Raw genomic sequence first — 57,671 nt, 5'->3', positions numbered from 1 at the left:
GGTCCCTTGAGGCCGGGGACAGTGCCGCGGCGTTGGCCGGGTATGTCGGCGATCTCCTGCCGGGCTTTTTTGTGACGGACGCGCCGGACTTTGACCGCTGGCTGCAGGGCGAGCGTGACCGGGTCCGGCGGTTGGCCAGTGCGGCCGCCGCGCGGTCCGCCGACGAACACGCCATGGCCGGGCAGCTTTCGGCGGCGGTGGCAGCGGCGCGCCGCGGGGCCGAGCTTGCCCCAACCGATGAAACGGCGGCCCGGCGATGGATCATGCTGCTGGACCGCGACGGAGATCGTGCCGGCGCCTTCGCCGCGTACGAATGGTTGCGCAACCAGCTGAATGAATCGCTCGGCGTCCGGCCGTCCGCGGAAACGGTGGCCCTCATGGACGGCATCCGAACACGCCGGGATTCGCGATTTGGCGAGGCGGAGCTGTTGCCGGGCGTGGCATCCCGCGTCGAGGAGCCGACGCCGGTGGCTGGGACCCAGGTGGCTCCTGCCGCCGACGTTCGTGTATCGGAGCCTTTACCGGCCGCCGCCCCGAGACGCTCCCGGTGGATGTGGCCCATCTCCGGATTGGCTGCGGTGGCTGTGGTGAGCTGGGCGGTGTTTCGCCCCTCGCCTGCGGAGCACGACCTGCGCGGCCACGTGCGCACGCTGGTGATCGCGCCGATGGTGAACGAAACGGGCTCGGAGAACCTCAGCTACCTGGCCGCAGGGATTGCGGAAGGGATCGGTCGGCGCCTGGACGGCGTGGGCGGACTGGAGCTCCGGTCCAGCGCGCGGGCGCCGGCGAACGACTCCCTCGGGCCGGACGATTTCCGCCGAATTGGGACCGACCTTTCGCGTGTGGCGGTGCTGCGGTCATGGCTCCGCCTCGCGGGGGACACGCTCGTCGTTCGCGCCGCCTTGCTTAATCCAGCGGAGGGGCGCCTGACCGAGGTTGCCACCGCGAGATTCACCGTGTCTGGCATCGGTGGGGCCGAAAGCCGTATTGCAGCAGCGCTGGCTGGTATCCTGTTTCGGCGCTCGCTAGCGTTGCGGGAAGAAGCCGCGCGCATCGATCCGGAGTCATACCGCCTGACCTTGTTGGGCCTCGATCGACTGCTTGGTGTGCGGATTGACATGGGACCGGCGCAAGAGCATTTCGAGGCCGCGCGGCAACGCGACCCCAACAATGCGCGGGCGTGGGCGGGGCTCTCCTCGGTGTGGCTCAGCAAGGCGAACGCGGACCGGATCCCCGCCGAAGAAGGGTTCCGACTCGGCGAAAGCGCTGCGAGGAGGGCGCTGGAGATTGATCCACGGCAGGGTTCGGCGCTCGCGAACCTCGGGGTGGTGAAAGCGCTTCGCGATCGCGACCTCTCGGCCGGGTTGCGTCTGGTCGATTCCGCGACGATGGTCGAACCGTCCAATGGTGAAATCTGGCTGCTGAAGTCCGTCTTGCTCCGCCACGCGCATCGTTGGGAGGAGTCGCGTGACGCGATCCGAATCGCGCAGCATCTGGACCCGCTGTCCGACACCTACCAGGAGCGCGAGGTCGTGCTGCACTTCTGTGCGGGCCGGCCGCAAGACGCAGTCCCCATTCTGGAGGCCCAGCTGGCTTTGCGACCGCGCTCCGTCCTTGCCCTCACCGGGATGCAGCGCGCGCTGGGGCTGATGGGGCGCTACAACGATGCACTCGTGATGTGGCGGCGTGCAGCAGCGGCCTCACGCGACACCGCGCTCAGTCGACTGCTGGCCGAAGCGCGTGGCCGGCTGGGGTACTTTGCGGCCCGGCACGCCCTCGGTCGTCGACAACTGATCGACCTGGAGCGTGCCGCCTATCGTGGTCGGGTACCCGAGATGAGATCGGCCTTCCTTGCGGGTGACACGCTGCGGGGGTTCGCCGCACTGGACCAGCTGGAGCTGGAGCGATCGCCGGCGCTATTTCGGTTCGGCTGCAACGGGGACAACGATGAGTTCCGCGAGCATCCACGCGTGGTCGCCACCCTGCAACGCGTTGGTCCCTTGCGGTAGGGCGTCGCCGATGAGCTAGAAGGCATACCGTGCGCCCAGCTGCAATCGCCATCGTGAGGCGTCGAGCACGGCGCGGTTCCGCGCGGGCAGGAGGGCCTCACCGCCGCGAGTCGTGGGGACGGCGTAAACCGGGCGGTTGCGCTGGGCGTCCCACCCGGTAACGTTAAGCAGCGGAAGGTCCTCCCGCGCCGACGTCTCGCGAACGATGCCCCATCGGCGGTTCAGGGCATTCAGGGCGTTGAACAGGTCAACGTCCAGCTCCAGCTTCCTGGCGCGCGGTATCGCGACGGCGCGCGTGAGCCGCAGGTCGAGTACCCGCGAGGCGGGGTTGCGGCAGCTGTTGCGAGGGGCGATCCGGCCGCGGTTCTCCGCCAGGCAGCGTTCCCCGCTGATAAATGCATCAAGCTCCCGGAACAGGTTGCTCCGTGTCCGGCCCGGTGGGGTCGAGTCCGGGAGCGAGAGGGTGATGTCGGTGGAATCGCGGGGGATGTACGCGAGGTCGTTGCGCGTCCCCCCGTCGGCGTTCACGTCCCGGTTCACCGTGTAGGCGTACGGCAGCCCGGACTGCAGCCGATAGAGCACGGTGACGCGCGTGGACCGTCCGATGGGCAGTGTGGTGAGGGCCGTCAGGACATGTGGGACGTCCCTTCCCGAACGACGCAACGCACGTTGCTCAAGGCTTCCGTCCACCGGGTTGTTGCGGAGCATCAGCAGGCCATTGTTCCCCACGACGCTCATGACGTCCTGTGTACGTGACCAGGTATGGCTGACGCGGGCGATGCCGGACGTGCCCCATCGGCGGCTCACTGTCGCGGACGCAGCGGTCGCGTTTTCACCGGAGACGTTGTAGAACCGGTAGACGGGGCCGATCGCGGGATCGCGGCGGGCGATCCGCGGCGCACCGTTCGTTGCCAGGCTGCCATACATCGCCCGACCCTCTGCCGTCGTTCCTTGCCGCACGAGGTTTGCGTCGGTCACGGCCAAGTTGTCGGATGAACGCGTCCACAGCAGGTCAACGCTCGCCGTGAGCCCCCAGCCGAGCACCTGGTCCCCGCCGAGGGCGACCTTGGTCGCACGCTGTGCACGAAATTCGGGCTCGAACACCGAGACCGTCGGCACGCTGCGGGTTCCCTGCGCGAGGCAGGCGGACGGGAGGTTCCGGATGTCCGTGGTGACCGGGGGCACGGTGCCGGGGCCCTGGCAGGTGAGCGTCGAGGACTGCTGCCCCGTTCCCAGGAACGCATTGCCCAGCCACACGAGTGGGAGGCGACCCACGAAGGTGCCGACCCCACCCCGGATCACCGGATGCCGCGCGGACTGCGGAGTCCACACGAAGCTGGCCCGCGGCGAGAACACCGCAGACGTCGCGGGAAAGCGCGAGGTGTCCAGGCGATCGAGCGCGGCGTTCGCGGCCAATGCAGGATTGCGGGCTGGTGTGTTGAGGCCGGTATAGTCGTAGCGGGCGCCGACGGTGACCATGAGCGCATTGGTGAGGCGCCATTCGTCCTGCGCATACACCGAGAGCCAAGCCGCCGACATTCGAGCGCGCGGCCCACCATTGAGGGGGAGTGTGACCTCGTATTGGGATGGGGTGTTTCGCGAGAAGGCCTCCACGCTGGGATAGGTCCACACCCCCCATGCGCCGCGGACGAAGTTGTCGTCCGTCCATGCGAACAGGTTCTGGGTGCCGGCCGTGAGGAGGTGCCGATCGAGTGATACCGTGGTGTTGCTCGTCGCCTCCAGCGAGCGGTAGCTGGTGCGCAAGTCCTGGGCGCTGACGACGGAGCCGGCCGCGAGGTAGTTCCCGGGTACGTCGCCCTGGACCAGGAACAAGGGTGTCCGTTGCTGGGAGTCGTTGGCGTCCCGGACTACCGAAGCGCTGAGCTGGCCTTCGTGCGTCAGGCGTGACCAGGTGCTGACGGCCTTGAGACTGGTGGTCAAGATGCGGGAGCTCAGGGTGCTTCCGCTGCGCGACAGCTGAAAGCCATCGCTGTTGGTCAGGTTCCGTGTCGTGCGCGCCAGCGCCTCGGAGCGCGCGGCCACGACGCCGTGCGTGGTGGTCACGATGTGCCGCGGTGACGCTTGCCAGGAGAACTTGAGAAAGGCGTTGACGTTGGGTTGATCGAGGGTGACCGCATCGGCCGTCCCGGGATCGAAGCCCAGCTGCGAACGCGTGAGCGCCGTGACGCGGTCGGCGGAAGTCCGCGAGATGCCGGTGGTCGGATCTGAGATGGGAGCGACGTCGTATGGGCGCCGGCGTTGCTGCACTTCCACGAGCGCGAAGTAGTGCACCCGGTCGCGGACGATTGGGCCGGCGCTGCTGAGGCCGAGTTGCTGCTGTTCGAAGGCCGGCTCTCGCGCTCCCGTGCTATCGCGACCGGTCAAGCTGCCGCGCGAGTAAAGGGAGTAGACGTTGGTCGCTCTGTCGTTGGTCCCGGAACGGGTGACGCCGGCCAGGAGCCCACCAGTAAAGCCCCCATGGCGAACGTCGAACGGCGCCACACTGATGCGCAACTCGTCGATGGACGCGAGCGAAAGGGAACGCGCGCCAACACTCGATCCCGGAGTGATCCCGGTCCCAAAAAGGTCGTTGGCCACGCCGCCGTCGATCACGACACTATTGAATCGGGCATGTTGTCCCCCGATCGACTGCGCGGTGCGTCCCGTCGCCTGCGAGGCGAGCGCCAGGAGAGTCGTGAAGTCGCGATTGAGTACCGGCACGTCGCGAACCATGTCCCGCGACAGCCGCAGGCTTGGGCCGTCCGTACTCACCTCCCGGGCATCCCGGGACGAGACGGACACCGTCGGCAAGCGCGTGGCCTCGACCGGACGGAGGATCAGGCGAACGACCACCCGTTCGCCGAGTCCGGCCTGAACGGAGTCGACCAAGACGGGTTCGAAGCCGATGGCGCGTACTTCCACACGGAACAGGCCGACATCGACGTGAGGGAAGCGCGCGACTCCGTCTCGCCCGGAGAGGCCACGGCTTATCCCGCCGCGGAGGAGATCGCGGAGCACCACGGTCGCTCCGTCTACCGGCCCTTCCGCACGCTCCACCTGGACATGAAGGGTCGCGTGGCCCATGCCCTGCGCCCGCAAAGGCGAAACAGGGGAGAGCAGGAGCAGGCACGCTGCTGCCAAAAAGGCGCACGACTTCACTTGAGGGCGAGGTGGATCATGAGACAAGTAGGGTGCGGAGCGCAGCAAGGGCCCGCAACCCCTGCGAATCTGACTTCGCGGAGGGCTCACGACGACCTCACGGGCACCTGACATCCGGCCTGTAGCCTTGGTCGTGACGGCATTTCGGCGTCGTCTCGGTCTTCACACCAGGGTCTTGAGGAGGCGAGCAAGTGTGGACTTGCGTTCGACGGCATACGGGGACCTGGCACGGACTCGCGAAGGTCGCTGTCCGAGCTGGCGGGCTCGTGGGATTGGGCCGGCCAGCATCTGGAGGCCAAAGATGATGCGGCGCCGCCGTCATCCGGGGGTGCTGGTGTGTCGCGTGGCGCGACTGCTTCGCGCCGCCGTCCATCTCGGAGCCGTGGGCTGGGTGCTCGCGTGTGGCGCACCCCGCGAGGTCAGCGGCCCTGCCGCGGTCGTCTCGCTCAGGATCCCTGGCGAAGGGCAACGACTGCTTGAGGTCGGAGCGGCTGTTCAGCTGTCGGTCGTGGCGGTGGACGCGCAAGGCGGGGAGGTCTTGGTCCGCGGGACGTGGACATCTTCGGACGCCGGTGTGGCGCGCGTGGACGCGCCGGGGGTCGTGCGCGCGGTAGGGGTTGGCCAGGCGACCATAACCGTGAGCCATAGCGGGCGTGCGGCGACGGTGACGGTGTCGACCGTTCCCAGCGGACTCCGCGTGCGCCTGCGCCCTGATGGAGCGGCCGTCGTTGTGGGCGAGACCTATCAGGTCGTCGCGGAGTTCCTGGGTTCGAATGGCGCGGTCATCGCGGTGCCGTGGGATGTCCGCTGGGACGCGTCAGACGGTGCTGCGTTGTCGCCGGGGGACGAGGAGCACACGATGTGGTTGCGTGTGGTTAGCGCAGGTGTGCTCGACCTGACGGCGAGGTCGGGTCGGCTGAGCGCAACGCTTCGTTTGAGGGTCCTCACCCGGGACGAGGCACGACTTGAGGTCGTGAGTTTCACCGTGTGGGCGGATTCGCTCGCGGAGGGGCGGATGGCGTTCTACCCCGACCTGGTCGTCGTCGCGCCGCTCGACGTCGTGGTTGGCCGGCTGGACTTCGTGAACTTCGGCGCGGGGGCGTGCGGGTCGGCACCCCTCGCACGCGCGGCCACCACGCCCCTGTTCGACTTCATTCCCTACGACTTCTACTGGCGAGGCGCCGCGACTGCGCCGCGCACCCCGGTCGAGGCAATCATCACCTACCGGCACACCGACGGAAGCCACAACACAGCGCGGGCGACTGGTGTGGTACTGATGCGTCCACGAGCTACCGTCATCGACTACGGCACCGCCGGCTTTGTCTGGAACAGCTGTTGACGAGCAACCCTTGGTTGTGGATGCCTGATTCCTGCGTCACGGCGAGCCGACGCGCGTCTCCACGAACGGCGCGACCCAACCCAGCCTCAACGTGCCCAAGTCGAGGATCGCTACATGGGATCAACGGCTCGCTCACGGCCACCTGACGTAAGAGATCGAGACTGTACTCCGACTGGTCCGGCTGTCGGAGGACGGGCGGTGGACGGACGGCCGGGACCGTTGACCCGCCCCGTGGCGCCGGTGACGCGATCCTGACGGTCCTGCGCGTACGGCAGCGCAGGGGTACCCCCTTTCCATGAGGTGCATGTTGAACGATTCCCGTTGGTGGCGTGGGCGCTATGGCGCCGTCTGTGTTGCCGCGCTCGGCGGCATGCTGGCCTGCGGCGCGCCGCACGAGCCGTCCGGACCACCCCCAGCAGCCGTGCTTCGGATTCCGGGTGAACCCCAGTTGTCCCTGAAAGTTGGTGCAGCGGTTCCGCTATCGGTCGTTGCGTTGGACGCGCGTGGTGCCGAGGTGCCCGTCGTCGGAACCTGGAGTTCATCTGACACCGGTGTGGCACACGTGAACACTGAGGGAGTCGTGCGTGCGGTTGGATATGGCGAGGCAACCATCACCGTGCTCCATGGCGGGGGGGGCGCAACGGTGCTGGTGTCGACACATCCCAGTGGCTTGCGCGTCCGACCGGCTCCGAGCGGCGTGACCGTCGAGGAGGGAGACTCCCATGTGGTTGTCGCCGAGTTCTTCGATGAAAATGGCGACGTCATCGTGGTGCCATGGGATGTCTACTGGGAGGTGTCAGCGGGCGTCCCGTTGGTGCCCGGGGGCGTCAAGCAAACGCAGCTTCTTCGAGAGCTGCCCGCCGGCGAGGTCGACGTGATCGCTACGTCAGGTCCGTTGCGCGCATCGCTGCGATTGCGTGTCCGTCCTGGGGGGGAGCCGAAACTCAGGGCCCATCAGTTCACGCTGTGGGTTGACGCGCTTCCCGGTGGGCGGATGGCCTTCTACCCGGACCTCCTCGTCGTCGCGCCGTTCGACGCCACGATCATGCAGCTCGACTTCAAACGAAACCGAAGGAGCCTGTGCGCCACCGTGCCGGTGTCGGCCGGAGTCGTCACGCCGCTCTTTGACTTCATCCCCTACGACGTGTCCTGGCAGGATGAGGCGATCCCTCTGGGCACTGCGGTGGACGTGCACATTAACGTTCAGCGCGCCGACGGGAGCCTGCAGGCGTTTCTCGGACTAGGCCTCGTGACCGCGCGCGAGCGCAGGCTGAGCGACTACGGCATAACCAACCACCCGTGGGCCTTCTGCTGATGACCGCGTCGCGGATCGAGGAACCCCACGACCCCCGCACGCCGGGGCCGCGCGCGGAGGGCCAAGAGTCTGACATACACGTCCAGCGACACATGCTACGACAAGACGCCAATGCGGCGAGCGCACCGAGATTGCATTCACCGCGGCCAATGGCAGCGAGGCACTGCCGGCGCTGCTACGCTTTGGTGGCGCTCGTGGCGTCGCTTGCGTGCGACAACTTGGTCGGAACGGACGACCACACCCTTCGCATCCGTGGGCCCGCCGACGTCTCGGTGCCGATCGGGGGAACGACGCAGCTGTTCGCGATCGCCGTGGATGAGCGATCGCGCGAGACGGTGGTCAAGGCGGAGTGGGAGGCCTCCGATCCCAACGTCGTCAGTGTCAGTCAAGGGGGCGTCCTGATCGCACACTCGTATGGGGTGGCCGAGATTATAGCGCGCGCCGATGGGCGGATTGCCACGGTGCAGGTGCGAACCAGACCTGCGGGGCTGGCGTTGCGCCTGGTCGGCGGAGGCGATGTCGTCGAGGTTGGTGAAGTGTATCGGGTCCTCGCCGAGTTCCTCGACGTCAGCGGTGCCGCAGTCCCGGTGCCGATCGAGCTCACCTGGTCCGCCAGCGGTGTGACCACCCTCGCGGGTTCCAGCTCGGCGGGTCAGCACACCGCGACGCTGCGTCTCATGTCACCGGGACAAGTGGCGGTGCGCGTCGACGCCCCCGATGGCTCGTTCGCTCGCCTGACGCTTACGGCGCTGAGCGAGGCAGATCCGGTGGTCCTTGCGGAGGAAAACTCCCTGCTGAAATTCCGCGGGACGGGGGATCCGTTTTACGCTCCTGACCTGGTCCTCAGGGCACGCCTTCCTGTCACGATCACGCGACTGGAGTTTGTCGGCCACGCCGCGGCGTGCGCCAGCGTAGGGTTGTCGCGTGACCGCACCACACCCTTGTTTGACTTTCAGCCGTACGATTGGGGGTGGACGGCGCCCTCCCTGCGGGACGGTGAAGGAGTGGATGTGGACATCAGCATGGAGCTGCCGAGTGGACGGAAGCGCGTGCAGCGTGTGCGCGTCACGGTGGCGTCCGCCACGAGTGTGAACGACCGTGGCGTGGAAACCTTCCTATGGGTGGATTGCTGAAACACGCTTCTCGTGACAGCGTGAAGTCTTCGAATGCGGCGGTGGCTTTCGTGGTGGTCTCCGCCGGAGGCGTTCCTGCGCTCCGGAACAGCCTCTCAGGCCTCATGTGTCGTAACGACGGGGAATTCTCGTGAGTAGGGGGAAACGCAAACGGTCCATTCAGGGCCGGTGCCGATCCCCACGAGGCCCAAATGCTCACGCGACGCGTCCCGCACAGGCCGGTTCGCTCCTCCCACGCCGTTGCCCGAGCGATCGTGGTCGCCGTTGCTCTCCTGACCGGATGCGACGCTGACGAACCGTCGGCGCCCAAGGTCTTCGAGCCAGCGACTGTTGAGATGTGCGAGGTCACGGGTGCGGCCCCGGTCCTCGTCCTCGTGCCAGCGAGCGAGGTGGCCGCGCGCCGGCAGCGAGGGGACTACGTCACCAAGCTCCTGGTCGATCCCTCGAAGCCCCAACAGGCCGACAGCATGCACTTCCGGCGTCTCACGGACGCCCTGGATGTGGCGCGGGCGGGCCGCGTCTCGCGGAAGGAGCTCACGAGCGCCGCGTGTCGGATCACGATCCTCGTGGCCGTCGGTACGCTGCGTGGGAGTGCCGCCCCCTCAAGCGATCCTGCCATGGAGCGCTTCCCGCTCCGTATCGACGTTCCGGATGTCACCGTCAGGGGGGCGCTTCAGGTCCAGCAAGACGAAGATGGCCTGGCAAGAACACCAGCGGGCGGCGCCCCCACCACGAGGATCGAACCCTCGCCAGCCCTTGCCGTTGTCGGTGCGGTCGGAGGCCAGCCAGGGCTCTCGCAGCCGATCTTCGTCGTGGACGGCGTGGCCGATGGAAGCCTGGGCGGGCACCGCGCCGTCATCGAGGGCTTCACCTTGACGTCCGGGCATGCTCCCGGTGACTCCACCGTCGGCGGCCAAGGGATTCTGTCACTCCGGGTACGTGGACTCCTGGTGCGCAGCAACGAGTTCCAGGGCAATTTCACTGAGCGCATCGACCTTCGCGCGTCCGACGGCGACGTGCAACGGAATGTCTCCAGTGGTACGGGCAACTCGTGTGACTTCTGCCTCGCCGGTCCCGGCACGTATACGGCCACGGGGAATCGGCTCGTCGGTGGCGGGATCCCCGGAATCTACGTCTCCCCGACAGTTGTCCTTCCCGTTCCCGGTGGTGTTGATCAGTACCTACTCCCCAACGAGGCGGAGGTGAACGCGACCATCTCGAACAACCATGTCGGGGACCACCTGCGGCGACCGGTCGGCACGGGGTTGCGGCTGAGCGCGATCGGTGTGGGGGCGCCCAATGTGAAGGGACACGTCCGCGCGTCGTTGACGGACAACGTCCTCGTGAACAACACCTTCGGTATCATCGTCGAGGCGGGTTTTCCAGTTGCCGGCTCACGGCTCCGTGGCGACATCACCGTCGAGATCGGTGGCAACGACATCTCCGGGAGCTGCCAGGCACCGATCCTCGTCTCGTTCAGCCGACACACCACCGGACTCGGCCTCACCAATCAGCCCTACCTCCAGAACTCCACCTATTCACTGGTCATGGATGGCAACGCTGCCTGGGACCAGCAGGCCTGGTACGCCCACACGCGGGATCGAGGGAATACGCTCACGGTGAATGGCGGTGTCGTCGCGCCGGGGAGTCGTTCGGCGTACGAGGCGACCGGCTGCCCGAGGTTCGGAACGGCACGGATTGGTGAGGCGATGGACGATGTGGTCGCTCGTCACTGAGCAGGTCGTCGTTTCTGGAACCGAGCCCAACGATGAGTTGGGGCGCTCGGGGGGCCGGACGTTGCGGGTGCTTCGCCGGGTCGGCACCTTTAGCAGGACCCCGCGTGTGTCCGCTGCTCGCGAGCGGTGGGGTACCCTGCCTTCAGACCCTCCTGTCGCCCCCGACCTCGTGACCGCTGAGCCGCACCCAGTCGACCACGAAAGCCCGCGCGAGGCGCTTGACCGGCTCACCCGTGAGGTCTACGACGAGCTGCGGGTGATCGCTCGGCGTCAACTCGCCCTTCGCGCCGGCAGCGGGACGTTGTCGACGACCGGCCTGGTGCACGAGGCCTGGCTCAAGCTGCGGGCGCAGGATCGCATCAGCTGGAAAGACGAGATGCACTTCCTGGCCCTCGCGAGTCTCGCGATGCGCCATGTGCTGGTTGACCGCGCCAAGGCTCGATACACGCAAAAGCGGGGCGGATTCCCTCGGCATCAGGCGCTCGATCTCGACATTATTCCGACCGACGATCAGCCGGAACTCCTGCTGCAGCTGAACGACGCAATCGATCGCCTGGCCGCCGTAGACCTCAGGCTGGCCCAGGTGGTGGATTGCCGGTTTTTTGGCGGACTGAGCGACCAGGAGATCGCCACTGCGATGGGCGTCACGCCGCGGACGGTCCAGCGTGATTGGCTCAAGGCGCGCATGCTCCTGCGGCGTGCGATGGCGCCATGAGCCGCGACGACTCGTTTCTTCCTCCACAGTGGGAATCGATCGCGCCGCAGCTTGATCGCCTCCTGGAGGCCGACCCGGGTGGCCGAGCGCAGCTGCTCGCGGAGATCACCGGCGAAGACGCTGAGCGCCGCCGCGTCCTTGAGCAGCTGCTGGCGGAGTGCGAGCGTGACATGCCCCTGCTCGATGGCTTGGCGAGCGACCGCCTGGCCGACCTCGCGCGCGCCGGCGACTCGTTGGATGTCGAACCGCCGACCATGCTTGGCGGGCGCTACCGGATCGGCGATGAGCTGGGGCAGGGAGGCATGGCGCGCGTCTTTCGGGCGGAGGATATTCGGCACGGACGATCGGTCGCGGTAAAGGTGATCCGCCCGGAATTGTCGGCGTCGTTGGGGCGCGGGCGCTTCCTCCGCGAGATCGAGATGGTGGCCCGGCTGCGCCATCCGAACATCATGCCGCTCTTTGACTCCGGTGAAGACGACGGTGTCCTGTACTACGTGATGCCGCTCGAGGCGGGGGCATCACTCAAGGCACGACTGGCCCACGGGGCGCCGCTCTCGCTCACCGAACGCCTGTCCATTCTCCGCGACGTGGCGCGCGCGATCGCCCATGCGCATGCGGAAGGCGTGGTGCATCGCGATATCAAGCCGGCCAATGTGATGCTCTCTGGCGGCGCGGCAGTCGTCGCCGACTTCGGCATTGGCAAGGCGATCACGGTCGCGCGCGATGCGGGCGCCGACGCGCACGTCACCTCCGAAGGCGCGATCATCGGCACCCCCGCCTACATGGCCCCGGAACAGGCAGCGGGCGATCCCGGGGTCGACCATCGCGCGGACCTGTATTCCTTCGGTTGTCTCGCCTACGAGGTCCTGACGGGGTTCCCGCCATTTCGTGGCACGGCGCCGGAGATCCTCGCCGGTCACCTTGGCACACCGCCCCCGTCCCTTGCCGCGCTACGCGCCGATCTTTCGCCGTCTGTGGTGCGAATCGTCGATCAGTGCCTGCGCAAGGCTCCGGCCGAGCGACCGGCGTCTGCCCGTGAGGTGCTCGACGTCCTCGAAGCACCGATCATGGCACCGGCGCGTCGCCTGCGTTTCCCGCGCGCGACCCTCGGTGTGGCCGGCGCGGTGCTGGTTCTTGCCGTCGGCGTGTGGCGCGTTAATGCCGGCGCCGTCGTCGCATCAGGACAGGCTTCGACCTCGTTGTCACCGGTGGTGCTTCTCCCCTTTCGCAACGCGGAGCGTGACACGGCCCTGGACTACATGGCGAGTGCCCTCCCGTCGCACGTCGCCGAGCAGCTCGGGGCACCTCCAGACGTGCTCCCGTTCATTGCGACCCGGGACCTTGAGGCTGCTCGAGACAGCGCCAGGCGGGAGCGCCTCGGCAGTGCCGGCGTCCGATCCATCGTGGAGGGGGAGGTTCACCGCGTCGGCGACTCCGTGGCGAGCGACGTCCGCGTCGTGGACGTCACGACAGGAGAACGGAGATTTCATGTGCGGGTCTCGGCCGGCTCCCGGCAATTCGCGGAGCTCGTCCGCCTCCTCACCGATTCCTTGCGTGCGCGCCTTGCGTTGCCGCCTCCTCCGGTGGGGCCACCCGAGACGAAGGTTTCGGAGGCGTGGCGCCTGGTGTCCGAGGCCGAGTACCTGGCTCGTCTCGATCCATCCGACGCTCGAGTCCAAGCGTTGTATAGCAGCGCCAGTTCGCTGGATCCGGGGTGGTACCGCCCGTTTATCGGATTGTCGGACTACATGGGGATTGCCATCGTGGCACAAGCAGGCACCCGGATGGATTCGTCGCGGGCGTCGATGGCAGAGTACTACGGCCAGTTGGCCCTCACGCACGCTGTCGCGTCGCCCGCCGCGCTGGCTGCGGCTCGCATCCGGCTTGCGCTACCGCGTTTCCTCCTTGGCAAGGTTGCGGAGTCCATGTCAGATGCCCACATCGCGGCATCGCTCGATTCGACGGACTACCACACACAGTCGTTGATCGGCGCCTGGTTCAAGTGGAGCGGTCAACTGGATTCCGCATGGAAGTACAAGGCGCGCTCGCAGCGACTGGCGCCGTGGAATGCCGCGGAGCTTGTCGGCCTTGCGGCCTTGCAGCGCTGCGCGGGCAACCGCCATGAGGAGCTGGAACTGCTCACCCGCGCCGTCGACTTGTTGCCGAATCGCGAGCGGTTGGTCTGGTTGGCCGAAGCGCTGGCGGCCGCTGGGCGGTTCGATGACGCCGTGGCGGCATTGGAGCGGGCCACGCCTGACGAGATCCGCGCCCTTCGCGCACGTGCCGGTACAAAAAACGGAATAGCGCAGTGGCGCCTGATACGGGAGCACCAGGCGCGGGCGAGGCTCGCGCGACTGAACGCTCAGGGTGCATCGCCGCGTCGCCTGATGATGGAGTGGATCGAAGCCTTTGAGGGAACGGGGCAGCGCGACTCGGCCACGGCGGTCCTGGCCGAGTGGATCACGTCGGGGGCGCCGAAGTTGAGTCTCCAGCGCTTCTGTATCCATCCGCTCGATGCCTTTCGACGGGATACCAGGGTGCAGGCCCTGGTACGGGCGAGCTCGTGGCCGCTCGCGGAGTTCGACACCGTGAGGATGCGTGAGCTCGCACCTACCCTCCGCTAACGAGGCAGCGGTGATACGCCCGTGTCGGAGGTCGGCGGAGGCGCGGGCCGGTGGTTGGCGTCCTGGCCCGATGCGGCGCATCGCCCTGCTTGGAATACTCAGCCTCGCAACTCGTGCGGGCGGTCAGACCCTCTCGGCGATCGAAGGGATGGTGCGCGACCCCACGGGGCGCGCGGTGGCAGGTGCGACGATCGTGCTCGTCACGGCGGACGGCGACACCGTCCGCCGCGTGGCGACACGTTCGGATGGGGAATTCCTCGTGCTCGGCCTCGAGTCCCGGCGATATACGCTCAGGGTGCGTGCCCTCGGGCTGACACCGATCGACGACTCGCTCGACGTGGCGGTGGGACAGCGCCTGCGACTCGACTACCGCATGTCGCGGGCGACCACCCTCGCAGCCATCGAGGTGCGCCAGTCGCGCCTGTCCACCCAGGAGATCAATCGGCGATCGGTGTCGTCCGTCATCACGGCAGGCCTCGCCGAGGAACTGCCGTTCGCGAGGCCGAGTCCACTGGCGCTGCCGGGGATCCTCCCCGGTGTGCGCTCCTACGCGCCCGTGCGTGGTCGTTCGTTCCCGACGGCGGGCGCTGGCCCGCCGTTCCGGCTCGTGTCCTTGTACCTCGACGGCATCAGCCTGAAGAACATGACCGGCGGGAACCTCGTCGGCATACCGCAAACGGGAGCGCCCTTCCCGCAGGGCGCAATCTCCGAGATGCGCTTCTCGCTGAGTGCGTATGGCGCGGAACAGGGGCATGGGTCGTCGTGGGGCATCAACGCGGTCACGCACCGCGGAGACGACACCTGGCGGCGTACCGTGTTCGCGCGGGTGCAGCCCGTCGGCGTGACCGCAAAGACGTTCCTGGAACGCCAGCAGGGCCGCCCGGCCGCCCCGGCGCGTCAGGCCATCCTGGGCGGATCGGCGCGCGGTCCGATCGGAAGCAGACTCTACTATGCTGGCACGGTCGAGCTGAGTCGCCTTGGCGACTACGCGTCCGTCAATCCCTCCGACGCCTGGGCGTCTTATCGAGGGAGCTTCGAGACGCCGGGGTTCAATGCGACTGCGCTGCAGCGCCTGACCTGGGTCGCCGGCCGTGCGCACGAAGTGGATGCGCTCTGGCTGCATCGGACGTATGACGCGAAGTCCGGCATAGGGGAAAAGGTCGCCTACGACGCAGGCGTTTCCCAGCGATTCAATATCAACGTGGCGCAGTTGCGGTCGAGGCGGTCGGGCGAGCACAGCGAAAGCGAGTGGTCCGCCCAGCTCGTGTCGTGGGTTCAGAAGGAGAGTCCACTCGTGCCCGGGGCGCAGCGCGTCTACCCTGGCATCACCCGGGGGGAGTCGCGATGGCCGTTCGACCTCACAGAGGTTCAGGCCCGCCTGGTGCATCGCGGCGCGCTCGCGGTCGGGACCCGGCGTCGCCATCTGCTGCGATACGGCGCGGAGGTCGGGCGATTTCTGGCTGACGAGTTCCGGCCGATCAATCGCGACGGGGCGCTCCGGTTCGACACGGACACCTCGATGCTTCCCTCCAGCGCGGTGGTCTCCCTCGGCTTCCTCGATCCGTCCGGCACGGGTGAGGCTCGTGTGCGCTACCGCGGCACCACGATTGGCGCGTGGGTGACTGACGAATGGCGACCCACGAGCCGTCTCCTGCTGACCGCCGGCGTGCGCTACGACGCCGACCTGAACCTCCTCAACAACGACTTCGTGTCGCCGTGGGTGAACGACTCGGTGCTCACGCGCGCGAGTGTGCTTCGCGGGTTTCTCGCTGACGGACGGCGCCAGGATGACCTCGACAACCTCGCGCCGCGCGTGTCATTGTCGTACGACCTGCAAGGCCGCGCGCGGACGTTCGTGCGCGCGGGTTTTGGGCTGACGTTCGACCGGGCGTTTACTTCACTGGTTGCCCAGGAGGCGCGCAGCGCGCGCTGGCGCACCTACACCTTCCAGAGCCCTGGCACGAGCGACATTGAAGAACTCCGGCGTCGTGTGGCCGCGGGGTTGGCACAAGAGAACGTTTCGCCCACGATGGTGAAGGCCACGCTGCAAGCTCCCGAAGCACGGTCCGTTTCGGTGGGCATCGGCCATCGCCTCACCCCTGACTGGGCGCTCAATATCGATGTCGTGCACCAGTCCCTCCGGCACCTCGCGACGCAAAGGAACGCGAATCCCCGAGACACCACCCGGAGGCGAGTCCTGAGCCCGCTGTTCGGTGACATCGTCCTCTGGGACGACAACGCCCAAGCCCGGTACGACGCGCTGCTCGCGCACCTGACGTACGAGCGACCACAGGCTCAGCTGCAAGTCGCCTACACTCTGGCTCGAGCCCGCACGGACGTCCCGGGTACCGGAGCTCAGGCCTTCCCGCTCGCGAGCCGCTTCGCCATGGAGCCAACCGTTCAGGACGAGCGTCACCGCGTGGTCGTGTCGGGTTTCGCGCGCCTGGGCTGGGGCCTGACGCTGTCCACGATCACGACACTCGCGTCGCCGCGGCCCTACACGGCGATCGACGGTCGTGACCGGAACCGGAACAACATTCCCTTCGACGATTTCGCCTTCAGCCAGCGCACCACGCGCCCTGGGAACGCGTGGCGCAACTGGTATCGCAACGTGGACCTGCGTGCGGCGCGCTCAGTGGCCTTCGGCGGCGCGAGGGTGTCCCTCAGCGTTGATGTCACTAACGCTTTCAATGCGGCCAACATCAGTGCGTACGGAGGGCAGTGGTTCGAGAACAGCGTGCTCCGCCCGATCCCCTCATTCGGGATGCCGACCGAGGCGTTCGCCGCGCGTTCGGTGCAGTTCGGGGTGAAAAGCGTATTCTGATCAACGCTCAGCGGCACGGCGCATCCCGGTGAGCCGATCTCGACCACCATCCACTCGCTGGTGAGGGTGGGCGCATCCTCCGTATCGTTAGACGATTGCGGTCGCGCACCGGCGGACGACGAAGGCGGCCTCCCGATGTTCCGGGAGGCCGCCTGGTCGTACGGGCTAGGGCAACGGAGCGACCAGGTCCAGGTCTGCGGCGAGGGCAAGCGCCGCCGCGCTTCGGCCCAGCGCAAGTCCCGCGTCTGTATCGAAGCGGAAGTGGATGCCCGCGTAGAGTCGCGAAAGGCCCGACTGCGCGGCGAGGTTGTCCAGGCGTCTCCGCTCGCTGGGGAAGAAGGCCGTGAGCACGCCGTTCGCCGCGCCCGAGACGCACGAGTGCGCTGCCGGGTACGAGGGGTGCGGTGGTGCGGGAAACACCGTCACAAGCCCCGGGTCGGCCTGTGGTGGGCGGATGTACCAGTAGGTGTACTTGGCCTCGAAGCACCCAATGACGGCATCAAACGCTGCCGCGTTCATCAGGAACATGATCCGCGCGGCCTCTGCGTCCTCCCGGTGGTGCGCGACGATCAGGTCGCGCGCGACGCGCATGATGGTGGCGTTGGACCGCGGCGACTGGTTCACGTTCCAGTGGTTGGCCAGCTCGATTTGTGCCGCGGTGCGTGTATTCGCGATCGCGCGCAGTTCGGCCAGCGCCGCCGAGTACTCCGGACCGCCGAACGCCGGGGGCGGAGGAGGCCGTAGCTGGCTGCCCGACGACATGAAGAAGGGACGAGCGCCAAGCCCACCGCGTGCGATTGGCCCGCCGGTGTAGATCCATCGGCCCGGTCCGACCGGCGGCGGCCCAACTGGTGGGAGCAGCGGGTCCGTGAGACCGATGCCGTCGCCTTGAGCAAAGGTCAACACCCGTGCACCGATCGCGCGCCCGATGGCCTCGCCCACGCTGAAATCCGGGGGTTGGCCCCCCGGCCACGGTGCAGAGCGTTCCTGCACGTCAAGGGCTTCTTCGTTCGCCGCGACGTCGAGTGGGAAGAACGCATTGAGCACCGCCACCGAAGCGCCCGCGATGGCCGCGGTGACCGGAGGATATGCCCCGGGCGTGGCCTCCGCGGCTTCGGACGCCCGGAACTGTGCGTACGACAGGTACGCGTACATCCGATTGACATCCACGCCGCGTGCGGCAGCGAGCGCCGTGGCCCTCTCGTTCCAGCTTACTGTTGCACCGACATCCCAGAACTTGACCGCGCTGTACGCCACGGTCGCGTCTCCTGGGACGACGGCACGTACTGTCGTTGGTGGATCGGTGCAGGCCGCGAGGACGAGCAGCACCGCAGCGGCTGCCATGGGTTTGGTGTTCATGGACACTCTCCGAAAAGCTGGGGACCGAGGCCGAGTTCCGCCTCGCAGGACCAGACACGAGGAAGGAGGACGCTGTGCGACACTTGAGCCCGATCGTCCGTGGCACCCGCCGTGTCACCGCCATGTGGCCCCATGGAGCGATGTAGGTCGCTGGCAGCGCCCCTGCATGGCGACGGTCGGCACCCCGCTCAACGCCGTCGCAATCGGCCGGGCGCTCCGGCTGCTGCATGTCGCAAGGAGGCGGATTTCTCGTGTGTAAACGGAAGACTCGGCCCGATCGGCCCCGCGCCCAGGTGGCCAGCCGGGAGGGGAACCAGCGCGGTGGCAAGTGCCGCCACGTGCTTCGCGGTCGAGCTGGTTTGGGGGCATTCCATGGGAGTTGAGACCGAATGATTGAGACACTTACCACGAGTGGGAGTGACACGGAGCCGCAGAGGAAGCGAGCACGCCGCTGCGGAGGGTGGCTTGCCGCCCTGTGCCTTGTCCTGGCCTGCGCCGCGCCACAGGAACCGGTCGGACCGCCCCCCGCCGTCGCCCTCCGGATTCCGGGTGAACCCCACCGGAACTTGACGGTTGGCGTGGGGATGGAGCTGTCGGCCGTCGCGGTGGATGCGCATGGCGGCGAGGTGCTCGTCCCAGGGACGTGGCGTTCGTCGGATCCCGGCGTGGCGCGCGTGGAGTCACCCGGGGTGGTGCGCGCTGTGGCCTATGGGATGGCGACAATCACCGTGACCCACGCCGGACGCTCGGCGACCCTGTCGGTGTCGACGCATCCGCACGCACTTCGCGTGCGCCTGCTGCCCACTGGAGCGGTCGTCGAGGAAGGGGAGGAGTACGATGTTGTCGCCGAGTTCCTCGATGCCAACGCCGTGGTCATCGCAGTGCCGTGGGATGTCACCTGGGATGTGACGGGAGGCGCCGCATTGGTACCTGGGGGCGCACAACAGGCGCAACGGCTGCGCGCGGGAGGGGCCGGAGCACTCGACGTGGTCGCCACGGCCGGCGGGTTTCGTGCGCCCCTGCGGCTGAACGTTCTCCCCCGGAACGCGCTCAGGCTCACGGTGTCGCACTTCACCCTATGGGCCGACGTGCTCCCGGACGGCCGGATGGCCTTCTACCCCGACGTGGTCGTGGAAGCGCCGTTCGAGGCCACGATTACGCGGCTCGACTTCGACCGCCCGTCGATGGCCGTCTGCACGGTCGCGGCTGTCGTGCCTCGGGTGGCCACGCCGCTCTTCGACTTCATTCCGTACGACTTCTCCTGGAAGGGCGTGGCGATCGCACCGGGCTCCACCGTGGAGTTAGTCATCACCACCAAGCGCCCCGACGGGAGCGTCCAGACGGTCAAAGCACAGGGCCAGGTCACGATGCGGAACTTCGGGGTGATCGACCATGGCACGGGCAACTTCCCATGGGAGGTGTGTCGATGATTGGGACGCAGGTGGTGGGGGGAGTATCAGTGCGAAGTGGTGCACCGTCGTCCGGGCGGTCCATGGTGGCCGACCCTCGGAGACCGCTGGGGCGCCTTCGCGCGACCGCCCTCGGTCTGCTCTGCGGTGTGCTGGCGTGTTCGCGGTCGGACGAGCCGGCTGCGCCGGCCGTCCCAGCGGTTCTTCGGATCCTGGGGAGTCCCCAGCTGTCGCTCAAGGTCGGGGCGGAGCTGCAGCTGTCGGTCGTGGCCGTGGACGCCGAAGGCGCCGAGGTGCGCGTCGCCGGCGCGTGGAGTTCGTCGGACACCAGCGTGGTACGCGTGGAGACGCCAGGTTTGGTGCGCGCCATTGGCTATGGCGAGGCGGATATCACGGTGTATCACGGCGGCGGGAGCGCGACGGTGTTGGTATCGACCACGCCCGCTGGGCTTCGCGTGCGAGTGTTGCCCGCCGATGGGATCGTTGAGGAAGGCGACTCCTACGTCGTGGTCGCCGAGTTCCTCGACGTCAACGGTGCCGTCATCGCGACGCCATTGGATGTCCACTGGGAGGCGTCAGTTGAGGCACTGCTGGTCCCCGGGGGCGGCAAGCAGACGCAGGTATTGCGCGGACTGCGCGCAGGTTCGATCGACATCGTCGCGAGGTCCGAGCCGTTTCGCGCATCGGTGCGGTTGATGGTCCGGCCGGAGGCCGAGCCAAAGCTTAACGTGCCGACCTTCACCATGTGGGTCGACGCGCTCCCGGATGGCCGGATGGTGTTCTATCCGGACCTTGTTGTTGTTGCTCCGTTCGAGGCGACGATTCTCCGGCTGGTCTTTGACCGGACGCCCAAGACGTTGTGCGCCACCGCGCCGGTGTCGCCGGGGGTCGCTACGCCGCTCTTCGACTTCATTCCATACGACTTCTCCTGGCGGGGTGAGGCCCTCCGTTCGGGTACGGTGGTTGAGGTGCAGATTACGGTACAGCGCGCCGACGCGAGCCTGCAGGTGGTGCGCGCGCTCGGCGTCGTCACTCCATGGGACCGTACGGTGGTCGACTACGGTACGGGAGGCTACCCGTGGAACGTGTGTTGATGCACAGCCCAGGGCCGCCGGCGCGTGGTGGGCGTGGGATCCGTCGCGCGGCGCGCCGTGATGGGGAACGACAATGGATGGTGACGAGCCTCGTCATCCTGGGCGCCTGCGGAGGGACGACCGACGTCGGTCGCGCGTACGAACGTATTGAGGTGCGTGGCGCCGGCGCCGTGGCATCGGCCACATCGGTCACCCTCGCAGTCTATGGCATCGACGCCCGGGCGACGGCGCATCGGGTGCGCGCGACGTGGAAGTCGTCGGACTCGACCGTGGCGGCGGTGGACCGCGAGGGCATGGTCACCGGGCGGCGGGTTGGTGAGGCCCGCGTTCGGGCCACGGTTGGGGCGCTGCAGGCTGAACACCTCATGCACGTGCGGCCCGCGTCGATGGAGCTGCAACTTGTTGGCACTCTGGGCACCACGGAACCGTACGTGCCCTCGGGGCGACTGTTCACGGCGCGGGCGGTGTTTCGGGACGCACGACAGCAGGTGCTCGAGGTGCCGTGGCCCGTCGGCTGGTCGGTGGAAGACGCCAGGGCGGGGGCCGTGCGCTCCTATGAGTCTCCGCTGCAGCGGGAGGCCACCGTGCAGTCCGGCGCCCCGGGCCTCATGACCCTCCGCGCGTCTGCCCAGGGCGTGGGGGCCACCCGCGTGGTTGGGGTCTACACAGCAGATGCCGAGCCGCTGGAGATCCTTGAGACCGTCGTTGTCGTGACGGATACCGAGGCCGGCGGCTGGGAGGCGGCCCCGGTGCTGCGGGTGCGCGCCCTGGCCAGCGGGATGCAGGTCAGGCGGGTCCTGGTCCAGGGGGGGCCACTGCTGTGCACCGTCAACGCGCTGACGCGGGCGCAGGCCACGTCGTTGTTCGGCGAGCAGCCGTCTCACTACACGTGGAGCACCATCGGTCCCCGTCCCGCACAGGGTTCTGAGGTGCGCATGGAGCTGGACCTGCAGTATCCCGACGCGCGCATCGTGCGGCGGCTGCTGACGGCCAGGGTGGAGGTCCTTTCTCCCGGCACGGTCGTCGATCCCGGCGTGCGCGGGATGACGTGGCAGCCCTGTGATGAACGCTAGGCCGCCAGAGCGCTGACTCCCCTCCTCGACGTTCAGGTGGCTTGAAGGGGCGACGCCATTTCGGGTCGGGATCGAGAGGATCAACCGGGCGGGGGCAGTTCACGTCTCTCTGTTCACGACGAGGGCCTTGATTGTCGCTGGTGGGGGGCCGCACCTTGGGGATCACGCCACGGCTCCCATGCGACTCCTTCCGTTCGTCCTGCTGTGTGTTTCCAGCGCACTTGATGCCCAACCAACGCGCGACTCGTTCCTCCCGCGCGCGCGACGCCTCATGCGCGAGGCGCCGTTCATCGACACGCATAACGACCTGCCCGAGATGATCCGGCTCAAGGCCGCGTTCGACCTCGAGAAGTACGATCCCGACAAGTCGCTGCCCGACATCGACACCGACATCCCCCGCGCGCGCAAGGGACTGGTCGGCGGCCAGTTCTGGGCCGCCTACGTGCCGTCCCAGTACGAGGGCGACGGTGCGGGGAAGATGGTCCTCGAGGAAATCGACGTCATCCATCGCATGATCGAGCGATCACCGCACCTGGAGTTCGCCACTACCGCGGCCGACATCGTCCGCATCCATCGCAAGGGGAAGATCGCCTCGCTTATCGGCATCGAGGGCGGCCACGCGATCGACAACTCCATGGGGATGTTGCGCGCCGTCCATGCGCTGGGCGTCCGCTACATGACCCTCACCCATGGCTCATCCACGGCCTGGGCCGACGCCTCGACCGATGCGGCGAAACACCGCGGCCTTTCGGCCTTCGGGCTCGAGATCGTGCGCGAGATGAACCGCCTGGGGATGATGGTGGACATCTCGCACGTGTCGGACGGGGTGATGAGCGCAGTGGCGGCGACCAGTGAGGCGCCCCTCTTCTTCAGCCATTCCTCCGTACGCGCCATCGCTGATCACCCCCGCAACGTCCCCGACTCCATCCTGATGAAGGTCAAGGCGAAGGATGGCGTGGTGATGGTGAATGCCTTCCCGGCCTTTGTCGACTCCGCCAGCGCGGTGGCGATGCGTGATGTCTTTGGCGTGCAGCGGCGCTACCAGGCCCAGTGGCCGAATGATCCGCAGAAGGTCGATTCCGCTTTCCTGGCGTACATCAACGCCATTCCCAATACGACGCTCGACAAGTACGTCGACCACATCGACTACATCGCGAAGCTCATCGGGGTGCAGCACGTGGGGATCGGGGCCGACCTCGGGGCCATCGACAAGCACCCCGCAGGGCTGGACGACATCTCGATGTTCCCGAACCTCGTCGCCGAGTTGCTGCGCCGTGGGTACACCGACGCGCAGGTGAAGGGGATCATGGGTGGGAACGTCTTGCGCGTGATGCGGAAGACCGAGCTCGTGGCGCGCCGCCTCCAGCGCACGCGCAAGCCGAGCGTCGCCCGCATCACGGAGACGAAGGTCGCCCAGTAGCTGGGGCGCGCACGCCGCTGGGAGAACGCAGAGGCAAGGCCGCCTGACGAGTCCCGGCGAACGCCGGGACTCCGCGGCCCGCGTGCGGCTGCGCTACTTCCCGAACGACGCGATCGCCTGGCGCGTGAAGTCCGAGAGCACCAGCGAGCCGCTCATCCCTGCGCGTTCGGCGAGCAGGGTGTCCCAATGGTCGGTTCCCTCCCAGAAGACCTGCTTGAGCTTGGCCATCGCCGCCGGGTGTGACGCTGCCAGCTTTCGGCAGAGGTCGCCCACGGCGACGTCGAGCTGCTCCTGCGTCGCGGTGACCCGCGCGTACAGGCCGACCTGTTGCGCCCACGACGCATCGCGCCAGTCGTAGTCCACAGACATGGCCGTGTAATGGGCGAGCCCGATCTTGTGCTGGATCGGCGGGCCCACGACAAAGGGGCCAATCCCGATGGCGAGCTCGCTCAGGCGGACCGCGCCGGATTCGTGGGCGATGCAGTAGTCGGACGCGGCGATCAGGCCGACGGCCCCCCCAGCCGCCTTTCCGTGGACCCGGGTCACGATGAACTTCGGGCACCGCTTCATGGCCAGGATCACGCGCATGAAGCCGGAGAAGAATTCTTGTCCCTGGGCCGCGTCGCGAATGGCAACCAGCTCGTCGAACGACGCGCCGGCGCAGAAAGGCCCACTTCCGGAGGACTGCAGCCGCACGACCCGCACATCGTCGCGCCGTCCCGCCTCCTCGATGGTCGCGGCCAACGCGCGAAGCAGGGCGCCGGGGAGGGAGTTTCCACGCGGGTGACCGAAGGTGACGGTTCCGATCCCTTCGCTGACTTCGAGGGAAACCTGGCCGGCGTCGATCGTCATGGGAGCTGGGGAGGATGGTGGCGTCGCGGCCGGAAACTAGCGCCGTCACGGCGGGGGCGCGGGATCGGTCATTTCGCTCTGGCGCCTTCACCCGACACCCTTGTCCGGCGTTTCACGTTGCGGTGTGCGGGCGGCCCCCTGTTAGATTGAGCGAACCCGTTGTGGCGTCATGGGTTGGACGCCGGTCTTACTCTCGAAGTGGAGCCCAGAAGGATGACGGTTGCCGCCGCCGAAGACCCGGTCAAGCTCTCGGAATTTGAGGCCCGCCTTGAGCGGGGCGAGACGATTGAGCCGAAGGATTGGATGCCGGAGAAGTATCGCAAGCAGCTCATCCGCATGATGAGCCAGCATGCGCATTCCGAAGTGGTCGGGATGCTGCCCGAGGGGAACTGGATCACCCGGGCGCCGAGCCTTCGCCGGAAGATGGTGCTCCTCGCCAAGGTGCAGGACGAAGGGGGCCACGGGCTCTACATCTACTGCGGAACAGAGACGCTCGGGGTGGGCCGTGAGGAGCTCATCGAGCAGCTGCTGGCCGGCAAGGCGAAGTACTCCAGCATCTTCAACTATCCCACGCTGACCTGGGCGGACATCGGTGTGATCGGCTGGCTCGTGGACGGGGCGGCGATCGTCAACCAGACCATGCTGGCCAAGACCTCGTACGGGCCCTATGCCCGTGCGATGATCCGCATCTGCAAGGAAGAGAACTTCCACAAGCGGCAGGGCTACGAGATCTGCTCGGTAATGGCGAAGGGCACGCCGGCACAGCGGGCGATGGTGCAGGACGCCGTGAACCGGTGGTGGTGGCCGTCGCTCATGATGTTCGGCCCGTCCGACGGGACCTCGCCCAACTCGGCGGAGCTGATGCGGTGGCGCGTCAAGCGGGAGACCAACGATGCCCTGCGCCAACGGTTCGTGAACCTCACGATTCCCCAGGCGCAGGCGATCGGCCTGACCGTCCCGGATCCCGACCTGCGGTACAACGCCGAAACCGAGAACTGGGAGTTCGGTGCGATCGACTGGAGCGAGTTTCAGGCGGTGATCGCCGGGAACGGCCCATGCAACCGGGAACGCCTGGCCGCGCGTCGCAAGGCGCACGACGAGGGCGCCTGGGTCCGCGCGGCGGCCGAGGCACACGCCGACAAGCAGGCCGCGCGCAACAGCGAGCACGCCGCCTGAGCCCCTTACCGAAGACACGCGATGTCGACTGAGACGCAGTGGCCGCTTTGGGAAGTCTTCACGCAGGAAGGTGACGCCGCCCCACATGAACATGCGGGGAGCGTGCACGCCGTGGATGCGGAACATGCCATGCAGAACGCCCGCGACGTGTACGCACGGCGCGGCAAGGTGGTGAGCCTGTGGGTCGTGCCTACCGACGCAATCTCGGCGTCCTCGCCGGGTGATGCGGGACCGCTGTTCGACCCGGGATCCGACAAGGCCTACCGGCACCCGCAGTTCTACAAGAGCCCGCGGGGTGTGAAGATCTTCTAGGGTTGGGCAGGGACGAGGTGAGTGGCTCACGTACTGCACAAGGGCAACGCATGACCGAGGCAAGGGCACAAGCAGCGATCGCAGCGGGGGTGGCCCCGACGGGACCCACCGCGGGTGTCGCAGGCAATCCGTTGTTCGAGTACCTCTGCCGCATGGGCGACGACCGACTGGTTCTCGGCCATCGCCTGTCCGAATGGGCGGGGCATGCCCCGATCCTCGAGGAAGACATCGCCCTCAGCAACTTCGCGCTCGACTTCGTGGGCCAGGCCGCCGCGCTGCTCAAGCTCGCGGGCGAGGTCGAGGGCAAGGGACGTGACGAGGATGCCCTCGCCTACCATCGCGATGAGAACGAGTTCCGCAACGTGCTGCTCGTCGAGTTGCCCAGGGGCGACTTCGCCTTCACGATGGTGCGGCAGTACCTGTTCGATGCCTTCGATGTGCTGGCGCTCGAGCGGTTGGTGAAGTCCCGCCACGAGGTGCTGGCTGGCATTGCGGCCAAGGCCCTCAAGGAGGCGAAGTACCATGCCCGCCACTCGGGCGAGTGGGTCGTGCGCCTCGGCGACGGGACCGAGGAGAGCCATCGACGCACGCAGGCGGCCCTCGACGCGCTGTGGTCGTACCCATCGGAATTCTTCGTTGCCGATGGAGTGGACGCGGCGATGGTCGAGCAGGGGATCGGGCTCGACTTGCCGTCACTCAAGGCCCCCTGGGAGATCACGGTGCGCGAGACGCTGACGCGCGCGACCCTGACCGTGCCCAATGACCCGCGCATCGTCCGCGGCGGGCGGCTCGGGCGGCATTCGGAACACCTGGGCCACATGCTCGCCCAGATGCAGATCCTCCCGAGGTCCCACCCCGGCGCGCAGTGGTGAGTCTGCGCGGGATCCCCTGAGCATGACCTGGACACCGGCTGAGATCCGCGGCTGGCTGGATGCCGTGAAGGACCCCGAGGTTCCGGTCGTGTCCGTCGTTGAGCTGGGGGTCGTCCGCAAGGTCCTGGTGGACGGGGACGCCGTGACCGTGGAGATCACGCCGACGTACACCGGCTGCCCGGCCATGAAGGTGATGGAAGAGGAGATCCTGGCCTGCCTCGCCGAGCATGGAGTGACAAACGCCAGGGTGCAGACGGTCTTTCGCGAGGCGTGGACCACGGACTGGATGAACGACGAGGCGCGCGAGAAACTCCGCGCCTACGGGATCGCCCCACCGCAGCACCTCGGCGATCCGGGGCTCGTGACCCTGCGCCGGAACGTGCCGGTCGTCTGCCCACGCTGCGGCTCGCACCAGACCATCCGCCAGAGTGAATTCGGCTCGACCGCGTGCAAGGCGTTGTACACGTGCCGCGAGTGCCGCGAGCCGTTTGACTACTTCAAGGCCATCTGATCGCGGGGGGCCGCGGACCCGCGGTGCCGGCTGGTCGGACGGCGCGCGCTGACGTGGTCAGGTCACGCGGAGGGCCTGGGGGAGCACCTCGAACGCCAGACGCCCTATCGCCCCAGGCACCTCGCCATCGACCTCCACCGGCGCCGCGCTGAGCGGCTCGATGACGACGTGCCGCGCCCGCCGCTGGTGTACCCAGGGGAGGTGCTGATGGAGCCCGGGGTACACGCTGGGGAGGAAGGCGAGGACGCCCGGGCGCGGCAGGGCGTCGATCCAGACGACATCGAGCCAGCCATCGTCGATGCGGGCCGTTGGAGCGACCTGCATGCCGCCGCCAAAGGTGTGGCCGTTGCAAACGGCACAAAGCAGGACGGTCACCTCGAACGGCGGTTCCTCATCCAGGGTCAGGCGCAGCCGGTGCCGCTGGAGTCGCGTCGCTGCCGCGATCCCCTCGAGGAGGAAGGCGAGGGGGCCGAGCCGTGCCTTGGTCACCGTGCCCGCGTGGGTGCGGACGGCGACATCGGCGCTGATCCCGACCGATGCGATGTTGGCGACCACCGCCCGCTGCGCGTCCCCGGTGGGGGATCTCCAGGTGAGTCGCGCGGCGTCGATGAACCGTGGATCGCCGACGCGTGCGCGGGCGATCGCTGCGTCGAGGCCGGCGGGCACGCCTAACGAGCGACGCATGTCGCCCCCGGTGCCGCGGGGAATAAGGGACAGGATCGGGCCGGGCCCGGGACCGGGCTCGAGGCACCCCTCCACGACCTCGTGCCAGGTGCCATCTCCACCCACGACGAGCAGGTGCGAAGCCCCCTCGTGCGCGAGGGAGCGGGCCAGGGCGGTCGCGTGGCGCGGCCCGGTGGTGCGGTGCGCGCGCATGTCGGGAAACGACGCCGCGAGTCGCGCTTCGATCTCGACCAGCCGCGCGGCCGTGGCCCCGCCGGCCGACCGTGGATTGATGATGGCGTGGACGGTCACGCCGGCCACATCGACACACGGCGGCAGGCCGCGATGACGGCCTCGACCTGCCGATCGCGCTCCTCGGCGCTCCATCCCGCCACGGTGGACGCGGCGTCGGCCCAGGCGCTGAGATGCTGTGCGCGGGTCGCGGTGGGGAGGTGCGCGGTGAGGACGGCGAGGTGTGTTCGTCGCAGGACGATGTCCGCGAGGCTGGTCGCCATCTCTTCGTTGAGCGCACGGGCGATGGCGTTGGTGTCACTCGTCGCGTCACCGGGGATCGCCGCGGGGCTCCAGGGGAGTGGTGCGGATGCCGTGGTGCACGAGGGCAGAGAACGACCGAGGAGCCGCTCCACCCGGTCGACGCACTGCTCGGCGACCGCGCGGGACGTGGTCCACTTGCCGCCAATCACAGAGAACATCCGTGCGTCCAATTGGGTAACCTCGGACCGGCGGGACGCGGCGTAGGTGTTGCCATTGGAGGCCGCCAGGGGGCGCAGGCCAGCGTAGGCCCATGCCACATCGTCGCGCGTGAGCGCGGCGCGTGGCAGTCCGGTGTTGATGACCCGCAGGAACGCGGCGATATCCTCCTCGGATACCCCCACGTCATCGGGATCGCCGAGGAACGGCTCGTCCGTGGTGCCAACGAGCGAACGCCCGTGCCAGGGGATGACGAAGAAGTGCCGCCCGCCCACCGGGACCAGCAGGGCGACGTCCTTGGTCAGCGCCCGCGTGACGAGGTGAATGCCCTTGGACCGCATCACGCGTGGCGGGGACGGCGCCCCGAGCTGCCTGGCCACGAGGTCGGTCCACGGGCCCGCCGCGAGGATCGTGACCTGGGGCGAGACGCGGATCGTGGCGCCGCCAGCACCGTCGACCAGGTCCACCGATCCTGTGCCCGTACGACCGGTCGCGGACATGTAGTTCACGCAGACCGCACCATGTGCAGCGGCATCGGTCAGGCACGCGATCGCGAGTCGCTCCGGCGACTCGGAGATCGTGTCGTGGTACACCAGGCCCGCGGTCACATCGGGGCGCTCGAGGACCGGGGCGCGCTGCAGCACGGTGTTTCGGTCCAGGTGGCGGCTGCGGGGAATGCGCGCGGTGTGCACGACCCCGCGATTCCGGTCCCACGACAATGCATCGTAGGCCATCAGGGCCAGTCGCATCCACGCCCCGTTCAGGGACCCCAGCGTTGGCAGGATGAACGGCGCGGGCGCGACCGCGTGCGGCGCAATGACTCCCCAGATCCGGCGTTCACGCAGCGATTCCCGCACGACACTGACCTCGAGGTTCTTGAGGTAGCGGAGGCCGCCGTGGATCAGGCGCGAGGTCGCCGCGCTGGTGCCGCTGCTGAAGTCGTGGCGATCCACGAGGGCGACGGAGAGGCCTCGCCGGGCCGCATCGCGCGCGATGCAACAGCCGGTGATCCCTCCGCCCACCACGAGCAGGTCGAAGGATTCACTGGCGAGGCGGGCGAGGGCTGCGGCGCGGCTCGGGAGTCCCATACCGGACAAGGTCGGCGATTGCCGCCGCGGTGGCAATCCGCCGTTCGAACTGCGGCGTACCAGCTGGGGTGGATCCTCGGGCCCCGACTGGCGGGCCCCTGGTGGCCGGTGACGCCACACACCTGACGACGGGAGCAGGGCGCGCGAGCGAGTGAGCGGTCCGCCAATCCACCAGGTGCCGAGCGGCGTAGCTGCCGTGAGTGCCCACGACTCGTCAGGCACGTCGACACACAACTAAACACTCTGGAGGCATCATGTTGTATCGCACCACGGTGCGCCGGCGCACCATCGCGGCTGCGGCCGCGTTGACCGTGCTGGCCGGCGGGATCACCGCCACCGTCGTCCTGGCGTCCGATCACCAGGACACCCCCGAGGTCGAGCTCAGCCCGCGCATGGACATCAACGATGTCTACGCGTTTCCGGGCTCCAGTGCGGACCGGATCGTGCTCGTCATGACTACCTCGTCACCCATCACGCCGGCCCAGGGCGCGACGGCCGGGTTCGACACCAACCTGTTGTACCAGCTCAAGGTCGACAACACCGGCGACGGCGTTGAGGATCGCGTGTTGCAGTTCACGTTCACGGGGTCCGGTCCCACCCAGCAGGTGACCATGCGCGGGCCGGTCGCACCGGCGATGACCGGCCAGATGACGACGCTCGTCTCGGGCGCGCCATCGGTGACCGGGGCGACCAACACGAACGTGGCGAGCGGGAACGTGCAGCTGTTCGCCGGGCTCCGCGACGACCCGTTCTTCATCGACCTCGAACAGTTCTTCCGCATCATCCCCGACCGCAAGCCGGCCACGGGCGCGCTCTCGCAGATCCCGGACACGCCGACCGCGAGTGGATGGCGCGCCCCCGGACAGGCAGTGGACTTCCTGCGCGGCCTGAACACGCTCGCGCTCGTTGTTGAGCTGCCGGCCTCGCAGCTGACCGGCACCGGCACCGGCAAGATCGGCGTCTGGGGCACCATCTCGCGCTAACGCACCTCCCTCCATCCAAACACACAGGAACCGCACCATGCGACGCCTTATCCTCCCCCTCCTCGCTGTCGCCGCGCTCGGCGCGTGCTCTGACGACGATGAGACTCCCGTGGGACCTGTCACCGGTCCCCGCGTCTACAACCAGGTGGAACGCCTCGGCAACCCGCTCGTGAGCGAGGTCTTCCTCGCCAAGCGAAACCATGGCTTTCACAATGCCGGCGCCCCCACCACGGACGTCGCCAACCACAGTGCTGAACTCCGGGCCTTTGTGAAGACGGTGGCTGGTCGCCAGGACAACGTGGCCAACACCCTGGCCTCGGTCCTCCTGCCGGACATGCTGATCGTGCAGGTGAACAAGCCGGGGAACACGGCCGGTTGGTTGACCTGGGCCCTCGCCGACGGCTACGGCGGACGCAAGCTTAACGATGACGTCGTGGATGCCGGGTTGGCCGCCATCTTTGGCCCGCTGCTGAGCCCCGCCAACGTGACGACTGCCCTGGTCACGGACAACGTCAGTGCGAATGACAAGGCGTTTGGCACCACCTTCCCGTACCTCGCGGCGCCGCAATGAGCCGCCGGGCCCTTCCGTTCGCAGTCCTCGCGGTGGCAGTGGTATCTGCCACCGCCTGGACTGGGGTGGTGCGCCCCGCGCGACGAGCCGAAGCCGCCACGCTCGCCGCTCGCGCAAAGGCACAGCAGGACTACCAGCTCCGCACGGACGATATCGCCTTCTATATCAAGCGCTCGGAGGAGGACCCCCAGAGCGCCGAGGATCGCGCGATGGTTGCGGGGCTGCTGCTTCAGCGGGCACGTGAGGGAGGTGGGCGGGCAGACTGGGAGCTGGCGGAGCGTTATGCGACGGCCTCGCTCGCGCTGCGCAGCAATCGCAACGGCAAGGCCCGGCTCGCCCGGGCGAGCGCGCTGCTGGCCCAGCACAACTTCGCCCCCGCCCTCGGTGAGGCGCAGCGGCTGGTCGCCGAGGCGCCGGAGGAGCCACGCTATCGCTCGCTGCTCGCCGAGTTGCATGTGGAGATGGGGAACTACGACGCGGCCGGCGCACAGTTCGACACGCTGACGCCGTACCTGGCGGAGCTTGCCGTGGCGCCACGTTATGCGCGATACCTGGAGTTCCGCGGCGAATCGCGGAAGGCGCTGCGTGTGCTCGAAGGGGCCGCTGGCGTCGCACGCACGGAGACCGACCTGCCCCGGGAACAAGTGGCCTGGTTCGGGCTGCGACTGGCCGACGCGCAAATGCGCACCGGACTGATGGATGTCGCCGCGCGAACACTGGCGGCCGCCCTCACCCTCGTCCCGGATGACATCCGGCTCTGGTCGCTCAAGGCGCGCTGGCACGCGCAGCGAGGAGAGTGGCGGGACGCACTCAACGCCATCGACAGGGTCGGGGACAACGCGGACATCCAGACGATGGCACTCGCCGGCGACGCCTGGGCGGCGTTAGGCGATTCCGCGAAGGCGGCGGCGCTGTGGGGATCGACGGAGCGAGCGGCGCTGGAGAACCCCGAACCGTTCAACCGGCAGTGGACGCTCTTCCGGCTCGAGCACGGGATCGAACTGACGGCCACACGTGCCCTGCTGGAACGCGAGAGCCTCGAGCGCCGTGACGTCTTTGGCCTCGGCCAACTGGCCCTGGCCCGGGTACTGACGGGCGATCCCAGGGCCGCCGTGGACGCGATCCAGGGGGCGCTGGCTGCGGGGACCGCTGATCCATGGCTCTGGTATGTGGCAGGACGGGTGGAGGAGGCGAACGGGCGGGCCGGTCATGCGGCGACCTGGTATCGGCGCGCGCTGGAGATGCATCCCCAGTTCCACCACCGACTCGCGGCCGACGCCGAGCGGCGATGCAAGGAAATGGACCGATTGGGAATGTGAGGATGATGGCGGACCAGTCCACAGCTCCCAGGTTGGGGTCATCCTCAGCCTGGGAGACCTTGTATGCTCGTTCCGAACGCAGCCGTTCCGGCCTCGGCATTCATCGCGGCGGACCTGGGTGGGGCCCCACGAGCGCCACGCGTGTTGCAGGATCGCGCGGTGGCGTCCGTCCTCGCCGCCTTCTTTGCCGTGCATCGTGAACTCGGGGGTGGCTTCCTGGCGGGGGTCTATCATCGCGCCCTCGCGCTGGAGCTCCTGCAGCGCGGAATCACCTTTGAGCAGGATGTCGGGTTGAGCGTCTTCTACAAGGGGACGAAGGTGGGGCAGTATCGCGCCCCGGTGCTGGTCGAAGGGCGGGTCGTGGTTGACCTGCGAGCCGCGCCCCGTCTCGAGTCGAGTGATGAGAGGGAGCTGAGCAACTGCCTGCGGGCGAGCGGATGTGAGGCGGGGCTCTTGCTCAACTTCGGCGTGGCGGCGTCCTTCCGGCACGTGGAGCGTTAGGCACTGCCCGGGCGCCGCGTCCAGAGCACGACCACGCCGCAGGTTGAGCGCGAGCGCTGGAAGAGGATCGGCGCTTCGGCGGCGCTGCGGTACACCTCGATGGCCTCGAGCGAGGCGACATTGTACGCGTCGAGGTTGGGGGGTTCCGCGGTGCCATGTACCCAGATGGGGAGGCCGTCCAGGAACACGTTGAAATAGCAGGCCTTGGGAAAGGGGACCCCGTTGATGCAGCTCATCCAGGGCTGGCGTTCAATGGCGCCCGAGCGACCGCCGGCGGCAGCCCACCCGCCACCACAGTCGACCGGGCGCTTCACGAACTGGATCCCCGCGGAACGTCGCAGGGCGTTCGTGACGGTCGAATGTTCCTGCTCGGCGAGGACCTCCCGAGGGAAGAAGCGACCGATTCCCGCGCGTCGTCTCGTCTCGAACTCTTCGCTCGCCCAGTCACGGCGTGCGCCCTCCACCACCACGGCGCTCAGCTCCTGCGCGTTGGACTGCAGTTCGAGCACGAGATGGATCGTGTCGTCGGTGGCCAGGACGAGCGATCGCGAGATGGGGAAGTAGCCGATCGCACGCACCAGCAGGCGGAAGCGTCCACCAGAACCCGCCGAGACCTGGAAGCGCCCGGCGCTGTCGGTCAGCGCCATCGGGGCGGCGGCTGGTTCCAGCATGACCTGTGCGCCCGCGACGGTACCGCGTGGGGCGCTAACGACTCCACGCACCACGGATTGGGCGGGCGTCGCGACGGTGAGGCACAAGGTGGCGACGATGGCTATGGCACAGCGTCGCCTGACGTGCGAAAGGTCCACGGACCCTCCGTGTAGGAACTAACTCGCCAGCAACTCAGCGACTCGCGCCCGGATGACCTCGACGGACGGGAGGACCGCGTCGAGCAGGATCGGGTGATACGGCATGGGCACGTCCTCGACACACAACCGATCGACAGGCGCGTCGAGGTGCCAGAACGCTTCCTTTGCCAGGGTCGCGCCAATCTCGGCACCGAACCCGGAGGTGAGGGTATCCTCGTGCACGATGAGGCAGCGGCCGGTCTTCTTGACAGATGAGAGGACGAGCTCGCGGTCCCACGGGGCAATGGTGCGCAGGTCGATGACCTCGATCGACGCGTCCATCCCTTCGGCCGCCTCGCGACAGCGGTGCACCATCGCGCCCCAGGTGACCACGGTCAGGTCGTCGCCGGCGCGGACGACCCGACCCGTGCCTAACGGCAATACGTAATCGTCGCCCGGGTACCGCGCGCTCCCGTCCGACGTCATCAGGAGTGCGCGGTGTTCGAAGAATATCGTCGGGTTCTTCGAGCGCATCGCCGCGCGCAGCAACCCGACGGCATCCGCCGCGTTGCTCGGGAAGGCCACCTGCCACCCGATCGCGTGCGTCCACAACACCTCGGCGCTCAACGAGTGCCAGGGGTCGCCGACATCCTTGCCGAAGCCGCCCGGCAGGCGCACCACGATCGGGGCACAGAACCGGTTGGCGGTGCGCCACCGCATGGTGCCGCAGTTGTTGAGCTGTTCGGTGGCCGGATCGGCATACTTGCGGAACTGGATCTCCGCGACCGGCATCAGCCCGGCGATGGCCATTCCCACGGCTCGCCCGACGATCCCTTCCTCCGAGAGCGACGTGTCGAAGACGCGGTCCACGCCAAACTGACGCTGTAGGCCCTCGGTCACCAGATGGACGCCGCCTTTCACGCCGACATCCTCGCCGAACACCAGCACGCGAGGGTTCCGCTCCAGCTCGATGCGGAGGGCGCGGCGGACTCCCTCCGCGAGGCGTAACACCTCACCCTCTGCTGTCGGCTGGTGCGCCGCGGGCAGCGCTGACAGCTCGGCCTCTGGCACGCCGCCCTGTGCCAGCACGTCGTCCGGGCCTGACGCCTCGTCATAGACCCAGCGCTTGATCCGCGTCGGGTCGGGCAGGACGCGCGCGCGCGCGGCGTGCAGGGCGGCATCGACATCGCGGGCGACCTCCGCTTCCAGGTCGCGCCACGCCGCTGGGCTCATCATGGCAGGGACGAGGTAGTCCTTGAGGCGCGGCAGTGGGTCGCGCGCGGCGTCCGCCGCGATTTCAGCCTCAGTGCGATACCCCTTCTGGTTGTCGGGTCCCGAATGACTGGAGAGACGAGGGACCGTCAGTCGCACGAGGGCCGGGCCCGCGCCGGAGCGCACATGCGCGGCGCACTCGGCCAGCAGGGTGGCCGCCTCGTGCGGGTTGCACCCGTCCCCGTCGCGGATGAACAGGTTGCCGAACGAGGCCAGGTTGCGCGTGATGTTGCCGCCCGGGGTCTGCATCGTGCCGCGCACGGAGATGCCGAGGTCGTTGTCCTCGATGTAGAACAACACCGGGAGATTCAGGGTGGTCGCCATGGTCAGCGCGGACCAGAACCCGTTGGTGGCCACGGAGCCGTCGCCGCCTAACGCGACCCCCATGGCCCCGCGGTGGGCCTCGCTGCCGAGCACGTCGCGGTGGTACGTCGTGGCCTGCGCCCAGCCCACGACCGGGGTGTACTGGGACCCCACGTCGCCGGACATGGGCAGGACCGTCGGGGTCCCGCGTCCGGGCATGTTGCACACGACGCCGATGTCGCGACCGTCCGAGAAACCTCCCGCCCGACCCAGGGGGCTGCCGAGGGCGTCCTCGAGTGTGAGGCCGAGGGCGAGGAGCGCGGGGCGCGAGCGATAGTACGCGCCGACCCCGTCGTGGGGGTGATCGAGGAGCGACCCCAGGATGACCTGGGCCATGTCGTGACCACGGGCCGAGAACTGGTACAGGACGACGTGGTCCTTCGGTACGGAGGCGCGGTTCCGATTGGTGGTCTCCTCGACGTCGTCGAGCGCGCGGGAACAGAGGGTATGGTATGCGATGCGGCGCCAGTCGAACCCGGGGACCGGGGTGGTGGGGCGGGTCCGGGCGGCAGGGCGCTTTGGGGTCGTCTTGGACGGCATTACGGGCAGGACGAGGCGAATTGGGGCGGGGGCGGGCCAACTCCTCATGGACTTGGCGGTCCGGCGGTAAGTTTCAACGCCGGCCGCGGCGGAAGCGACGGAAATCTACACCGGGCCCTCGGTGCAATGTGCTGCTACATATGGAGATAGAATGATGATGGTCGGCTCAATGCTTGGCAGCATTTTTCGATCGGGGGGGGGCCCCCGGTGGCCTCCCCTTCGGCGCTCGATTCTCGTCGCAGCCGCGGCCGCCTTTGCAATCACGCTCCCGGCCCAGGCGAGGCGCTCCCCACTCGTCCACATCGCACATCTCGAGGATACGCGCCCCCACGGGGCGCGCCTCGACACGCTGCGCGCCTACCTGTCCCATCGCGAACCCGGCGTCCGGGCCGCTGCCGTGCGCGCCATGGGCCGCCTTCAGCGCCCCGAGGAACTCCCCAACATCTATGGGCGCCTCTCCGACGTGCCGGCTGTGCGCCTGGAAGCGATCAATGCCGTCGGCCAGGCCCTCCGTGGCCCCGTCCAACCCGGGAGCGCGATCGTGCGTGGGGCGCTGGATTCCCTCGTCGGTGCGGCGCAGCACTCCCGGGCGCTGCCACAGGTGATCGGTGCCGCCGCCCGAACCATCGGGCGCCTTCCACACGGCGACTCCCTCAACGGGCGTCGCGCCGCTTCGGCCATTGTTGCACTCAACGCCAGCGCACTTCCCCAGGCCGAGGGGGTGCTCCACGGGCTCTATGCCCTCGCTCGTGCCCGACGCGCCATCGGCAACCTGCCAGACGATGCGCTCGCGGTCGCCCGGGCAGCACTCACCCGGCCCGGAGCGAGTGAAGGCGCCGCTCGTGTGCGCCGGCTCGCGATGCTCACCCTGAACGCGGCGGGTGCCGCCTCGCCTGAGCTCGTCAGCGCCGCCATGCGCGATGCGGACGACCAGGTGCGACGGTTGGCGGCCGTGGCGCTGGCCACGCGAGCGGACGCCGGCCGGGCCGCGCAGTTGAATGCACTCCTCAAGGACCCGTCGGCCATCGTGCGCCACGAAGCGGTTCGTGCCTGGCGTGCGCTCGCCGCGTCGGAGGGGTGTGGGCCACTGATCGGGGCGGTGGGTGACGCAAATCCCCACGTCATGCTGGCCGCGATCGATGGGATGACGGCCGCGTGCCGCGATCGCCAGCGTGTTGCCGACACCCTCCTGAGCCTGATCGACGCGTTCCGGTCGGACAATTCCACGCGGGCCACGGGGCGGCCGGGATGGCACGTCCATGCGCACGCGCTGGTTGCCCTCGCACGCACGGATACCGGGCGCGCGGCACCGATCGTTCGGCGCGAGGCGCGTGACGCGACGTTCTGGGGAGTGAAGGCCTACGTCGCACGGGCCGCACAGGTGCTGCGGGACACCGCGGTGCTGCGGGCACTCGCGGGCCCGGGGCATGGGAACCCGCGCGAGGTCGCGTTAGGCGCACTGGCCACCGTGGGAGGGCATGCGTTCGACGACCTCTTCCTCGCCGCCCTTGCCGCCCCGGAGTACCACGTCGTGGCGGAAGCGGCGCAGGCCCTGAAGGGTACGCCGAATCCCGCCCGGGCCGTGGACGCACTCGCGCAGACGCTGGATCGCCTGACGGCCGAGGACCGGGACAACAACCGGGACCCACGGGTCGCCATTCTCGAACGACTGGAGGAGTTGGGCGATCGCTCGCTCGCTGCACGCATGGAACCACTGCTCGCCGACCGCGACACGGCCGTGGCGATCCGCGCGCGCGGACTCCTTACCAAGTGGATTGGGCGTTCGCCGGAGGTCACGCGGCGCCATCTCGGGAGCGAAGAGGACATTGCCCCCCTCATGACCGGCGAATGGCGGGCGCGCGTGACGATGCGTCGCGAGACCGGCGGCGGGGTGGTCGAGCTCCGGCTCTTCCCGCGCGAGGCGCCGTACACGGTGGCTCGCTTTGTACGCCTCTCCCGTGCGGGCTACTTCAATGGGCTGACTCTGCATCGGGTCGAGCCGGGCTTCGTCACGCAGGGGGGCAGCCCCGCGGCCAATGAATACGTCGGGGACGGCCCGTTCATGCGCGACGAACTCGGGCTGCGCTCACACACGCGCGGAACGTTCGGCATCTCCACGCGGGGCCGCGACACCGGCGACGCCCAGTTCTTCCTGAACCTCACCGACAACTACCGACTCGATCACGATTACACCGTGTTCGGCGAGATCCTGCGCGGCCGCGACGTCGCCGAGGGGATCCTCGAGGCCGACGTGATCGAGTCGATCGTCATCCTTCCCCCGGCGCGTTAGGCGCCGCCACCCCGTCCTGTTGCCATGTCCCTGGTCCTCACGGAACGTATCGACGGCGTCGTTCGCCTGACGCTGAACCGCCCGGATGTCCTCAACGCCTTCAACCTCGACATGGCGCGTGCGCTGCAGGAAGCGCTCGACCACGCGGCGAGCGATCACGGCGTGCGCGCCGTCATCCTCACGGGAGCCGGGCGGGGCTTCTGCGCCGGGCAGGACCTTGCCTCGGTCGACATGTCGCCGGGGGCACCGCCGGTCGACCTCACGGCCTTCATTCGCGACCAGTACAACCCCGTGGTCACGCGGTTGCGCGAGATGCCCAAGCCCGTGATCTGCGCCGTGAATGGCGTCGCCGCGGGTGCCGGGGCCAACATCGCCCTGGCGTGTGATATCGTCGTGGCGGCGGTAAACGCGAGCTTCATCCAGTCGTTCGCGAAGATCGGGCTGGTGCCGGATAGCGGTGGCACCTGGACGCTTCCGCGCCTCGTCGGGCACGCGCGGGCGACGGCCCTCATGCTCCTTGGAGACAAGCTGCCGGCAGAGATTGCGCAGGAGTGGGGGCTTATCTGGGGGGTCCACGACGCCGCGCATCTGCAGGCAGGCGCGATGGAGCTGGCCACCAGGCTCGCGAGCCAGCCGACGCGCGCCCTTGCCCTCACCAAGCAGCTGCTCAACGCGTCGAGCACCAACGACCTCGCCACGCAGCTGGCCCTCGAGGAACGCCTGCAGGGTGAGGCGGGGCGCTCGGCCGACTTCACGGAGGGCGTGCGCGCCTTCCTGGAAAAGCGCGCGCCCAACTTCACGGGGCGATGACGATGGATCCCCGGGTCATTGGCGTGGTCGGGGCCGGCGCGATGGGCGCCGGCATTGCGCAGGTTGCCCTGCGACACGGCCACCGGGTGGTGATGGGTGATACCAACGACGTGGCGATCGCGCGCGGTCGCGCTGGCATCGAGAAGGCATTCCAGCGCGAGGTCGAGAAGCAGCGCATGACCGACGACCAGGCCGCGTCCGCGATGGCCATGCTCACCCTCGCGGACACGAGTCGCGGGATGGATTTGTTCGCGGGGTGCCACGTGGTGATCGAAGCGATCGTCGAGCGGCTTGAGGTCAAGCAGCAGTCGTTCCGCGCACTGGAGGATGTGGTCGGCGATGCCGCGATCCTCGCGACCAACACGTCCTCACTCTCCATCGCCTCGATCGCCGGCGTGTGCGATCGGCCGGAACGCGTCCTGGGGATCCATTTCTTCAATCCCGCGCCGATCATGCCCCTGGTCGAGATCGTGCCGGGCCTGCGGACGGCAGGCGACGTGGTCGCCGAGGCGCGTCGGCTCGTCGACGGGTGGGGCAAGACCACCGTGGCGGCGGCCGACACGCCGGGCTTTATCGTCAATCGCATCGCGCGCCCGTTCTACTCGGAGGCCCTGCGCCTCTACGACGACGGCGAGGCGGACATGGCGACCATTGATTGGGCCATGCGGGAAATCGGCGGCTTTCGCATGGGCCCCTTCGAACTCATGGACTTCATCGGCCACGACGTCAACTACTTGGTGACGGAAAGCGTCTGGACGGCGATGTACTACGACCCGCGCTACAAGCCGTCGCTCACGCAGAAGCGACTACTCGAGGCCGGGTTGCTGGGCCGAAAGTCCGGTCGCGGATTCTACGACTATGCGGACGGCGCGAGCCGCGAGGCGCCGACCACGGACCGGGAGGCCGGCGAGCGGATCTTCCACCGCGTCCTGGCGATGCTGGTCAACGAGGCGGCCGACGCCGTGCACCTCCGGATCGCGAGCGCGTCCGACGTTGAGCTGGCCATGACGCGCGGCGTCAACTACCCCCGCGGACTCCTGCAGTGGGGGAACGAGGTCGGCCCGGAACGACTCCTCGGGATCCTGGAGTCCTGCCACGCCGCCTCGCCCGATGGGCGGTATCGCCCAAGCCCGCTTCTGCGCCGCTGCGTCGAACGCCAGGCGCCTCTGCCGACATGACACCCACACCCCAGGCGCTCGCGGAGCGCGTGCTGGCCCGGATGCTCGAGGGTGATGCGCTCTCAGCATGGCTCGGGCTCGAGGTGCTGTCGATCGCCCCGGGACAATGCGCATGCCGGATGACGGTCCGTCCGGAGATGGTAAACGGCTTTGGCGTCTCGCACGGAGGGATCGTCTTTTCCTTCGCCGATTCCGCCTTTGCCTTCGCGTGCAACACCCATGGCCGGGTCACGGTGGCCGTGGACAACTCGATTACCTATCCCGCGGCGATTCATCCGGGCGACGTGTTGACCGCGGTCGCCGAGGAAGAGGCTGCATCGAATCGGCTTGGCTACTACCGCGTGGTCGTCCGGAACCAGAACGCCGCGATCGTCGCGTCGTTTCGCGGGACGGCGTACCGAACGAGCAAGCCCCACTTTCCAGAGGACGCCTGATGGACGCGTATGTGATTGATGGTGTGCGCACCGGGATCGGCGCGCATGGCGGTTCGCTGGCGGGAGTGCGCCCCGACGACCTCGCGGCGCATGTGCTGCGTGCCCTCGTGGCGCGCCATCCCACGCTGGATCCCGCGGCGATTGCCGACGTAGTGATGGGATGCGCGAACCAGGCGGGCGAGGACAACCGGAACGTGGCGCGCATGGCCCTGCTCCTGGCGGGGATCCCGGAATCGGTGCCTGGGGAAACGGTGAATCGCCTCTGTGCCTCCGGGTTGAGCGCGGTGGCCAGTGCCGCCCGCGGGATTCGCTCGGCGGAAGGGGATCTGTACCTCGCCGGGGGCGTCGAGAGCATGACGCGTGCCCCGTACGCTGTCTCCAAGAGCGGCACGGCGTGGGGACGCGACGCCCAGATGTTCGACACCTCGCTCGGCTGGCGTTTCGTCAATGCGCGGATGCAGGCCGAGTACGGGATCGACTCGATGGGACAAACGGCCGAAAACGTCGCGGAGTTGCTGGGGATCTCCCGCGAGGACCAGGACGCGTTTGCGCTCCGGTCGCAGCAGAAGGCGGTGGGTGCCCGGGACGCGGGGCGGCACGCCATCGAGATCCTTCCCGTGCCGGTCGCCGGGCCGAAGCGGGGGACCACCGTGGACTATGCGGCGGACGAGTTCATCCGCCCGGAGTCGTCGTCCGAGGGACTCGCGAAGCTCAAGCCGGCGTTTCGCACCGACGGTAAGGGATCGGTGACCGCCGGCAATGCATCCGGGATCAATGATGGGGCCTGCGCGCTGCTCGTGGCGTCCACGGCTGGAGCGAGCCGCCACGGCCTGGTACCCATGGCGCGCATCGTGGCGACGGCGGCCGCCGGGGTGGCGCCCCGCGTGATGGGGCTCGGGCCGGTGCCGGCCACGCGCGCGGTCCTCGCGCGGACGGGGCTGTCGCAAGACGACCTGTCCGTCATCGAGCTGAACGAGGCGTTCGCGGCCCAGTCCCTGGGATGCCTCCGGGAGCTGGGGATCCCCGATGACGACCCGCGCGTCAATCCCAACGGGGGCGCCATCGCCCTCGGTCACCCGTTAGGCATGTCGGGCGCGCGGCTCGTCCTGACCGCCGCGCGCGAGCTGCAGCGCACCGGGGGGCGCTACGCCCTGTGCACGATGTGCATCGGCGTGGGGCAGGGGATGGCAATGCTCCTCGAGCGCTGCTGATCGTGGCCAACGTCTTCGCCTTCAACGGGTATGTCCCGGTCATTCATGCGTCGTCGTTCGTTCACCCCAACGCGACCGTGACGGGGAATGTGGTGATTGGTCGCGACGTGTACGTGGGCCCAGGCGCCGCCATTCGCGCGGATTGGGGAGCGATCGAGATCCGTGCTGGCTGCAATGTGCAGGAGAACTGCACGATCCATGTGTTCCCCGGGGCGACGATGGTGCTTGAGGAAGGCGCGCACATCGGGCATGGGGCAGTCATCCACGGGGCGAACATCGGTCGGAACGTGCTCGTCGGAATGAACGCGGTGGTGATGGACAACGCGCAGGTTGGGCCGAACTCCATCATTGGTGCGCTGACCTTTGTCCCGGGGGAGACCGTCGTACCAGAGCGAACGGTCTTTGCCGGGAATCCCGGGAAGGTGATCAAACCGGTCTCCGACGAGATGCTGGCTTGGAAGACCGCCGGGACGCGACTCTACCAGCAATTGCCGGCCGAATGTCATGCCACGTTGCGGCCGGTGGAGCCGCTGCGTGAGGTGCCTCCCGACAGACCACTGCAGGACCCGAAGTACGCCACCTGGAAGCAGACGCGGGGCGGAGGATGAACGGGTCACGGTGCGAGCCGTAGCCCGATGCGCGCACGGCTCAGGGAGCGACTGAGCGGCCTCGTCAGGCGCGACGTCGTGTCCTTGCCGGTGGTGGGTTCCGGGGGTAACTCCCCAGCGACCTCAGCCCCCCGACTTCGATGCGCCGCTCCGTGCTGCCCCATGCTCTCCTTGTGGTGTCGGCCCTTTTCACCGTCCTCCACGCCCAGGGCGACTCCACGCGACGGACGGCCCCGGACAGCGACCTGCCGCTGATCCCGACGCGTGCCCTGCAGTTCACGACGGACGGAGGGGACCTGGCTTTCGCTCGACCTCTCCCCGGACGGCCGGACTATTGTCTTCGACCTGCTGGGTGACCTGTACACGTTGCCCGTGACGGGTGGCCAGGCGACCCGGATCACCAGCGGTTCCGGGTTTGATGGCCAGCCGCGCTTCTCCCCCGACGGGCGCACGATCGTGTTTGTCAGCGATCGCTCGGGAAGTGAGAACCTCTACACGGTGGACCCCGACGGGAAGAACCTGAAGGCCCTCACGACGGGGCGCGGGCAGGCCTACATCTCCCCCGACTGGGCGCCGGATGGCGAGTACATCGTGGTATCCCGTGCAGGCAACCTCTGGCTCTACCACCGCAACGGCGGCAGCGGCCTCCGGCTGACCGGTCAGACGCCGCCGGCAACGGGCGGTGGCCCCGGGGGCGGAGGCAATGCCCCGAGCAACTTCATGGGCGCGGCGTTTGCGCCGGACGGTCGGTACATCTACGCCGGGGCCCGGACCGGGCCGGCGGGCTACAACCAGATGATGGGCTCGTCGCAGGTCGTGTTGTACGATCGCGAGACCGGGCGGGTGGCGACCCGCACTCTCAACCTCGGCAATGCCGTGCGCCCTGCGGTGAGCCCGGACGGCAAGTGGCTTGCGTACGCGTCGCGGCAGATGGCGGTCACCGGGCTCAAGGTGCGCGACCTCGCCACCGGTGATGAGCGCTGGGTCGCCATGGATATCCAGCGCGACGACATCGAGTCACGCGGTTCGCGCGACCTGTTGCCGGGGTATTCGTGGACGCCGGACTCTCGCGCGATCGTGCTGGCCCACCACGGCAAGATCTGGCGGCTCGATGTCGCCACGGGGAAGCAGGACCCCATCCCGTTCACGGCGCGGGTGGACCAGATGCTGGGTGAGTTGGTCGCCTTTGAATACCCCATCAACGACTCGCTCCTGACGGTGCGGCAGATCCGCGGGGCGCGTCCCTCGCCCGATGGCAAGCGGCTGGTCTTCTCTGCACTCGATCGTTTGTACATCATGGACCTGCCGTCCGGCACGCCACGACGCCTGACGAGTGGGACGGAGGGCGAACACGCCCCGGTCTGGTCGCCGGATGGGCGATCCATCGCCTACGTGACCTGGACCGAGGAGGGCGGCGAGGTCATGCGCATCGCCGCCGATGGCGGAACGCCGCAGCGCCTGACGACGCAGACGGCGTACTACGACGACATCGCCTGGTCGCCGGATGGCGCACGGATCGTCGCCCAACGCGCGCCGCGCACGCAACGGGCCATGGTCAATGACGAGATCAATCCCAAGCTGGTGATCACGGACCTCGTGTGGATCCCGGCCACGGGAGGCGCGGCGACCTTCATCACCTCGCTGACCAACGCCGGTCGTCCGCACTTCACCAACGAAGGAACACGGGTCTACTATCAGGAAGGCAACGACGGGCTGGTCTCCGTGCGGTGGGACGGCACGGATCGCAAGGCGCATCTTCGGCTGACGGGATTCGCGGCCCCTGGTGGTGCCGGCAATGCGCAGCCGCGCCAGGCGCAGGAGATGTTCATCTCGCCGGACGGCAGCCGCGTGCTCGCGCTCGTTGACAACAAGGTGTTTGCCGCACCGCTCCCGGTGACCGGCGGCACCACCCCGGTGATCTCGGTCCAGCAGCCGACGGGCGGGGCCGTGCCCGTCCGACGACTGTCCCGCATTGGCGGGGACTTCCTGGGGTGGATGCCGGATTCCCGTGGCGTCCACTATTCACTGGGGCGCGCGTTCTTCCAGTACGACCTCGCGCGTGCGGAGGCACTGGCCGCCGATTCCGCGCGCAGCGCCCCGCGCCCTGCCCCCGGGACGCCAGCGCGGCCCGTCTACGACGCGACGCGGACCGACATCACCGTCACGGCGGTGAAGGACCGTCCGTCCGGCAGCGTGCTCCTGCGCGGGGGACGGATCATCACGATGAAAGGCGACGAGGTGATCGCCCGCGGGGATGTCCTCGTCACCAACAATCGCATCGCCGCCGTCGGGCCCTCGGGGCGCGTGCGAGCCCCCGCAGGCACACGCACGATCGATGTCTCCGGCAAGACCCTCATGCCGGGGTTGATGGACATCCACGCCCACATGTGGCCGCAGTGGGGCGTGCATTCCCCGCAACCCTACATGTACACAGCCAACCTGGCTTACGGCGTCACGACCACGCGTGATCCGCAAACCTCGCAGTCCGACGTGGTCAGCTATGGGGACGCCGTGGACGCCGGGCAGATCCTCGGTCCCCGCGTGTACGCCACCGGTCCCGGCATCTTCGCGTATGACGATGTCTCGAGCGCCGACGACGCCAAGGAGGTCATGAAACGCTACTCGGAGTTCTTCCTGACCGAGACGATCAAGCAGTACCAGGCGGGCGACCGCCGGCAGCGCCAATGGATCGCCATGGCCGCGAGGGAGCAGCGCATTACGCCGACCCTCGAAGGCGGCCTCGATTTCAAGAAGAACATGACCGAGGCGATGGACGGGTACGCCGGGATCGAGCACACCCTCCCGATCGCTCCCATGTACAAGGACGCCCTCGAACTGTTCGCGAAGAGCGGCACCACCTGGACCCCCACGTTACTCGTCGAGTACGGCGGCCCGTGGGCGGAGAACTACTGGTACGAGAGCTGGGACATCCTCGCGGACAAGAAGCTGGTGCGCTTTACCCCGTTCTCCGAGCTGGAGCGGCGCGGGTTGCGCCGGCCGCAGTGGTTCCGGGAGAACGAGTACTCCTTCAAGCTCTTTGCCGAGCAAGCGAAGAAGCTGGTCGAGGCCGGTGGCAAGGTGGGACTGGGCGGCCACGGGCAACTTCAGGGGCTCGGCGTCCACTGGGAGCTGTGGACCATTGCCAGCGGTGGAATGAAGCCGCTCGACGCGTTGCGCGTCGGCACGATCTTCGGTGCCGAGGCCATCGGGCTGCAGAAACACCTCGGCTCCATCGAGGCCGGCAAGCTGGCGGACATCCTTGTGCTCGACGCGAACCCGCTCGACAACATCCGCAACACCAACGCCATCCGCTACGTGATGAAGAACGGGCGGCTGTACGACGCCAACACCCTGGCCGAGGTGTGGCCCCGTCAACGCGAGATGCCGCGGCAGTGGTGGATGACGAACGACACCATGCCCGGATCGCGTTAGGCCCGCTGGCGGCGGGGCGGCCCGGGGCCACCTCGCCGCGCGGCGTTGCTTACTGCGGCGGGGCGCTCGCCTTGGAGTCCGGGGTGCGCCGGTCCGCTGCGCCGTAGGCGGTCTTCGTCGAAGCGTCGTAAACGATAGAGTGGGCATCCCCCTGGCGGCTGCCCACGCGAATCGTGTGTCCCTTCGCCTTCAGCCCCTCGATCGTTGCGTCATCCGCCACGCCGGTCTCGAACGAGGCCGCGTCCGGCAGCCACTGGTGGTGCAGGCGGGGAAGGTCTACCGCCTCACGCGCGGTGAGTCCGAACGCGGCGACCCCAAGCACGACGGACAGCGTGGTGTTGGGGATCGTCCGCCCACCCGGGGACCCCGTCACCAGCCGGAGTTGCCCGTCCTTCGCCACGATCACCGGTGACATGGAGCTCAACATGCGCTTCCCCGGCGCGATCAGGTTCGGTGGCGTGCCGATATCACCGGTCAGGTTGGTCTCCCCCGGCTTCTTGTTGAAGTCCCCCATCTCGTTGTTCAGGATGAACCCGGCCCCGCGGACGACCACGCCGGAGCCATACCCTCCTTCGAGCGTGTAGGTGTTGCTCACGGCGTTGCCCCAGGTGTCGACCACGGAGTAGTGCGTGGTCTCGTCACTCTCGTCGGCGGGCACCGTGATCAATCCCTTGCCCAGTACCACGGAGGTCGTGCTTTTCGTCGTGTCGATGCCGCGCGCCAGCTCGCGCGCGTAGGCCGGGGAGATCATCCTCGCCACCGGCACCTTCACGAAGTCCGGGTCGCCCATCCAGCGCGCGCGGTCGCGATACACCCGCTTGGCGGCCTCGATTCTCAGGTGCAGGAGGGCAGGGTCGTTGGCATTGCTGAAGCGCGAGACGCCGAGGGCCTCGAGAATGTTCAGGGTCTGGATCACCACGGCGCCGCCGGAGCTGGGCGGAGGCATGGAGATCACCTCGTGGCCGAGAAAGGTGCCCTTGACCGGGGCGCGCTCCACTGCGCGGTATGCGGCGAGGTCGCGCTTGGTCATGATGCCGCCATTGGCCTTCATCTGGCGGTCGATGGAGTCGGCGATCCAGCCGGTGTAGAACGCGTTCGGGTCCGTGGCGATGGCGCCTAACGATCGCCCGAGGTCGGTGAGGCGCAGCGTGTCGCCTTCCTGCCACTCCGCGCCCCCCGCCTTGCCATACGCTTCGCGCGTCGACGGGAAGCGCGCCCCACTGCGTCGGACGAACCCGTTGAGGCTCTCGGCGAACCCCTTCGACACCCGGAAGCCGTTCGCCGCGAGCTCGGCCGCTGGACGCACAACGTCGGCCCACGGAAGCTTGCCGTACTTCTGGTGCGCGAGGGCGAGTCCACGGACCGTGCCGGGCACTCCGGGGGCCAGCCAGCCAGCGGCCGTGAGCGAGCGATCGATCTTGCCGTCGGCGCCGAGGTACATGGTGCGCGTCGAGCGCAGGGGGGCCTTCTCGCGATAGTCGATCGTGGTGGATCGCCCATCGGCAAAGCGAATGACCATGAAGCCGCCACCACCAATGTTGCCGGCGCTGGGGTGAGTCACCGCGAGCGCGAATCCGGTCGCGACCGCGGCATCAATCGCATTCCCGCCTTTCCCGAGAATCGCCGCGCCGACGTCGGATGCGATGTCGGAGGTGGAGACCACCACGCCCCGTGTTGAGGTGGCATCGCGCTCCTGCGCGGTGCCTGCCAACGGCACGAGGAGGGCGAGGAAGAATGGACGAAGGCGCATGGGGAGGGGGCTGGCGTTGCCGAAGAACCTACCCCTCGTGGCGGACATCCTCCACCCTTGCGAGGCCCCGCCCGCCGCCACCATCTCCCGCTGCCAGCGCTATCCTGCCCAGCGCGAGGTATCGCGGGAGCGTTCCGTCGAGTCCCGTCGCCCTCAGTCCCTCGCCTCGCTGGCGTCATTGCGACCGGTGCGCTGAGGCCCGCCGCCGAGTCGCACCGGGAGCCAATAGCTGACCTTGAGGGAGAGGAAGTTGTCGCCGGCGGCCCGCGTCGTCTGCCAGAGTTCGTTGAGGCGAACGGCGTCGCCCACCGCCTCGCTCGTGCGGCGGTTCTGCTGCCACACCAGGAAGAGGGTGCTGCCAGGTGTCCACTCCCACCGCATCACCAGGTTGGAGCGGAACGACAGGACGTGAAAGTCGCGATTGTCGAGCGTGAAGCTCTCCGCGCCGTCGGTGATCGTCCGGGTGCCCGCGCTGTCCACCAGCTCGCGGGTCCCATTGGTGCCGTACTCCCGGAGGAACTTGCTGCGAGGGGCCTCCAACTCGCCGAAGCGGGAGTACTTCCCCGAGGACAGGAACGGCTCGGCGTACGCCTCGAGGGTGAGGTTCGGCGAGAAGGCGTAGTTGGCGCGGAATCGATTGGAGATGGTCGTGCGATCGATGAACGCGAAGATGTAGCGTGAGCCGTAGGTTCGCGTGCCGCCGGTCACGGTGGTCACGTACTGCCGGGGATCCGTCCCGCGCTGGAAGTTCGGCTCCGTGGACAGGGACCAACGCGGAGCCGGCCGGAGGGTAAGCTGGCCGCCAACGTTGCGGCGCCAGGCACCGAACTCGTCCGTCCCATAGCCGCCGTTGATGCGCCACCCGGTGCGCGCACCAAACGGACCGTTCAGGCGGATCTCCTGGCGAAACTCGCGTGCGGTCCCCATCAGGGGGCCGCCTCGAGTCAGGGCGTCATTGATGGTTGGAAGCTCGAACGAGGTACGCAGGTTGAAGTTCCAGAAGTTCTTGAAAGTCAGCGAGGTGTTCTGGCTCCAGTTGTTCTCCTGGTGGATCCCTGCATAGTTGTATGCGCCGCGGGTATCGAAGCCGAGTCGCCAGTTTTGCAGGTAGCGCCCGGGGATGGTCTCGCGGATCTGTATATCGGCGTTGTACTCGACGTCGTCGGTGGACTGGAGGCGGCCCAGGTCGTTGATCTCGAACCCCGGGGACTCGAGCTTGACCTCCGCGCCCCAGAGGATGCGACGCCCGGCGTCCTTGTCGGCGCGAAACTGCGCGGAGTAGCCCGAGAGCGACGTGCGCAGTGGGTCGTACTTGAAGTGCGTGAGGTCCGGACGCTGGAGAAAGCGGACACTACCGGTCTGTAGTCGGCGGATGGCCCCTGTGTCGCCCGCCACGTGCGACCCGGCGACGAAGCCGCTCAACGCATACCGCCCTTGCTGGAATCGGAGGCGCCAGTCGAAGCCCCCGTAGTACGCTTCGCGAGCCATCAGCGCCCCGAGGACCGGGTCACCGCCGACGTCGCGACGGACGGCGGTGATTGCCGCCCCGAGTGTCGACGCCTGGGAACCAATCTCCTGCTGCAAGCGAAGCACACCGAACGCCGCGCGTGGCTCCACCGCGACGGTGCGGGTGATCGCGGAGTCGAGTGAGTGCGTGCGCGCGTTTTCGGCGGCCGTGACCGCGAGCAGCCCACCAACCGACAATCGTGAGGGGAGACGACCGGTCAGCTTGGTGGCGCCGAGGATGGTCGAAGAACGTGGAATATCGACGAAATCACCGCTCGCACTGCCTCGTGGTGCGGCGCCGATCCGTCGGGAATAGAAATACCCAGCCCCCGGGCCGCGAATCATCTCCGCTCCTTCCACGAAGAACGGGCGTCGCTCGTCAAAAAACGTCTCGAATGCGGAGAGGTTGACCTCGGCCGGATCTGCTTCAACCTGGCCGAAGTCGGGATTGACCGTCGCGTCCAGGGTGAGGTTGGAGCCGACGGCAAACTTGGCGTCCATGCCAAGCCGGCCGGCGTACGGGTGATTGAGCGGGTTGTTCGTGACCGCCGTGGCGCGCCGCGTGGCGTCGCCGGCGACATACGGGACCAGCTCCACCGGGCGCATCGAGCGCACTCCTTCGATCCCCTCCAGCGTCCCGAAGCGCGAGATGTATCCGGTTTCGCGCGGGGGAATCATCACCCACTGGATGTCTTCGTTCTTGTCGGGCATCCAGCGATCCACCTGGAACCCCCAGCGCTGCTGATCGTTAGGTGGAAAGCGCAATTGGGAGAAGGGGATCCGCATCTCGGCGGTCCAGCCCGCGGAGTCCGAGGCGGCGGCGGCATTCCACACGGGGTCGAACTGGCTCTCACGGCCGCGCATCTCGTCGTCCTGCGTGTGGCGCCAGTCGGAGCGCACGCCAGCGACGGACACCCCAAAACCGACTCCCGTCCGGCGGTCCATCTGCGGATCGAACGTGACCACCAGGCGCTCCGCGTTCCCGAAGCCATCGCGTCGAGTCACCGTCCGCGAAATGTCCGCGGGGTTGGCGCGATGCATGCGCGCGCCGATGTACAAGGACTGGTCGTCATACAGCACCCACACCTCGGTCTTCTCCGTTGGCTCGGTGCCTTCCCTGGGGCGCTGTTGCAGGAAATCCGAGATCACCTGGGCCGCGGCCCACTCCCCGGGCTCGAGGCGCCCGTCGACGCGTGGGGCGGCTCCCGACACGCGCGCGGCTCGGGCCACCTTTGTCGATGGTTGGCCGAAGGCGATTGCAGGGGCGAGTCCCAGGATCAGGACGGCGCCGAAGTTGAATCGGGACAAGGGTTTCCGCGGAAGAACGTTCAGAACGGAGGACGACCAAACATCGCCCATACGCAACACCCCGCGCCAGCGTTACCACACACCTCCCCGTGGGCCGTCCAGACGGTTTGTTTTCGGGAGCCCGGCCGCCTTCGTTGGTCGCTGGTCACCCTCACTCTGCAGCCTTCCACATGCGACTCCGTAACTACACGCTCGGCCAATGGGTCGAGGGATCGGGCAGTCCGACCGACCTCTTTCACGCCGTCACGGGCGAAAAGATTGCCGAAGCCAGCTCGGCCGGGCTCGATTTCGGCGCGATGGCCGACTACGCACGTCGTGTTGGGGGTCCCAAGCTGCGCGCGATGACGTTCCACCAGCGCGCCCTCATGCTCAAGGAGATGGCGCGCTACCTGATGGAGCGGAAAGACGCGCTGTATGCGGTCTCCGCGGCCACCGGGGCGACCAAGGCCGACTCCTGGATTGATATCGACGGGGGAATCGGGACGCTTTTTGTGTACGCGAGCAAGGGACGGCGGGAGTTCCCCAACGAGACCTTCCATGTGGATGGCCCCATGGAGGGGATCTCCAAGGGCGGCACCTTTGTCGGGCGGCATATCTGCGTCCCCCTCGAAGGGGTCGCCGTGCATATCAACGCTTTCAACTTTCCCTGCTGGGGGATGCTGGAAAAGCTCTCTCCGTCGCTGCTCGCCGGGGTGCCGGCGATCGTTAAGCCAGCCACACTGACCTCGTTCCTCACCGAGGCCATGTTCCGGATGATGGTCGAGAGTGAGATCTTCCCCGAGGGCGCGATTCAGCTGATCTGTGGTAGCGCGGGCAACCTGCTCGACCAGCTGGGGTGCCAGGATGCCGTGGCATTTACCGGCAGCGCCGACACCGGGCGCAAGCTCAAGCAGCACCCGAACATCGTGGAGCACTCGGTGCGGTTCAACATGGAGGCCGATTCGCTGAACTGCTCCATCCTGGGTCCGGATGCCACACCGGGGACCGAGGAATTCGACCTGTTCATCAAGGAGGTCGCGCGCGAGATGACCTCCAAGGCGGGGCAGAAGTGCACGGCGATTCGCCGCACCATCGTTCCGGATCGGGTCATGGAAGATGTCGTCAAGGCGTTGAGCAAGCGCCTGGCCGGGGTCACGGTGGGTGACCCGTCGGTGGACGGAGTGAAGATGGGTCCGCTGGCCGGCCGCGCCCAGGTGAGCGAGGTGCAACGGGCGCTGGATGGGATCCGAGGGGGAGCCGAGGTGGTCTTTGCGCAGGAGGGTGCGCTGGTGGGGGCCACGGCCGAGCGCGGGGCGTTCTTCCCGATCACGTTGCTCGCGTGCAACGCGCCGCTGTCGCAGACCCAGGCGCACGACATCGAGGCCTTCGGGCCGGTGAATACCGTGATGCCCTACACTAACGTGGCCGACGCGGTGACCCTGGCCCGCCTCGGGAAGGGTTCGTTGGTGGGGTCGGTCTTTACGGCGGATGACCGTGTGGCGCGGGAGCTCGTGCTCGGGGTGGCGCCCTTCCACGGCCGCGTCTACATCCAGAATCGTCACGGGGCCAAGGAGTCGACTGGGCACGGGTCCCCGCTGCCGCACCTGGTCCACGGTGGCCCGGGACGCGCTGGTGGCGGCGAGGAGATGGGCGGGGCGCGTGGGGTGATGCACTACATGCAGCGCACCGCGCTGCAGGGCTCACCGACCACCATCACGGCGATCACCAATGAGTGGATGCCGGGGGCGGCCCAGCCCACGGACCGGATCCATCCGTTCCGCAAGCACTTCGAGGAACTCGCGATCGGTGAGACACTCGTCACGCACCGCCGGACGATCACCGAGGCGGACATCGTGATGTTCACCGGAGTCTCCCACGACACCTTTTACGCCCACACCGACGAGATCGCCGCGCGGGAGTCGCCGCTCTTCGGCAAGCGGGTGGCGCACGGCTACTTCGTGCTGTCGGCGGCGGCCGGGCTCTTTGTCGATCCGGCGCCGGGACCGGTGCTCGCAAACTACGGACTGGAGAGCCTCCGGTTCACCAAACCGGTGTATGCGGGTGACACGATCCGGGCGACGCTCACCTGCAAGCAGAAGACCGCCAAGGAGACGCCGGTCGACGGGCCTCCCCAAGGGGTGGTCGCGTGGGAAGTCCACGTGCATAACCAGGACAACGACCTGGTGTTGACCTACACGATTCTCACCCTGATTCGCCGGCTTCCCACGCCGAGCTGAGGACGCCTCCATGCGCATGCGTCGTGGGGCAATGGTTGTGGCGATGGCCCTCGTCGCCCGTGACGGTCGCGGGCAGGCCGCTCCCCCGGCTGACCTGGTGCTGTACAACGGTGCCGTCCTGACCGTGGATGCGAGTGACCGGGTGGCCGAGGCCGTCGCCGTGCGTGGCTCGCGCATCGTGGCCGTCGGCACGACGCAGGAGGTCCTGCGGCTTGCCGGCCCTGCGACGCGGCGGATCGACTTGAAGGGCCGGGCGGTCACACCGGGGCTGATGGACGCCCACGGGCACTTCTCGGGAGGCGCGGGGGACCTGGATCTGCTGGACCTGTCTTATCCAAAGGTCCGCAGCATCCGGGAGCTGGTGGATAGCGTCCGCGTGCGCGCGCGCGCCGGCGGTGCGGGCACCTGGATCACCGGCCGCGGCTGGGACGAAGGGAAGTTCACCGAGCGTCGGCTCCCAACGGCGGCCGACCTCGCCGCTGCCGCAGGGGGTCGTCCGGTCTGGCTGGTCCAGACCATGGGACATTACGGCGTGGCGAGCCCGGAGGCGTTGCGCCTGGCCGGGATCACGAAGGACACGCGGGACCCGCCAGGCGGCACGATCGATCGCGGGCCAGACGGCGCGCCGACGGGTGTCCTGAAGGAGTCGGCGATGGGGCTCGTGAGTCGCCTCGTCCCACGCGGCACACGGACGCAGCTCGAGGCCGGGATGGCGGCCCTCGCCAGGCAGTTCAATGCGGAGGGAATGACCGGGGTCAAGGATCCGGGCATTCGCCAGGAGACCTGGGATGCCTATCGCGCCGTCCAGTCGCGTGGGGAACTCTCGCTTCGCGTCTTTACCCTCTGGCATGGTGGGCGCACGCTGGAATCCGCCAGGGAAGTGGCGACGCGCATCGCCCCGACCACCCGGCCTTACGAGTCAACGGGGGATGATCACCTCATCTCCGGCGGTGTGAAGCTGTACATCGATGGCTCGGGCGGGGCGCGCACCGCGTGGCTGTACAACGACTGGAACAAGGACTTCCGCGGCGTGGACACCGGGAACACCGGGTACCCCACCACGGACCCGGCTATCGTGCGGCAACAGATCCGCCTGCTTCACGACGCCGGACTGCACGTCTCCGTTCATTCGATCGGAGACCGCGGGATCGACTGGACGGTCGACAGTTACGCCGAGGCGTTGCGCGCGACGCCTCGTGCCGGGCTGCGGCACGGGATCATCCACGCGAACATCCCGACGGACCATGCGATCACGGTCATGGCCGACCTCCAGAAGCGGTTCGATGCGGCGATTCCCGAGCCATCCGCGACCTTCATGTGGTGGATCGGCGACACATACTCCTCCAACTTTGGCGAGCAGCGGTCGTTGCGCCTCAATCCCTTCCGGACCTTCCAGCGCCAGGGCGTGCGTTGGGCCAACGGTTCCGACTTCGGGGTGACTCCCTTTCCGGCACGCTACGGGATCTGGGCGGCCGTCGCCCGGGAGCCGCTGCTCGGCGTCAACGGCAAGACGCCGTTTGGCCTTGCCGAGTCCGTCGATGTGCGGACCGCGCTCCGGGCGGTGACGATCGAGGTGGCACGGCAGATGTTCCTCGAGAGCAAGGTCGGTTCGATCGAGGTGGGCAAGTACGCCGACCTGGCGGTCTGGGACCGGGATCCGTACACCGCCGCGACCGCGCAACTGAAGGACATGCAGTGCCAGCTCACGGTGTTTAACGGCCGGGTGGTGTTTGACCGGTCGACCTCCATTCCCCGTCCGTAACCGTTTCCTGATGCCTCGTCCCACCGCGCGTTTTGCCCAGCTCCCGGCGTATCCGCTCGCCCATATCCCGGCCCGCAAGCGCGAGTTGATTCAACGTGGGGTCGACGTCATCGACCTGGGCGCCGGGGACGCGGACCTGCCCCCCCCACCGGCCGCCGTGGAGGCGCTCCAGCGCGCGGCGACGACCCCGGCGATGAGCCGCTATGGCTTCAACCTTGGGCATGTGCCCTATCGCGAGGCGATCAGCGGCTGGATGCATGAGCGATTTGGCCAGTCGTTCGATCCACTCACCGAGGTGGTGCCGCTGATCGGGTCCAAGGAGGGATTGGCCCACATCGCCTTTGCCTACCTCGGGGCCGGCGACGTGGCCGTGATTCCCGAGCCTGCCTACCAGGCATACCTCGGCGGGACCCTCCTGTCCGATGCGCTGCCGCAGGTGTACGCCCTGCGTCCACGCACGCGGTTCCTGCTGGAATTGGATGAATTGCCGGGGGCCGTCGCGGCGCGCGTGCGCGTGGTCTACCTCAACTATCCGAACAACCCGACCACGGCGATCGCGCCACGGGACTACCTGGAGCGCGTCGTCCGTTGGTGCCGCGAGCGCGACGCGCTCCTGGTGTACGACAATGCGTACTCGGAGCTGGCGTTCGACGGGTACGTGCCCCCGTCGATCTTTGAGGTGGACGGCGCGCGCGAGGTGGCGATCGAGTTTCACTCGCTCAGCAAGACCTACAACATGACGGGGTGGCGGTGTGGGTGGGCCGCGGGGAGTGCCGCCGTCGTGGGAGCGCTGGCGAAGGTGAAGACCTTTGTCGACACCGGGGCGTTCATGGGAGTGCAGGCGGCCGGTGCAGCGGCGATCGGGAGCTACCGGGAGTTTGTCCCGGGGAACGTCGCGACCTTCCGGGAGCGTCGCGATGCGGCGGTGGCGGCGTTTCGCGCGAACGGCTTCTCGGTGGAGTCGCCGCAGGCCACCATGTACCTGTGGATTCCACTCCCGGACGGGATCCCTTCCGCGCGTTTCGCCGAACGATTGATGGACGACGAAGGCGTGATCGTCCTTCCCGGGTCGGGATTCGGGGCAGGGGGAGAGGGGTTCTTCAGAATTTCCTTCATCGCCCCTCCGGATCGGCTGCGAGAGGCTGCCGCGCGCGCCGGTCGTGTGCTCGCCGCCATGCAGGCGACCACAGGTTGATTCTCGTGTGCGTCGCTCACTCTCCTGATCAGTGCGGCCCCGCACATCCGTCGTCTCCCGCAAAGGGTCGCGCCGTCGACGCCCACGCGGCCGCGAACCACTTGCCCCTCCGCTTCCGGATGGCAAGCTTCTCATGACCCGCCACACACTGGAGCAGACGGCGCATGCGCATTGACCCGAAAGGCCGAAGTCGCGACATCGAAGATCGTCGTGGCGCGGGCGGCGGCGGAGGCTTCGGCGGCATCGGGGGTGGGGGGGGGATGCGGCGCGCCGGCGGACTGGGGATGGGAGGGTTCATCATCCTCCTGATCCTGAGCCTGATCTTCAAGCGCGACTTCATTTCGCTCGCCGGCGGCGGCGGCGGGGCCGTGCCGGCTGGACCCGCGGCGCAAGCTCCGGTGCAGGACGCAGCGGAGGAGCCACTCGTGCTTCGGCTCGGTGTGGTGCTGGACTCCGTGCAGGACTACTGGGCGCGGGCGTTGCCGGCCATGGGGACGCAGTATCCACGCGCGACGCTCGTACTCTTTCGTGGTGGCACGCAGACTGGGGGGTGCGGGTTCGGGGAGTCGGCGGCGGGGCCGTTCTATTGTCCGGCCGATGCCAAGGTATACATCGACCTCGACTTCCTGGAGGAGTTGCAGCAGCGATTCCGGGCGCCCGGTGATTTTGCTCAGGCGTATATCCTCGCCCACGAGATCGGTCACCACGTGCAGAACGTGCTGGGGACGAGCGACCAGGTGCGGGCGGCGCAGCAGCGCAATCGCGGTCAGGCGAACGAATTGAGCGTTCGACTCGAGTTGCAGGCCGATTGTTATGCGGGGGTATGGGGGCACCTGGCAGCCCGGCAGGGCTGGCTCGAGGAGGGCGACCTCGAGGAAGGGCTGGGAGCGGCGGCCGCTGTGGGCGACGACCGGATCCAGCGCCAGACGACAGGGCGGGTGAGCCCTGAGAGCTGGACGCACGGCTCGTCGGAGCAGCGCATGGAGTGGTTTACGCGAGGATTCCGGAGTGGGCGCCCAGATGCCTGTGATACCTTTGGTGGTTAGGCATGCGGCGCTGCTGCTTCTGGTGGTTGGCGCCACCATGAATGCTCAGGCGGCCCGCCCGCGGGCGCGCGAGCTGGGGGTGGCGCCGGGGGTGTTTACCCCGGGTGCCCTCAACGCCATTACGGACGTCGCTGGCGTGACGGTCGGCCAGGTGACCGTGGCCGAGGGCGACTCGGTGCGCACCGGGGTGACCGCGATCCTGCCCCACGGGGAGAACCCGTTCCTGAGTCGGGTGCCGGCGGCCGTGCACGTCGGCAACGGGTTCGGGAAGCTGCTCGGGGTGACCCAGCTTCGCGAACTCGGCGAACTCGAGACGCCGATCCTGCTCACGTGCACGCTTTGCGTGTGGAAGGCGGCGGACGCAATGGTCGAGTGGATGCTGGCGCGGCCGGGGATGCAGGGGGTGGGTTCGATCAACCCGGTGGTGGGGGAGACCAACGATGGTGTGCTGAACGCCATCCGGTCACGCCCGATCCGCATGGAGCATGTCCGCGCCGCGCTTGAGGGCGCGCGCTCCGGACCGGTGGAGGAGGGCGCCGTTGGGGCGGGGGCGGGCACCGTGGCCTTTGGGTGGAAAGGCGGCATCGGGACGTCGTCCCGGGTGTTGCCGCAATCGTTAGGCGGGTATACGGTCGGCGTCCTCGTGCAGTCCAACTTTGGTGGGGTGTTGCAGGTGCTCGGCGCGCCCGTCGGACGGGAACTCGGCCAATACGCGTTTCGTGGCGGGGCCGATGACGAGGTCGGGGACGGCTCCATCATGATGGTGGTGGCGACCGACGCACCGCTCTCGGACCGCAACCTCGGGCGGGTGGCCGCGCGGGCGATCATGGGATTGTCGCGGACGGGCTCGTCGGCCTCCAACGGGAGTGGCGACTACGTGATTGCCTTCTCCACGGCTTCCGACGTGCGCCGCCAGCTGCCGGCGCCGGGCACGGGGAACGCGCCGCCGCGCCGCAACGTGGAGGAAGTCACGAACGACGCGGTTTCCGCGCTCTTCCAGGCCGTCGTCGAGGCCACGGAGGAAGCGATCTACAACTCCATGTTCAAGGCGGTGACGGTGACCTCACGTGGCCGCACGGTGGAAGCGCTCCCGATCGACCGGGTGCGCGAGATCCTCTCGAAATACGGCATCCGGTGATCACCCGATTCGTGCTCCTGGTCGCCTTGGCCGCGATGGGGGCGTGCGCGCGGCGT

General features: G+C 68.0%; 42 protein-coding genes (2 of these 42 only partly in view). 33 read left to right on the top strand and 9 right to left on the bottom strand.

What is annotated here, in order from left to right; genetic code table 11:
- A protein-coding gene (locus IPK85_20005; GenBank protein ID MBK8249659.1) for a hypothetical protein crosses the window boundary here: on the top strand, positions 1-2,009 show its 3' portion. Its footprint begins 319 nt before the window's first position; only the last 2,009 of its 2,328 coding nucleotides appear in the window; the start codon falls outside the window, past its left edge; the stop codon is at positions 2,007-2,009.
- 15 nt (positions 2,010-2,024) lie between these two features.
- Here the strand turns inward: IPK85_20005 and IPK85_20000 are convergent, their stop codons facing one another.
- Positions 2,025-5,093: a TonB-dependent receptor gene (locus IPK85_20000; protein ID MBK8249658.1), complete on the bottom strand. Its 3,069-nt coding sequence runs from the start codon at positions 5,091-5,093 to the stop codon at positions 2,025-2,027.
- Between the two features lie 376 nt (positions 5,094-5,469).
- On the opposite strand from IPK85_20000, the gene IPK85_19995 reads away from it, so the two are divergent.
- The 7 genes from IPK85_19995 to IPK85_19965 all read left to right on the top strand — a co-directional run bounded on the left by IPK85_19995 (position 5,470) and on the right by IPK85_19965 (position 16,854).
- Complete coding sequence (locus IPK85_19995) at positions 5,470-6,507, top strand: Ig-like domain-containing protein (GenBank protein ID MBK8249657.1); 1,038 nt, start codon at positions 5,470-5,472, stop codon at positions 6,505-6,507.
- Between the two features lie 295 nt (positions 6,508-6,802).
- Entirely contained in the window at positions 6,803-7,822 is a 1,020-nt protein-coding gene (locus tag IPK85_19990; GenBank protein ID MBK8249656.1) for an Ig-like domain-containing protein, read from the top strand.
- Positions 7,823-8,016: 194 nt separating this feature from the next.
- Positions 8,017-8,955, top strand: a complete 939-nt coding sequence (locus IPK85_19985; GenBank protein ID MBK8249655.1) for a hypothetical protein — start codon at positions 8,017-8,019, stop codon at positions 8,953-8,955.
- 254 nt (positions 8,956-9,209) lie between these two features.
- A complete protein-coding gene (locus tag IPK85_19980; protein MBK8249654.1) occupies positions 9,210-10,691 on the top strand; it encodes a hypothetical protein in 1,482 nt (493 codons plus the stop codon).
- A gap of 169 nt (positions 10,692-10,860) precedes the next feature.
- Entirely contained in the window at positions 10,861-11,406 is a 546-nt protein-coding gene (locus IPK85_19975; GenBank protein ID MBK8249653.1) for a helix-turn-helix domain-containing protein, read from the top strand.
- Positions 11,403-14,030 (top strand): protein kinase, encoded by a 2,628-nt coding sequence (locus tag IPK85_19970; protein MBK8249652.1) that lies wholly within the window; start codon positions 11,403-11,405, stop codon positions 14,028-14,030. Before IPK85_19975 ends, IPK85_19970 begins: the two co-directional genes overlap by 4 nt.
- A gap of 70 nt (positions 14,031-14,100) precedes the next feature.
- A complete protein-coding gene (locus IPK85_19965; protein ID MBK8249651.1) occupies positions 14,101-16,854 on the top strand; it encodes a carboxypeptidase regulatory-like domain-containing protein in 2,754 nt (917 codons plus the stop codon).
- Between the two features lie 165 nt (positions 16,855-17,019).
- Here the strand turns inward: IPK85_19965 and IPK85_19960 are convergent, their stop codons facing one another.
- Complete coding sequence (locus IPK85_19960) at positions 17,020-18,213, bottom strand: vanadium-dependent haloperoxidase (protein ID MBK8249650.1); 1,194 nt, start codon at positions 18,211-18,213, stop codon at positions 17,020-17,022.
- A gap of 389 nt (positions 18,214-18,602) precedes the next feature.
- On the opposite strand from IPK85_19960, the gene IPK85_19955 reads away from it, so the two are divergent.
- The 4 genes from IPK85_19955 (at position 18,603) to IPK85_19940 (ending at position 23,209) form a co-directional block, all read left to right on the top strand.
- Positions 18,603-19,643 (top strand): hypothetical protein, encoded by a 1,041-nt coding sequence (locus IPK85_19955; protein MBK8249649.1) that lies wholly within the window; start codon positions 18,603-18,605, stop codon positions 19,641-19,643.
- Positions 19,644-19,771: 128 nt separating this feature from the next.
- A complete protein-coding gene (locus IPK85_19950; protein MBK8249648.1) occupies positions 19,772-20,716 on the top strand; it encodes an Ig-like domain-containing protein in 945 nt (314 codons plus the stop codon).
- A gap of 77 nt (positions 20,717-20,793) precedes the next feature.
- The gene (locus IPK85_19945; protein MBK8249647.1) at positions 20,794-21,789 is read left to right on the top strand and encodes an Ig-like domain-containing protein; all 996 of its coding nucleotides are present in this window, start codon (positions 20,794-20,796) and stop codon (positions 21,787-21,789) included.
- Positions 21,790-21,967: 178 nt separating this feature from the next.
- A complete protein-coding gene (locus IPK85_19940) occupies positions 21,968-23,209 on the top strand; it encodes a dipeptidase (protein ID MBK8249646.1) in 1,242 nt (413 codons plus the stop codon).
- A 93-nt stretch (positions 23,210-23,302) separates the two neighbouring features.
- On the opposite strand, the gene IPK85_19935 is transcribed toward IPK85_19940, so the two are convergent.
- Positions 23,303-24,061, bottom strand: a complete 759-nt coding sequence (locus IPK85_19935) for an enoyl-CoA hydratase/isomerase family protein (GenBank protein MBK8249645.1) — start codon at positions 24,059-24,061, stop codon at positions 23,303-23,305.
- 213 nt (positions 24,062-24,274) lie between these two features.
- Here IPK85_19935 and paaA point away from each other — a divergent pair, with 213 nt between their 5' ends.
- The 4 genes from paaA to paaJ are packed head-to-tail and all read left to right on the top strand — an operon-like array spanning position 24,275 to position 26,932.
- The gene (paaA, locus tag IPK85_19930) at positions 24,275-25,237 is read left to right on the top strand and encodes a 1,2-phenylacetyl-CoA epoxidase subunit A (protein MBK8249644.1); all 963 of its coding nucleotides are present in this window, start codon (positions 24,275-24,277) and stop codon (positions 25,235-25,237) included.
- A gap of 21 nt (positions 25,238-25,258) precedes the next feature.
- Positions 25,259-25,549, top strand: coding sequence for a 1,2-phenylacetyl-CoA epoxidase subunit B (gene paaB, locus IPK85_19925; protein MBK8249643.1), 291 nt, complete (start codon positions 25,259-25,261; stop codon positions 25,547-25,549).
- 50 nt (positions 25,550-25,599) lie between these two features.
- A complete protein-coding gene (gene paaC / locus IPK85_19920) occupies positions 25,600-26,421 on the top strand; it encodes a phenylacetate-CoA oxygenase subunit PaaC (GenBank protein ID MBK8249642.1) in 822 nt (273 codons plus the stop codon).
- A 22-nt stretch (positions 26,422-26,443) separates the two neighbouring features.
- Complete coding sequence (gene paaJ / locus IPK85_19915) at positions 26,444-26,932, top strand: phenylacetate-CoA oxygenase subunit PaaJ (protein ID MBK8249641.1); 489 nt, start codon at positions 26,444-26,446, stop codon at positions 26,930-26,932.
- A gap of 57 nt (positions 26,933-26,989) precedes the next feature.
- Here paaJ and IPK85_19910 read toward each other — a convergent pair whose 3' ends face one another.
- Together IPK85_19910 and IPK85_19905 are read right to left on the bottom strand one after the other, a co-directional pair.
- On the bottom strand, positions 26,990-27,907 hold the full coding sequence (locus IPK85_19910) for a diacylglycerol kinase family lipid kinase (GenBank protein MBK8249640.1): 918 nt from the start codon (positions 27,905-27,907) through the stop codon (positions 26,990-26,992).
- On the bottom strand, positions 27,904-29,394 hold the full coding sequence (locus tag IPK85_19905; GenBank protein ID MBK8249639.1) for a glycerol-3-phosphate dehydrogenase/oxidase: 1,491 nt from the start codon (positions 29,392-29,394) through the stop codon (positions 27,904-27,906). The genes IPK85_19910 and IPK85_19905 overlap by 4 nt, the downstream gene beginning before the upstream one ends.
- A gap of 254 nt (positions 29,395-29,648) precedes the next feature.
- On the opposite strand from IPK85_19905, the gene IPK85_19900 reads away from it, so the two are divergent.
- The 4 genes from IPK85_19900 (at position 29,649) to IPK85_19885 (ending at position 32,768) form a co-directional block, all read left to right on the top strand.
- Positions 29,649-30,377 (top strand): DUF4331 family protein, encoded by a 729-nt coding sequence (locus tag IPK85_19900; GenBank protein MBK8249638.1) that lies wholly within the window; start codon positions 29,649-29,651, stop codon positions 30,375-30,377.
- A gap of 37 nt (positions 30,378-30,414) precedes the next feature.
- Complete coding sequence (locus IPK85_19895; GenBank protein ID MBK8249637.1) at positions 30,415-30,948, top strand: DUF4331 family protein; 534 nt, start codon at positions 30,415-30,417, stop codon at positions 30,946-30,948.
- Between the two features lie 32 nt (positions 30,949-30,980).
- Complete coding sequence (locus IPK85_19890) at positions 30,981-32,267, top strand: hypothetical protein (GenBank protein MBK8249636.1); 1,287 nt, start codon at positions 30,981-30,983, stop codon at positions 32,265-32,267.
- Between the two features lie 63 nt (positions 32,268-32,330).
- Positions 32,331-32,768 (top strand): GxxExxY protein, encoded by a 438-nt coding sequence (locus tag IPK85_19885; protein ID MBK8249635.1) that lies wholly within the window; start codon positions 32,331-32,333, stop codon positions 32,766-32,768.
- On the opposite strand, the gene IPK85_19880 is transcribed toward IPK85_19885, so the two are convergent.
- Both IPK85_19880 and IPK85_19875 read right to left on the bottom strand, forming a co-directional pair.
- Complete coding sequence (locus IPK85_19880) at positions 32,765-33,577, bottom strand: carboxypeptidase-like regulatory domain-containing protein (GenBank protein MBK8249634.1); 813 nt, start codon at positions 33,575-33,577, stop codon at positions 32,765-32,767. The genes IPK85_19885 and IPK85_19880 overlap by 4 nt on opposite strands.
- An 18-nt stretch (positions 33,578-33,595) precedes the next feature.
- Entirely contained in the window at positions 33,596-35,731 is a 2,136-nt protein-coding gene (locus tag IPK85_19875) for a pyruvate dehydrogenase (protein MBK8249633.1), read from the bottom strand.
- 151 nt (positions 35,732-35,882) lie between these two features.
- Between IPK85_19875 and IPK85_19870 the strand changes: the two genes are divergently transcribed.
- From IPK85_19870 to IPK85_19840, 7 genes are all read left to right on the top strand, one after another.
- Complete coding sequence (locus IPK85_19870) at positions 35,883-38,021, top strand: peptidylprolyl isomerase (protein ID MBK8249632.1); 2,139 nt, start codon at positions 35,883-35,885, stop codon at positions 38,019-38,021.
- A 24-nt stretch (positions 38,022-38,045) separates the two neighbouring features.
- The gene (locus tag IPK85_19865) at positions 38,046-38,831 is read left to right on the top strand and encodes a 2-(1,2-epoxy-1,2-dihydrophenyl)acetyl-CoA isomerase (protein MBK8249631.1); all 786 of its coding nucleotides are present in this window, start codon (positions 38,046-38,048) and stop codon (positions 38,829-38,831) included.
- A 2-nt stretch (positions 38,832-38,833) separates the two neighbouring features.
- A complete protein-coding gene (locus IPK85_19860) occupies positions 38,834-40,009 on the top strand; it encodes a 3-hydroxybutyryl-CoA dehydrogenase (GenBank protein ID MBK8249630.1) in 1,176 nt (391 codons plus the stop codon).
- Positions 40,006-40,443, top strand: coding sequence for a hydroxyphenylacetyl-CoA thioesterase PaaI (gene paaI / locus IPK85_19855; GenBank protein ID MBK8249629.1), 438 nt, complete (start codon positions 40,006-40,008; stop codon positions 40,441-40,443). Before IPK85_19860 ends, paaI begins: the two co-directional genes overlap by 4 nt.
- Positions 40,440-41,654: a 3-oxoadipyl-CoA thiolase gene (gene pcaF / locus IPK85_19850; GenBank protein ID MBK8249628.1), complete on the top strand. Its 1,215-nt coding sequence runs from the start codon at positions 40,440-40,442 to the stop codon at positions 41,652-41,654. The genes paaI and pcaF overlap by 4 nt, the downstream gene beginning before the upstream one ends.
- A gap of 2 nt (positions 41,655-41,656) precedes the next feature.
- Complete coding sequence (locus tag IPK85_19845; GenBank protein ID MBK8249627.1) at positions 41,657-42,262, top strand: transferase hexapeptide repeat family protein; 606 nt, start codon at positions 41,657-41,659, stop codon at positions 42,260-42,262.
- A gap of 264 nt (positions 42,263-42,526) precedes the next feature.
- Positions 42,527-45,694, top strand: a complete 3,168-nt coding sequence (locus IPK85_19840) for a PD40 domain-containing protein (protein ID MBK8249626.1) — start codon at positions 42,527-42,529, stop codon at positions 45,692-45,694.
- A gap of 49 nt (positions 45,695-45,743) precedes the next feature.
- Here IPK85_19840 and ggt read toward each other — a convergent pair whose 3' ends face one another.
- Positions 45,744-47,444: a gamma-glutamyltransferase gene (gene ggt, locus IPK85_19835; GenBank protein ID MBK8249625.1), complete on the bottom strand. Its 1,701-nt coding sequence runs from the start codon at positions 47,442-47,444 to the stop codon at positions 45,744-45,746.
- Between the two features lie 153 nt (positions 47,445-47,597).
- The gene (locus tag IPK85_19830) at positions 47,598-50,258 is read right to left on the bottom strand and encodes a carbohydrate binding family 9 domain-containing protein (GenBank protein MBK8249624.1); all 2,661 of its coding nucleotides are present in this window, start codon (positions 50,256-50,258) and stop codon (positions 47,598-47,600) included.
- Positions 50,259-50,428: 170 nt separating this feature from the next.
- Here IPK85_19830 and paaZ point away from each other — a divergent pair, with 170 nt between their 5' ends.
- The 6 genes from paaZ to IPK85_19800 all read left to right on the top strand — a co-directional run.
- Positions 50,429-52,474, top strand: coding sequence for a phenylacetic acid degradation bifunctional protein PaaZ (paaZ, locus tag IPK85_19825; protein ID MBK8249623.1), 2,046 nt, complete (start codon positions 50,429-50,431; stop codon positions 52,472-52,474).
- Between the two features lie 10 nt (positions 52,475-52,484).
- Complete coding sequence (locus tag IPK85_19820; protein ID MBK8249622.1) at positions 52,485-54,236, top strand: amidohydrolase family protein; 1,752 nt, start codon at positions 52,485-52,487, stop codon at positions 54,234-54,236.
- 10 nt (positions 54,237-54,246) lie between these two features.
- Positions 54,247-55,431 (top strand): aminotransferase class I/II-fold pyridoxal phosphate-dependent enzyme, encoded by a 1,185-nt coding sequence (locus IPK85_19815; GenBank protein ID MBK8249621.1) that lies wholly within the window; start codon positions 54,247-54,249, stop codon positions 55,429-55,431.
- Positions 55,432-55,601: 170 nt separating this feature from the next.
- Positions 55,602-56,477, top strand: coding sequence for a zinc metallopeptidase (locus IPK85_19810; protein ID MBK8249620.1), 876 nt, complete (start codon positions 55,602-55,604; stop codon positions 56,475-56,477).
- Positions 56,478-56,514: 37 nt separating this feature from the next.
- On the top strand, positions 56,515-57,615 hold the full coding sequence (locus IPK85_19805) for a P1 family peptidase (protein ID MBK8249619.1): 1,101 nt from the start codon (positions 56,515-56,517) through the stop codon (positions 57,613-57,615).
- Positions 57,612-57,671, top strand: partial view of a peptidylprolyl isomerase gene (locus IPK85_19800; protein ID MBK8249618.1) — the start only. It continues 600 nt past the right edge of the window; only the first 60 of its 660 coding nucleotides appear in the window; its start codon is at positions 57,612-57,614; the stop codon falls past the right edge of the window. Before IPK85_19805 ends, IPK85_19800 begins: the two co-directional genes overlap by 4 nt.

The organism is Gemmatimonadota bacterium (assembly GCA_016712265.1).
Classification (GTDB): domain Bacteria; phylum Gemmatimonadota; class Gemmatimonadetes; order Gemmatimonadales; family Gemmatimonadaceae; genus RBC101.
The sequence above is the reverse complement of the archived record's forward strand: the minus strand, read 5'-3'. Positions and strand labels throughout refer to the sequence as shown.

Coding starts and splice junctions, on each gene's coding strand:
- IPK85_20000 (MBK8249658.1), bottom strand. CDS start 5,093: ATGGGCCACGCGACCCTTCATGTCCAGGTGGAGCGTGCGGAAGGGCCG.
- IPK85_19995 (MBK8249657.1), top strand. CDS start 5,470: ATGATGCGGCGCCGCCGTCATCCGGGGGTGCTGGTGTGTCGCGTGGCG.
- IPK85_19990 (MBK8249656.1), top strand. CDS start 6,803: ATGAGGTGCATGTTGAACGATTCCCGTTGGTGGCGTGGGCGCTATGGC.
- IPK85_19970 (MBK8249652.1), top strand. CDS start 11,403: ATGAGCCGCGACGACTCGTTTCTTCCTCCACAGTGGGAATCGATCGCG.
- IPK85_19965 (MBK8249651.1), top strand. CDS start 14,101: ATGCGGCGCATCGCCCTGCTTGGAATACTCAGCCTCGCAACTCGTGCG.
- IPK85_19960 (MBK8249650.1), bottom strand. CDS start 18,213: ATGAACACCAAACCCATGGCAGCCGCTGCGGTGCTGCTCGTCCTCGCG.
- IPK85_19955 (MBK8249649.1), top strand. CDS start 18,603: ATGATTGAGACACTTACCACGAGTGGGAGTGACACGGAGCCGCAGAGG.
- IPK85_19945 (MBK8249647.1), top strand. CDS start 20,794: ATGGTGACGAGCCTCGTCATCCTGGGCGCCTGCGGAGGGACGACCGAC.
- IPK85_19940 (MBK8249646.1), top strand. CDS start 21,968: ATGCGACTCCTTCCGTTCGTCCTGCTGTGTGTTTCCAGCGCACTTGAT.
- IPK85_19935 (MBK8249645.1), bottom strand. CDS start 24,061: ATGACGATCGACGCCGGCCAGGTTTCCCTCGAAGTCAGCGAAGGGATC.
- paaA (MBK8249644.1), top strand. CDS start 24,275: ATGACGGTTGCCGCCGCCGAAGACCCGGTCAAGCTCTCGGAATTTGAG.
- paaB (MBK8249643.1), top strand. CDS start 25,259: ATGTCGACTGAGACGCAGTGGCCGCTTTGGGAAGTCTTCACGCAGGAA.
- paaC (MBK8249642.1), top strand. CDS start 25,600: ATGACCGAGGCAAGGGCACAAGCAGCGATCGCAGCGGGGGTGGCCCCG.
- paaJ (MBK8249641.1), top strand. CDS start 26,444: ATGACCTGGACACCGGCTGAGATCCGCGGCTGGCTGGATGCCGTGAAG.
- IPK85_19905 (MBK8249639.1), bottom strand. CDS start 29,394: ATGGGACTCCCGAGCCGCGCCGCAGCCCTCGCCCGCCTCGCCAGTGAA.
- IPK85_19900 (MBK8249638.1), top strand. CDS start 29,649: ATGTTGTATCGCACCACGGTGCGCCGGCGCACCATCGCGGCTGCGGCC.
- IPK85_19895 (MBK8249637.1), top strand. CDS start 30,415: ATGCGACGCCTTATCCTCCCCCTCCTCGCTGTCGCCGCGCTCGGCGCG.
- IPK85_19885 (MBK8249635.1), top strand. CDS start 32,331: ATGCTCGTTCCGAACGCAGCCGTTCCGGCCTCGGCATTCATCGCGGCG.
- IPK85_19875 (MBK8249633.1), bottom strand. CDS start 35,731: ATGCCGTCCAAGACGACCCCAAAGCGCCCTGCCGCCCGGACCCGCCCC.
- IPK85_19870 (MBK8249632.1), top strand. CDS start 35,883: ATGATGATGGTCGGCTCAATGCTTGGCAGCATTTTTCGATCGGGGGGG.
- IPK85_19865 (MBK8249631.1), top strand. CDS start 38,046: ATGTCCCTGGTCCTCACGGAACGTATCGACGGCGTCGTTCGCCTGACG.
- IPK85_19860 (MBK8249630.1), top strand. CDS start 38,834: ATGGATCCCCGGGTCATTGGCGTGGTCGGGGCCGGCGCGATGGGCGCC.
- paaI (MBK8249629.1), top strand. CDS start 40,006: ATGACACCCACACCCCAGGCGCTCGCGGAGCGCGTGCTGGCCCGGATG.
- ggt (MBK8249625.1), bottom strand. CDS start 47,444: ATGCGCCTTCGTCCATTCTTCCTCGCCCTCCTCGTGCCGTTGGCAGGC.
- paaZ (MBK8249623.1), top strand. CDS start 50,429: ATGCGACTCCGTAACTACACGCTCGGCCAATGGGTCGAGGGATCGGGC.
- IPK85_19820 (MBK8249622.1), top strand. CDS start 52,485: ATGCGCATGCGTCGTGGGGCAATGGTTGTGGCGATGGCCCTCGTCGCC.
- IPK85_19815 (MBK8249621.1), top strand. CDS start 54,247: ATGCCTCGTCCCACCGCGCGTTTTGCCCAGCTCCCGGCGTATCCGCTC.
- IPK85_19805 (MBK8249619.1), top strand. CDS start 56,515: ATGAATGCTCAGGCGGCCCGCCCGCGGGCGCGCGAGCTGGGGGTGGCG.